Consider the following 56,994-nt stretch of genomic DNA (forward strand, 5'->3'; position numbering starts at 1 on the left):
CGCTGCCTCTACGACGGCACCATCAACCAACAGCAATTCCAACAATTGGTCTCCGCCACCGATCTTGTCGACGGTTGGCCCAGCGCCCCGCACGTCGACAAACAGATCGCGCAAGAGCTCTGCGACAACGGCGCCGGCTCCACCCGCCGTCTGCGCGACCTCGCGAACCGGGCGATCTTCGCCCATGACCCCGACGCGATGCGCCGCCGCGCCGAACAGGCCTTGGTCCGGCGCACCGCCACACTCCGCCCCCGGCCCGATGGGATGGCGCATTTTGGGATCACCGCCGCCGCGGAAGATGGGCAGTTGGCGATGGCCGCGGTCGAAGCACTGATTGCCGCTGCGATCTGCCCCCACGATCCGCGCAAGAAGAACGCCCGCCGCTCCGACGCCGCGATGCAGACGCTCCAAGGCCTCGCGGTCATGTGTCAGTGCGAGCGCGAGGATTGCGCCGCCACCCCATCGGAAGGCGGTATGAGTGATCGGCATGCCCGGATTGTTGTGCACGTGATCTGCCAGGACGAGACCCTCAACGAGGACAGTTCCGGATCGGACGGCGACGGCGATCCGGACGAAGACAATCCAGACGAGGGGCCTGGTGATGACGGTTCGGGCGATGGCGGCCCCAGTCCCGACAGTGACAGTGACAGTGACAGCCCAGTTGATGACCGGCCGGGCGATTCCGGGCCTCGTGAGTCGGAGCGTTCGGGGTTCCTCGACGGCTATGGCGTGATCACGGCCGACCACGTCCGTGCCATCGCGGCACGGCCTGATGCGATTGTCAGGCCGTTGAACCCAAAGCCCGGGCAAACACTGCCCACCCATCAGCCGGGGGATCCGTACCGGTTCTCCGCCGCACTCGACACCTTCATCCGCGCGAGGGACGGCTACTGCGTGTTCCCGGGGTGCAATAAACCAGCGTGGGCGTCGGATCTCGATCATGTTGACGAGTTCAACCACCGCCATCCCGCGGCGGGCGGGCAAACCTGCGCGCGCGATGCCAACACCAAATGCCGCTACCACCATCTGATCAAAACATTCGGGGAGTGGCTCGACGATCAGTTTGTCGATGCCGAGGGCTTTACCCGGGTCACGGTGACCAGCCCGGATGGCATCACGGTCCTTGGCCGCGGCCACAACAACGAGGCCCTGTTCCCAGCGTTGCGGACGGTGCGGTTCCAGAAACCGCCACCACGCGGACCCACCACCACACCGGATGATCTCGACTCTGGCGGTCCTGGTCCGCAGCGTTCCCGCACGAGGACGGCGGACAAGCATGCGCGGCGACGTCGTGCACGCGAGCTCAACCGCCGCCTACGCGAACTTCACGACCTCGGCCCACCAGCCGATGACCGCCGCTGAGCCGGCCGCGGTACGGAGGTTCTAGCTCATCTCGACAACTAGGCCGTGCGCCGAAGCGTAGGAGATGGCCTGCTCCATCTCGATCTTCACGCCGCGCAGCGAGGCGCTGGTCCACAGGCCCGCATCCACGCGCGCGCCACGTAGGTCCGCCTCGTCGAGCTTGAGCCCGCCGGTGCGCGCGCCGGTTAGGTCCGCATTGCGAAGGATCGCCTTGCGCAGGTCGGCGCGCACCAGGTTCGCCTCGCGCAAGCGGCAGCCGGACAGGTCCACGCCGCGCAGGTCGATCTCGCCGAGGGCGGTCAGCGTGAAGTCCACCTCCACCAGCTTGAGCGGGCGCACCCGGGTGTCGCTGAAGACGCTGCCCATGAAGCTCGAATGGGCGAAGACGCTCTGCCACATGCTGGTGTACTCGAAGTGGCAGTTGCGGAATGCGCTGCCGGAGTGCTCGGAGTCGATGAGGGTGGCGCCGGTGAAATCGCAGCCGTTGAATGTGACGTTCTCGGTGCGCAGGCCGGTCAGCTCGGCATCGCGGAAGCTGCAGTCCGTATAGGTGCGGCCGCGCCAGGACTCCTGGGTGAAATCCGCGTCAGAGTAGTTCTCGCCGTCGAAGTGCTGGTCGTCAAGATCGGTGCCGGTCATGACGACCAGTGTGCCTTGGACCCGGACCCCGGCTTGGCGCCCAGTGGGTGTGGGCCGCGAATCGGTGTCTGATCTTTTCCGGATCGGCAATCCATGGCAGCGGGAGTGCTGGTGTGAAACTCTGGACGGCATGGCGAAACACCGAGCAGACGAGCGCGCGCCGGACCACGGACATGACCACGCGCCGCCGCCCGAGGAGACAGGGCCGGAGTATTGGGACGAGCGCTACCGCGAGCACCACGCGATGTGGAGCGGAAACCCGAACGCCCAGCTCGAGATCGAGGCCTCGAAGCTGGCTCCGGGCCGGGCCCTCGAGGTCGGCGCGGGGGAGGGGGCCGACGCGATTTGGCTGGCCGACCACGGTTGGACGGTGACGGCCGTCGACATCTCGCAGGTGGCCCTCGACCGCGCGCGGGGGCATGCCGGGGATCGGGCCATCACGTGGTTGCAGGCGGATCTGCTTGAGTGGACGCCGCCGGTGGAGGGCTTCGACCTGGTCAGCGCCCAATACTTCCACCTGGAGGAGCCGGACTTCACGCGCGCGATGATGACGCTGGCGTCTGCGGTGGCGCGGGGCGGCACGCTACTCGTTGCGGGACACGCGCCCGTGCACCTGGACTTCGGCGACCATCGGCACGGCATGCTGCTGACACCGGCGGAGATCCGGGCGGTGCTCGCCGAGGCGCCGGGCGAGTGGGAGACCATCACAGCGGAGACGCGCACCCGGCCAGCAGTCGAGCACCCGTCGGGCCAGACGGAACTGACGGACGCCGTGGTGGTGATCAAGCGACACTAGAACTCCGACGACCCTAGAACTCCGACGACCCTAGAGCTCCGACGACGCTGGGGCTCAGGCGCGGCGGATCAGGTAGGTGTCCATGACCCAGCCGCGGGCGCTGGCGGCGCGCTCGCGGGCCGCGTGGATATCCTCGAGCACCTTCGACAGTCGTCCGGCGACGAGCTCCTCGTCCGGCGTCCCGAGGTTCGCGCCCCAATAGATATCCCAGTCGCCGGGCAGGGCTGCGGCGGCAAGGTCCTTGTCCAGCATGACAACGATGTTGTCCGCCCCGGCCGCGACATCACGGGCCAGCCCTCGCCCGGTGGTGATCGTGATCGGACCGCCAATGCGATTGAGCACCAGTCGATGTCGAGCTGCGAGGAGTTGCACGCTGCTCACGCCCGGCAGCACCTCATACTCTAGTTCCAGGTTGCCGCGCGTGCGGATGCGCTCGACGACTCGGATGGTGGAGTCGTACAGGCTCGGATCGCCCCAGACGAGGAATGCGCATGTGCCGCCCTCGGGGACCTCCGCGGCGATCACGGACTCGTAGGCGGCGGCGCGGGCCTCGTGCCAATCCCGCACAGCCGCACCGTAATCCGTCGGGTCGCGGTCCCGCTCGGGATCAGGCACCTTGATCACGCGGTAGTCGGTGGCGGCTCGATGGCGTCGCAGGATGGCCTTGCGCAGGGTCTCCAGGTCGTCGACGCCTCTATTCTTCGCGGCCACCAGGAACACGTCGGCGTCATTGATCGCGGCGACGGCCTCGACCGTGAGCTGGTCCAGCCCGCCGGCCCCAATGCCGATCAGCAACGCGCGTCGCATCAGCCGCGGTCCTCCAGATCGCCCTCGACGTCGAGGTACGCCTGGCGCATGTCGGCCAAGGTGTTCGGGTCGGGCTCGGCCCAGAGCCCGCGGTCGGCGGCCTCGGTGAGCCGCTCGATGATCCCTCGGAGGGCCCAGGGGTTGGCGTCGCGCAGGAAATCCTGGTTGACCTGGTCTAGGGCGTAGGTCTGGGCGAGGGACTCGTACATCCAGTCGTGTACCACGCCTGTGGTGGCGTCGTAGCCGAAGAGGTAGTCGACGGTCGCGGACATCTCGAACGCGCCCTTATATCCGTGCCGGCGCATCGCCTCGAGCCAGCGCGGGTTGACCACGCGGGAGCGGAAGACCCGGGCGGTCTCCTCGGCGAGCGAGCGGGTGCGGATCGCGTCGGGCACGGTGGAGTCGCCGATATAGGAGCGCGGGGCGCGGCCGGTGAGCGCGCGGACGGTGGCGATCATGCCGCCGTGGTACTGGAAGTAGTCGTCGGAGTCGGCGATGTCGTGCTCGCGGGTGTCGGTGTTCTTCGCGGCCACGGCGATGCGCTTGTAGTTCGAGGCCATGTCCTCGGCGGCCGGCTCTCCGTGCAGGTCGCGGCCGTAGGCGAAGCCGCCCCAGGAGGTGTAGACCTCGGCGAGGTCGCCGTCGTCGCGCCAGTTGCCGGACTCGATCAGCGGCAGGATGCCCGCGCCGTACGCGCCCGGCTTGGAGCCGAAGATCCTTGTGCGGGCGCGTCTTTCATCGCCGTGCTCGGCGATATCGCGCTCGGCGTGGGCCTTGATGAAGTTCATCTCGCCGGGCTCGTCGAGCGTCGCGACCATCTCGAAGGCGTCGTCGAGCATGCCGATCACGTGCGGGAACGCGTCGCGGAAGAACCCCGAGATGCGGACGGTGACGTCGATGCGCGGTCGGCCGAGCTCCTTGAGGTCGATGACCGCCAGATCCGTGATCCGGCGGGACTCGGCGTCCCAGCGGGGCCGAACGCCGATGAGGGCTAGGACCTCTGCGATATCGTCGCCCGCGGTGCGCATGGCGGAGGTGCCCCACACCGAGAGCCCGACGGACGGCGGGTACTCCCCGGTCTCGGACTTATAGCGCTCGAGGAGGGAGTCGGCCATTGCCGCGCCGGTCTCGTAGGCGAGCTGGCTGGGGACGGCCTTCGGGTCGACGGTGTAGAAGTTACGGCCGGTGGGCAGCACGTTGACCAGGCCGCGCAGCGGGGAGCCGGACGGGCCGGCGGGGATGTAGCCGCCGTCGAGCGCGTGCAGGATGGCGGTCATCTCGTTGGTGGTCGCCGCCAGGCGCGGCACGATCTGCTCGGCCGCGAACTCGAGGATCTCGGTGACCGGAGCATCCTCGCGCCCAAGGGTTTCCAGCACGACGACGGGCGCCTCCGCGGCGGCCCAACCGGCGTCCTCCATCGCGATGACCAGCGTGCGGGCGGTCTTCTCGGCGGCGTCGGTGGCCTTGGAATCAGCCCCCTCCGCCAGACCGAGGGCGGTCCGCAGGCCCGGCAGCGCGTGGGACTTGCCGCCCCAGATCTGCGCGGCGCGGAGCATGGAGACGACCAGGTTGATGCGGCCCTCGCGGTCGGGGGCCTCGCCGAGGATATGCAGGCCGTCGCGGATCTGCGCATCCTTGATCTCGCACAGCCAGCCGTCGACGTCCAGGAGGAATTCGTCGAAGACCTCCTCGTCGGGCCGGTTCTCGAGGCCCAAGTCGCGGTCGAGCTTCGCGGCCTCCATGAGCGTCCAGATCTGCGCGCGGATGGCCGGTAGTTTCGACGGGTCCATCGCGGAGATGTTCGCGTGCTCGTCGAGCAGTTGCTCCAGGCGCGCGATGTCGCCGTAGGACTCGGCGCGGGCCATGGGCGGGATGAGGTGATCGATGATGATCGCGTGCGCGCGCCGCTTGGCCTGCGCGCCCTCGCCGGGGTCGTTGACCAGGAACGGATAGATCAGCGGCAGGTTGCCGATCGCGGCGTCGGTGCCGCACGACGCCGACAGCCCCGCGTTCTTGCCGGGCAACCACTCAAGCGAGCCGTGCTTGCCCAGGTGCACGACGGCGTGCGCGCCGAACTCGTTCTCCACCCAGCGGTAGGCGGCCAGATAGTGGTGCGAGGGCGGCATATCGGGGCTGTGGTAGATCGCCACCGGGTTCTCGCCGAACCCGCGCGGCGGTTGGATCATGATGACGACGTTGCCAGCCTGCAGGGTCGCGAGGACGATCGCTCCGTCGGCATCCACAAACAGCTCGCCGACGCCGTCGCCCCACGTCTCGCGCATCGCGTCGGTTAGCTCGGTGGGCAGGTGCTTGGTCCACTCCCGATACTGCTCGGGGCTCACCCGCACGGGATTGCCAGCGAGGTCCTCGGCGGTAAGCCACTCCTCGTCCTGGCCGCCCGCGGCGATCAGCGAGTGGATCAGGAGGTTCCCTTCCTCGGCATCGTCGCCGCTGGGATCCATTGAGAGCCAGGGCCGCTCGTCGGGTGAGCCCAGGTTGTATCCCGCGTCGTGCATGGCGCGCAGCAGGCGCACCGCGGAGACGGGGGTGTCCAGGCCGACGGCGTTGCCTACGCGGGAGTGTTTCGTCGGGTACGCGGAGAGCACTATCGCGACCTTGCGCTCCGCCGGCGGGACGTGCCGCAGGACCGCGTGGCCGACGGCGATGCCCGCGACGCGGCGGCAACGCTCCGGGTCGGTGACGTAGTGGGGCAGGCCGTCGCGGTCGAACTCCTTGAACGAGAAGGCGGTGGTGATGATGCGGCCGTCGAACTCGGGGACCGCGATCTGGCTGGCGGAGTCCATGGGCGAGACGCCCTCGTCGGAGCCGGCCCAAGTGTCTCGGTCCCAGGTCAGGCACAGCGCCTGCAGGATGGGGATGTCCAGCTCGGCGAGCGCCGCCACATCCCAGGACTCGTCGTCGCCGCCGGCGCTGGCCTGCGCGGGCTTGGTGCCGCCGGCCGCGAGCACGGTGACCACGAGGGCGTCCAGGGTGGACAGTTCGGCCAGCAGATCGGCTGGCGCGCCGCGCAGCGAGGAGCAGAAAATCGGGATGCCGACGGCTTTGCCGGTCTCATCGACGGCGTCGGCCAGGTCCTGGGCGAAGCCGCTGTTGCCGCTGGCGTGGTGGGCGCGGTAGTAGAGGATCCCGACCTTGGGGAGTGTGCTGTCCGCGCGGGAGATCCCCCAGGTGGGCAGCTCGGCAGGCGGCTCGAACACGTCGCCCGTCATCAGCAGCGTGTCGGACAGGAAGCCGTGCAGTTGCGCCAGGTTCTCGGGGCCGCCGAACGCCAGGTAGTGGTGCGTCTGCGCGGCGGTGCCGACGGGGACTGTGGAGTGGCCCATCAGCTCGGCGTCGGGGGTCTGCTCGCCGCCGAGCACCACCACGGGGGCGGTCCCGGCGAGGACCTGGTCGAGGCCGTCCTGCCAGGAGCGGGCGGAGCCGAGGATCCGGACGATCACCACGTCCGCGCCGTCGAGCAGCCTGGTCAGCCCTGTGGCGTCGAGGCGGGTGGGGTTGCCGAGCGCGAAGTCGGCCCCAGACGCCCGGGCAGACAGCAAATCCGTGTCGGACGTCGACAAAAGCACAATTCGAGTCATGTCTCTCCCAAAACCCTCGTGGATATGACAGTCGCGGTCGGTCTCCTGGCTTACGGATCAACGCTGGTCAGACGGCCTTCCCGGGCTTGCGCCCAGTGGCCCCCTCGGCAAGATCTGCCTCGGGAAAGTCTGCTCAACTACTCGTTTACAGTGGCGAGGGCCGCGCCGGTTTCACACCGGCTTCCCGTTAACCACGACTGGCTAGAGGGTAGCTGACGCCCATTTCCGGCTGTGCCAGTATGTGCCGGTGCCATCCTCGATCCTCGATCTTCCATCCCCCGACCGCTGCCCCGGCGCGCTGCGGCCGCACGCCGCGGCCGACGGCGCGCTGGTCCGCCTGAGGCTGCCCGGCGGGCAGATTTCGGCGACGGCGCTGACGGCGCTGGGGACGCTGTCCGGCGAGTTCGGCGACGGCGACGTGCACCTCACTTCCCGAGGTAACCTGCAGATCAGAGGGCTTTCAGACCCGCTGCCCGAGGCCTTCATCGCGGGGCTCGTCGAGACTGGGTTGCTGCCGTCCCCAACGCACGAGCGGGCACGCAACATCGTGGCCTCACCGCTGAGTGGTATCGCGGGCGGGCGCGCGGACATTCGGTCGCTGGTCCCAGAGCTAGACCGGCTGCTGTGCGCGGATCCAGGCCTCGAGGGGCTCTCGGGCCGGTTCCTGTTCGGCGTGGACGACGGCCGCGGAGACCTCTCCGGTCTGCGTCCCGACGTGTGGGCCCGCTTCGAGGATGGCGGCTCGGCGCGGCTCGGCGTCGGCGCGTTCGCGGGCCCCCTCGTGGCGGCGGGCGATGTCCCCGTCGGGATGCTGGATCTCGCCCGCGCATTCCTCGCCACCGCGGGGGGCGTGTGGAACACGCGGAAGCTGCCCGACGGCGGCCGCGGGTTGCTCTCGTCGCCTGAGCCGGACGCGCCGCCGCAGTCGGAGCCGATGCGCTACGGGCTCCTCGATGGGGCGGCCTCCGTATTGGCTCCGTTGGGTGTGCTTGGGCCGCAACAGATCTCCGCGCTCGGAGGCGGCAGTGACGTAGTGGTGACACCCTGGCGCGGGCTGGTCCTGGCCGGCGTCACCGACCTGGCCCCGTTGGCGGCCGTCGGGCTTGCGGTGACCGCCGACTCGGCGTGGGCCAGGGTCACGGCCTGCGTCGGCGCACCGGGCTGCGCGAAATCTGCCGGGGACACCCGGGTCGTAGCTCGAAAGCTCGCGGCTGCCGGAGCGCCGCATCCAGTCCATGTCATCGGGTGCGAGCGATCTTGCGGCGCACCGACTTTCGACCACGATCGTGTTCTTGTCAGGAGTATGCAGTGAACCACATCATCAGCGCGCCGCCGCGCCGCTACGAGTACGAGACGGACGGGGCGGCCATCTACGTCGCGTCCTTCGCGACGATCCGCGCGGAGGCCGACCTATCCGTGATCCCCGCGGAGGCGGAGAAGGTGGCGGTGCGGATGGTGCACGCCTGCGGGCAGGTCGACCTCACACGGGACCTCGTCATCCATCCCCAGCTCGTCTCCTCCGCGCGGGCCGCGCTGCAGGCCGGCGCGCCGATCTTCACCGACGCGAACATGGTGGCCTCCGGCGTCACTCGGAAGCGTCTGCCCGCGGACAACGACGTGATCTGCATGCTCCGCGATGAGCGGGTGCTCGGGCTCGCGGAGCGTTGGGGCACAACGCGTTCCGCCGCCGCCGTCTCCCTGTGGGGTGATCGACTCGAGGGCGCCATCGTCTCGATCGGCAACGCGCCCACGGCCCTGTTCCACCTGCTCGAGCTCATCGACGCGGGCGGCCCCCGCCCCGCCGCGATCATCGGCGTGCCCGTCGGGTTCATCGGGGCGGCGGAGTCCAAAGACGCCCTGGCCGCCCACGGGCTCGGCATCCCATTTCTAACCGTGCGTGGCCGCCGCGGCGGCTCCGCAATGGCGTCCTCGGCCATCAACTCGATTGCGCAGGAGCAGGAATGACTCTTTACGGTGTGGGCCTGGGCCCCGGAGACCCAGAGCTGGTCACCCGCAAGGCGGCCCGGCTGGTCGCCGAGGCGGACGTCATCGCCTACTACTCCGGCACCCACGGCCGCTCGATCGCGCGCGGGATCGCCGCCGACCTGATTCCGGAGGGCGTGATCGAGGTCCCGATGGTCTACCCCGTGACAACGGGGACCACGGATCATCCTGGCGGCTACGACGGCGCCATCGCGGAGTTCTACGACGAGATGGCCGAGATCCTCGCCGGACACCTGGCCGCCGACCGCACCGTGGTGGTGCTCGCCGAGGGCGACCCGATGTTCTACGGCTCCTATATGTATCTTCACGACCGGCTCGCCTCGCGCTTCCCCGCCGAGGTGGTGCCGGGCGTGACCTCCGTGTCTGCCGCGTCGGCCGCCGCCGCGCTGCCGCTGGTGCGCCGCACCGATGTCATGACGATCCTGCCCGGCACGCTGCCCGAGGCCGAGCTCGCGCGCAGGCTCGCGGACTCCGACGGCGTCGCGATCATGAAGCTTGGCCGCACGTTCCCGGCCGTGCGCTCGGCGCTGGCGCAGGCCGGACGGCTCGACGACGCGGTCTACGTCGAGCGCGCGTCGATGGCCGAGCAGACGATGTGCCCGGTGCGCGAGGTCGACCCGGCCACCGTCCCGTACTTCTCCGTGATCCTCGCGCCGGGGGACAGCGCCCCGCGCAACCGCGGCGTCGAGGACCGTTCCCGCGCGGTCGTCTCAGAAACTGCCGTGGTGCCGGCGCCGTCGGGTGCGGAGGTCCTCGTCGTCGGCGTCGGACCGGCTGGCCCCGAGTGGGTCACCCCCGAGGTGAGCGACGCGTTGGCGCAGGTAGAGCACCTGATCGGCTACGGCCCCTACGTGGATCGCGTCCCCGTGCGGGCGGGGCAGCTGCGGCACTCCACCGGCAATACCGTCGAGGTCGACCGCGCCCGGCACGCCCTCGACTTGGCGCTGGGCGGGGAGTCCGTGGCCGTGATCTCCGGCGGCGACGCGGGCGTGTTCGGCATGGCCGCCGCCGTGTTCGAGGCCGCACAGGACCCCAAGTACGCGCAGGTGGGAATCAGGGTGCTGCCCGGTGTGAGCGCGGTGCAGGCCGTCGCGGCCCGCGCCGGCGCGCCCATCGGCGGCGATTTCGCGGTGCTGAGCCTGTCCGACCGGCTCAAGCCGTGGCCGGTGATCGAGCGCCGCCTCGCCGCGGTCGCTGGCGCCGACCTCGTGCTCGCGGTCTACAACCCGGCCTCGCGCTCGCGCACCACGCAGGTCTCGGACGCGCGCAAGGTGCTCATGCGGCACCGGCCCGCGGAGACCGTCGTGGTGATCGGCCGCGACATCGGCCGGCCGGGCGAGACCCTCGAGGTCACCACCCTCGGCGAGCTCGACTGCGAGAGCGTCGACATGAAGTGCCTGCTCATCGTCGGCTCATCGAACACCGTCGTCACCGAGTCCGGACGGGTGTGGACGGCGCGGTCGGTCAGAGGTCCGCGATCTTGAGCACCAGCTTTCCGGTGTTCCGGCCGTCGAAGAGCATGTTCAGCGTCCGGCCGAAATCGGCGACACCGCCGGCCTCCACCTGCTCGCGGGCGACGAGGCTGCCGTCGCGGACAGCGCCGCTCAGCGCCGCCATGGCCTCCGGGTACCGGTCGGCGTAGTCGAAGATGATGAAACCGGCCATGGTGGCCCGGTTGATCAGCAGCGACAGATAGCGGGACGGGCCGGGCGGTGGCTCGGTGGCGTTGTAGCCGGAGATCGCCCCACAGATCACGACGCGGGCGTTCCTGCGCAGCACGGCGAGGGCCGAGTTGAGGATGTCGCCGCCCACGTTGTCGAAGTACACATCGATGCCCTTGGGCGCCGCCTCGTGCAGGGCGCGGCCGAAGGACCCCGCCCGGTAGTCGATAGCGGCGTCGAAGCCCAACTCCTCTGTGAGCCAGGCGCATTTCTCGGGGCCGCCGGCGATGCCGATCACCCGGCACCCCCTGCTCTTCGCGATCTGCCCGGCGACGCTGCCCACGGCCCCCGCCGCGCCGGAGATCAAGACGGTGTCGCCCGCGACGATCTTGCCGACATCGATCAGGCCGAAGTACGCCGTCATGCCCGGGAATCCGAGCGCGCCCAGCCAGGCGGCGGGCGGCGCCACCGACTCGTCGACCGCCATCGCGCCGGTCCCATCCGACACCGCATACTCGCAGGCACCGAACATTCCGGACACCAACTGGCCCACCGCGAACCCCTCATGGCGCGACTCGACCACCCGGCCCACGGCATGGGCCCGCATCACCTCGCCGATCTGGACCGGCGGCACGTAGGAGCGGACGTCATCTAGCCAGCCGCGCATCGCCGGATCGAGGGAGAGGTAGCCGACCTGGACGGTGAACTCACCCGGGCCGGGCTCGGGTGCGGGCTCCGTGGTGATCTCCCACGTGGAGTCGTCGGGGAGGCCGACGGGGCGCTGGGCCAGTCGGACCTGGGTATTGCTGGGGGCCATGGTGGTTCCTTCCAGGGTGTGGAGCGGTTGGGGCGGGTAGCCGCCCTCGCACCCAGTCTCGCACCGCGATCGACGCGGTGGCGTCTTGTCCCGTTCGTAAAATCATAGTAATGTCCAGACATGTGTCTAGTATTAGTTTTGAGTCCACCCGGCGTCGGCTCACACCCAAGCAGGCTGACACCGTCAGCAAGTTGTGCGATGCGGCCGTCGCGGTGCTCCGCGAAGAGGATTTCGCCGGACTGACCGTGCGCATGGTCGCGGCGCATGCGGGAGTCGGCCCGGCCACCGCGTACACCTATTTCTCGTCGAAGGAGCATCTGGTCGCCGAGGTCTTCTGGCGTCGGCTCTCGCAGTCGCCGCGGCACGATCTGAACGGTCTGGACCAGAAGGCGCGGGTGGTCGCGGTACTCCGCGATATCGCTCTGCTGCTCGCCGATGAGCCAGGGCTCTCCTCCGCGGTCACCAATGCCCTGCTCGGCAGCGACCCCGACGTCGAGCATCTGCGCATGCGGATCGGGGTGGAGATCCACGGGCGCCTGGAAGCGGCTCTGGGGGAGGGTTTCGACCCGGACGTCCTCGAGACGTTGGAACTGCTTTACGCGGGGGCGCTGCTTCGGGCGGGCATGGGCTACGGCACCTATGAGCGGCTCGCGGACCGGCTAGAACTGGCCGCGACGATGATTTTGGGCGGCGCCTGACCGGAGCAGCCCACAGCACAGTGGTTGATCGACCGAATCAAGGGAGAACGCATGGCCAACACGTTCGCGGACCTATTCGAGCATGCGGTGGATGCGATGGGGGATCGGATAGCCCTGATCGCGGAGGGCCGGCAGCTGACCTACCGGGAGCTTGATGAGCGTGCGAACCGGCTCGCGCACCACCTGGCGTCGGCCGGTTTCGGGGCCGGCTCGCACATCGGCATCCAGATGCACAATTCGATCGAGACCATGGAGGCGGTGCTGGCCGCCTTCAAGATCCGCGCGGTCCCCCTGACCGTCAACTACCGCTATACCGCAGACGAGCTGACGTACCTCTATGACGACGCCGACCTGGACGCGCTGGTCTTCCACCGGGGGTTCGGTGACCTCGTCGCGGAGGTCGCGGCCGCCAGCCCGCGGATGCGGCATCTGATCGAGGTGCCGGATGTGCTGGCGCCCGCAGACCCCGACGCGCCAGTGACCGTCCCCGGCGCAGTGCGCTACGAGCAGGAGCTCGCGGCCGCGTCGTCGGATCGCGGCTTCGACGAACGCAGCGGCGACGACGTGTACATCCTCTACACCGGCGGCACCACCGGGCGGCCCAAGGGCGTGGTGTGGCGTCAGGAGGACATGTGGCGGGTGCTCGGGGGCGGCCAAGACTTCTTCACCGGTGAGCCGATGGCCGATGAGTACCAGCAGTCCCGCCTCGGGCTGGCCAGCGAGCAGATGCGCCTGCTAGTGCTGCCGCCGCTCATCCACACCTCCGCGCTGATGCCCACCTTCACCGCGCTGTTCGCGGGCAACATCGTGATCTACGACGCGAAATTCGACGCCGCCCGGACGTGGGAGCTGATCGGCCGACACGGCGCGACGGTGATGGTGATTACCGGGGACGCGATGGGACGGCCGCTGGTCGACGCGCTTGCGGGCGCCACGGCGGACGTGTCGAGCCTGGGCGTGGTCGCCTCCGACGCGGCACTGTTCTCCGGGGCGGTCAAGGACGACTTCTTCGCGGCGCTGCCCAACCTGCTGATCTCCGATTCGGTGGGCTCCTCCGAGACGGGCTTCGGCGGCATCGGGTTCGCCACCAAGGGATTCGAACAGCGTGGTGGGCCGAAGGTGGGGGCCAACAAGTATTCGGTCGTCGTCGACGACGAGAACCGGGTGCTGGCGCCGGGCTCCGGGTCGGAGGGCTGGCTGGCGAAGATCGGCAATGTCCCGCTGGGCTACTACAAGGACCCGGTGAAGTCGGCGGAGATCTTCCGCGAGATCGACGGCGGGCGGGCCGTGGTGACCGGGGATCGGGCCCGGATCGAGGACGACGGCTCGATCACGCTGCTCGGTCGCGGCAACATGGTGATCAACGCCGGCGGCGAGAAGGTGTTCACCGAGGAGGTCGAGGCGACAGTCAAGGCCCACCCAGAGATTTACGACGCCATCGTGATCGGGGTGCCAGACGAGCGCTGGGGCCACCGCGTCGCGGCCGTGGTGCAGGCGCGCGACGGGCGGGTGCCGGACTTTGCCAGCGTGGAGCAGCACAGCCGCAGCCACCTGGCCGGCTATAAGATCCCCCGGGCGTTCTGGATCGTCGCCGAGGTGGTGCGCAGCCCCAGCGGCAAGCCGGACTACCGCTGGGCGAAGGAGCTCGCGGCGAGTCGCGGGCCCGACCACTGCGTCGACTAAACCCGCCACCCGCCGTGCCGGGCGGACTACTTCCTGCCAGCCGCCCAGCGCAGGCCCCACCCATAGGCGCGGTCGAGGGCGCTCTGGTCGCCATCGATGTACTGGACCTCACGGGTCACGCTCATCCCCGCGCCATCGTTCTGCAGCAACGCGATCGCACAGATCCGCGCATTGCCGCCAGCCGCGTCCAACTTGACCTCAACCTCGGGCCCCGAGGCGGGAAACAGGGTCACGACGCCATCGACGGCGGCCCAGTTCGGTGCGCCGTCGTAGATCATCGCGAAGATGAGAATCCGCTTGAAAACGTCCGGCTTCGACAAGTCGATGTGCATGTTCTCGCCGCCGACGACGGTGCCGGTGCGGTCGTCGCCATCGAGCTGGATGTGCGGTGCGCCGTGCATGGAGCCGAACGCGTGGCCGAGGGCCTGGATGACACCCTTCTCACCGTTGGCGAGTTCGTAGAGGCAGCCGAGGTCGAGGTCCACGCCGCCGGTGCCGACGCCGGCGAGTTTGGCGAAGAACCCCGCCTTCTTCGGCTGTCCCTGCGACCAGTTCAGGTTCACCCGCAGCGGGCCCTGATTCGCACCTGACTTAGTCAGGCTGACTGTCGGCGCGGACTTCGTGAGGCTGACCTTGCTCAGGCTCACTCCGCCCTGCGCCGCAGCTGGGGGTCGGGGACGCCGGGTGTAGTCAATTGCCATGAGAGCTCCTTCTTCGAACCGGCTGGTTAGAGGTTGACGCCGTAGTCGCGGGCGATGCCCGCGAGGCCGGCGTCGTAGCCCTGGCCGATGGCGCGGAACTTCCACTCGGCGCCGTTGCGGTAGAGCTCGCCGAATACCATCGCGGTCTCGGTGGAGGCATCCTCCGACAGGTCGTAGCGGGCCAGCTCGCTGCCGTTGGCGCGGTCGACGATGCGGATGTAGGCGTTGCGGACCTGCCCGAACGACTGCGCGCGGGTCTCTGCGTCGTAGATCGAGACGGGGAACAACACGGTGTGGATGTCGGTGGGCACAGCCGCCAGGTCGACGTTGATCACCTCGTCGTCGCCCTCGCCGGCGCCGGTGGTGTTGTCGCCGAGGTGCTCGATGGAGCCGTCGGGGGACTTGAGGTTGTTGAAGAAGATGAAGTGCTGGTCGGAGATGACCTTCTTGTCGGTGCCCGTGGCGATCGCGCTGGCATCGAGGTCGAACTCTGCGCCGGTGGTGGTGCGCGCGTCCCAGCCGAGGCCGACTGCGACCGCCTTCAGGTTCGGCGCGGCCTTCGTGAGGGAGACGTTTCCGCCCTTGGTCAAGCTGACGCTCATGATGTCCCTTTCAAGTGCCGATGCGGCCACAGCGGATTGCTGAGGTTCGGAGTACAGGTTCACCCTAACTGCACAATTTTCGGGAGGTCGAGACAGCGAAGGAGCGGGGCCCAGACACAGGTTCCTCCACCGCGCCGTCCTGCCGCGTCCGCGCGGGGTCGTACAGGTGGGAGTCGATGCCGCACGGGCTCGCCTGCCCCATCGCCGAGCCCACGAAGATCAGGGCGGCCTGACGGAGGCCGGACGCCTCGACCTGCGTGGAGATGTCGCTGAGCGTCCCCCGCAGCACCAGTTGGTTGGGCCGCGAGGCGTGCGCGACCACCACGACGGGGCAGTCCGCGCCGTACTCGGGCAGCAGGTCCGCCACGAGCGCCGGCACGCGCCGGATCGCAAGGTGTAGAACCATGCTCGCCTTGATCCCGGCAACACGTGCCAGGGACTCCGACGCGGGCATCGCGGTGGACTGCGCCTGGGTGCGGGTGAGCACCACGGTCTGGACCTCGCCCGGCACGGTGAGCTCCTTGCCGAGGATCGCGGCCGCGGCGGCGTAGGCGGGGACCCCGGGCGTCACGTCCCAGGGCACGCCGGCTGCGTCGAGGCGGCGGGTCTGCTCGGTCAGCGCGGAGTAGATGGACGGGTCGCCCGAGCACAGGCGGACGGCATCGAGGCCGCGCCGGTGGGCCTCGACGAGGTGCCCGATGATCTGGTCGAGGTCCAGGTTCTGCGTGTCGACCAGCTCGGTGCCGGAGGCGCAGTGCCCCAACACCTCCGCGTCGAGATAGGTGCCCGCGTAGAGGCAGACGGGGGTCTCGGCGAGCAGGCGGGCGGCGCGCAGCGTCAGCAGGTCCGCCGCGCCGGGGCCGGCGCCGATGAAGTGCACGGTCACAGGAATACCCCATCGTTAGTGAGTTCAGTGTCGGTGAAGGGGATCGTCACGGCCCACTGCGTGACGGGGCGGCGCGGGGTCCAGCCGCTGAGCGAGCCCAAGGGGGCGGCCTGCTCCAGGCTGATACGGCTGAGCTCGCCGCCGCGGCGTTGCCACTGGGAGATGAGCGCCATCTCGCCCTCGAGGGTGACCGCGTGCGCGACGAGCCGCCCGCCGGGCAGCATCGCGTTCCAGCAGGCCGCGAGGTTGCCCTCCTGCGCGACGCCGCCACCGAGGAAGACCGCGTCGGGCAGCGCCAGCTCGTCGAGGGCCGCCGGCGCGGAGCCGGTCACCACCTGCAGGCCGGGGACACCGAGGCGTCGGGCGTTGGCGGTGATGCGCGCGGCGCGGGCGGGGTCGCGCTCGACGGCGATGGCCTGGCAGCGCGGGTCGGTGCGCATCCACTCGATGCCGATGGAGCCGGCCCCGCCGCCGACGTCCCACAGCAGCTGGCCGGGCATCGGCGCGAGGGCGGCGAGCGCGGCGGCGCGGATCAGGTGCTTGGTGAGCTGGCCGTCGTTGGCGTAGGCGTCGTCGGGCAGGCCCGGCGAGGTGGAGTAGCCGGGCCGGGTGGGGGTGTCCGCGCGACAGTCCACGCAGACGATGTTGAGGTTGGGAACGGGGGTGTCGTCCCAGGCCAGCGCGGTGCCCTCGATGCGGGACTCGTCGCCCACGCCTAGGTTCGACAGGACGGTGAGTCGGCTCGCGCCGAAGCCGTCGACGGCCAGCAGCCGGGCCAATTCCGCCGGCGTGGTGCGGTCCGAGGACAGGACGATGAGCCGTCGGCCTGCACCGAAATAGCGGCGCGCGGCGTCGACGTCGCGTCCGACGACGGTGACCACGTCCGTGGACTCGGCGCTCCAGCGCATCCGGGCTCGGGCCAGCGCCACGGAGCTGACGGCGGGCAGCACCTCCACCGCGTCCGGCCCCAACAGCTCGATCAGGGTGGTGCCGATCCCGGAGACCAGCGGGTCCCCGGACGCGAGCACGACCACGCGGCGGTCGAGATGCCGGCCCAGCAACGCGTCGAGGTTTGGCCTGAGGGGGGAGGGCCAGGGTTCGACTACCGCCGCGACCGAGGGCAGCATCGCGAGATGGCGCGCGCCGCCGAGTAGGACCTCGGCGGCCAACACCACGTCGCGGGAGCGCGGCGCGAGCCCCTCCCAGCCGTCGGCGCCGATGCCGACGACGGTGATCACAGGGTTCATGACGCCAAAGACTAGCGGACGTCCCTGCGGGCTACAGTGGGGCGGAAAGCAACAGTCCGAGGTGCCCCTCACAGGGATAATCGGGAAGTCGGTGCGAATCCGACACAGGCCCGCTGCGGTGACCTGGGAGCTTGCCGAACATGCGCGACGCGCAGCCACTGGACTCGATGTCTGGGAAGGCGTTCGGCAGGTGTTGATCAGGAAGTCCGAAGACCGGCCCCGGACTGATGGAAGACAACGATCCCAGCGGGAGCCTGCGGAGAACCTATGCACCTGTACCCATTTAGCGCTGTCGTCGGATCCGACGATATGGCGCTCGCCCTCACCCTGACCACGATCTCGCCCGCCGTCGGCGGCGTGCTGATCCGCGGCGAGAAGGGCACCGCGAAGTCCACAATGGTCCGCGCGCAGGCAGCCCTGCTGCCGCCGGTCACTGTGGTTGACGGCTGCCGCTTCTCCTGCGACCCCGCCGCGCCCGACGCCACCTGCCCCGACGGGCCCCACCAGCCTGATGCGGCCGCACGCGAGCGGCCATCGCGGCTGGTCGAGCTGCCGGTGGGCGCGGGCGACGACCGCGTGACCGGATCGCTGCACCTGGAGAAGGCGCTCACGACGGGCCAGACGCACTTCGAGCCCGGCCTGCTTGCGGAGGCGCATCGCGGCGTCCTCTACGTCGACGAGGTCAACCTGCTGCATGACCACCTGGTGGACCTGCTGCTCGACGCCGCCGCGATGGGCCGTTCGAGCGTGGAGCGCGACGGCGTCTCCGCCGCGCACGCCGCCAAATTCACGCTGGTGGGCACCATGAACCCGGAGGAAGGGGAGCTGCGCCCGCAGTTGCTCGACCGCTTCGGACTCACCGTCGAGGTCGCCGCGCCGCGGGATCCATTGGAGCGGGTGGAGATCATCCGTCGCCGCCTGGACTTCGAGAACGACCCGGCGGCCTTCGCCGCACGCTTCGCCGCGGACGAGCGCGACCTCGCGGCCCGCATCGCGGACGCCCGCGCCCGCCTGCCGTTCGTGGTGCTGGGCGACTACGCGCTGATGAAGATCGCCGAGATCTGCGCGGCCTTCGAAGTCGACGGTATGCGCGCGGACATCGTCACGGCCCGCGCCGCCCTGGCCCACGCCGCCTGGCACGGCCGCGAGCACGTCGCCAAGGCCGATATCCGGGCTGCCGCTCGACTGTCGATCCCGCATCGTCGCCGCCGCAACCCATTCGACGCGCCCGGCATCGACGAGGACCTGCTAGATCAGATTCTCGGCGACGACGAGCCGCCGGAGGGCCCCGAGTCCACTGATCCGGAGCCCACTGATCCGGGGCCGGGAGACGGCGCCGACAGCGCTGAGGAGGCGGAAGCCCCAGGCGCGGCCGACGCCTCAGACTCGCCTGAGCCCTCCAGACCTGAGCACTCCAGGCCTGAGCCCTCCACACCTGAGCCCTCCAGCGACCGGGGCGGACCCGCCCCCACTGGGCAGGTTGCCGCGCCCGACAACCCCTACCGCCCAAGACTGTTCACGGTCTCCGGCACCGGCGTGGGCTCAGCGGGAAAACGCTCGCGGGCGATCACGTCGAGCGGCCGGACCGTCGGAGTGCAGCCGGTGAGCGCCGCCGAGGGCCCGATCCACCTGGTCGCGACGATCCGCGCCGCCGCGCGTGCGGGCCGCCGCTCGGTGGGTCCAGAAGACCTGCGCCGCGCACGCCGCGAGGGCCGCGAGGCGAACCTGATCCTGCTGTGCGTCGACGCGTCGGGCTCGATGGCCGCGCGCAAGCGGATGACCCAGGTCAAGACGGCCGTGATGTCCCTGCTCCTGGACGCGTACCAGCGCCGGGACAAGGTGGGGCTGGTGCTCTTCCGCGGCTCGGAGGCCAACCTGGCGCTGCCACCGACCGGCTCCATCGACATCGCCGCGGCGCGGCTGCGGGAGCTGCCGGCGGGCGGCCGCACCCCCCTCGCCGAGGGGCTGCTCACCGCCGTCGAGACGCTGCGGGTGGAGCGCCTGCGGGACCCCCGCGTCCGGCCGCTGCTCGTCGTCGTCACGGATGGGCGGGCTACGTCGGGGCCCGATGCGATGGCCCGCGCCATGCAGGTCGCCGACCACATTGCTGCCCAAGACATCTCGGCACTGGTCATCGACTCGGAGACCGGCCGGTTCCGTCTAGGTCTGGCCGGGGAGCTCGCCCGCCGGATGCGCGCGAGCCACGTGCCGATCGGCGAGGTCAGCGCGGAGGCCATCACCACGGTGGTCCGCGGCGCAACGACCACCACAAGCAGAGGGAGCGCAGCCTAATGGCGCAGGGAGTACCGGAGAATATCCCCGAGGACGGCCTGACCACTCGGCAGCGCCGCAACCGGCCGCTGACGATGGTCCACACCGGCGATGGCAAGGGGAAGTCCACCGCCGCCTTCGGTTTGACGCTGCGCGGCTGGAACCAGGGCTGGAACATCGGCGTCTTCCAGTTCGTGAAGTCCGCCAAGTGGCGTCTGGGTGAGCAATCGGCCTTCGAGGCTCTCGACGAGCTCGGCGCGCAGAGCCCCAAGGGCGGCCGCGTCGAGTGGCACAAGATGGGTTCGGGCTGGTCCTGGTCCCGCAAGGCCGGCACCGAGGAGGATCACGCCGCCGCCGCGGTCGAGGGCTGGGCGGAGATCAAGCGCCGCATCGCCGCCGAGGAGCATGACCTCTACGTGCTCGACGAGTTCACCTACCCCATCAACTGGGGCTGGATCGACGTCGACGATGTGGTGGCGACGCTGGCCAACCGCCCGGGCCGCCAGCATGTGGTGATGACCGGCCGTCGCGCGGATCCGAAGCTGATCGAGCTCGCTGACCTGGTCACCGAGATGACGAAGGTCAAGCACCCGATGGACGCGGGACAGAAGGGGCAGCGGGGGATCGAGTGGTGAACCGCTCAGCCCTGCCTCGGATTGTGATCGCCGCGCCCGCCTCGGGGCACGGGAAGACCACCATCGCCACGGGTTTGATGGCGGCGCTGCGCTCGGCGGGCCATCGCGTCTCCGGGCACAAGGTGGGGCCGGACTTCATCGACCCCGGCTACCACAGCCTCGCGACCGGGCTGCCCGGCCGCAACCTCGACGCGCACCTCGTCGGCGTCGATAAGCTCGCTCCGCTGCTGCTGCACGGGGCGGCAGACGCCGAGATCGCCGTCATCGAGGGCGTGATGGGGCTGTACGACGGAATGATCGGCGGCAGTGGATTCGCGTCCACCGCGCACGTGGCGAAGGTTCTAGACGCGCCCGTGGTGCTCGTGGTCGACATCTCGCACGCCTCCCGGTCGATCGCCGCCGTGGTCCAGGGCCTGGCCGGCTTCGACACCGCGGTTCGCATCGCGGGCGTGATCTTGAACAAGGCGGGCTCGGAACGGCATGCGGGCGAAGTTATCTCGGCACTTGAGGAGACCGGCATCGAGGTGCTCGGAGTCCTCGGGCGCGATGACGGCATTGTGGCGCCGTCACGGCATCTCGGCCTGGTGCCGGCGGCGGAGCGGCCCGAGGCGCAGGCGGCGCTCGCCACGCTCGCCGACAAAATCGCCGAGCGCATCGACCTGGACAAAATCTTGGAGATCGCCAGGAGCGCACCGGGATTGGCCGCTGAATCCTGGGATCCAGCCGTCGCGATGGCGGCGGACGCCCGGCCGCTGGGTGAGGACAGCCCCGTCGTGGCGATCGCCGGCGGGCGCTCGTTCACGTTCCGCTACGCCGAGACCGAGGAGCTGTTGCGCGCCGCCGGCTGCCGCACGGTGATCTTCGATCCCATGCGGGATGACGCGCTCCCGAAGGGCACCGCCGGGATCTACCTGGGTGGGGGATTCCCTGAGGTGCACGCATCGGCGCTGTCCGGGAATGAGCTGCTGCGCAGGCAGATTCGGGACGCCATCGCGTCGGGTGTCCCCACCGTCGCGGAATGCGCGGGGCTGTTGTACCTGTGCCAGGACGTAGACGGCGCACCCATGGTGGGCGCGCTCGACGCGTCCGGGGCAATGTCCCCGCGGCTGACGCTGTCGTATCGCACCGCCATCGCGGCGGCGGATTCCCTGCTCGCAGTCGCCGGCACCCGCGTGACTGGGCATGAGTTCCACCGCACGGTAGTCTCCACCACCGGAACAGCCCCGGCCTGGCTGCTCGACGGGCGGCCCGACGGTTTCAGCGCTGACCCCGCGGGGCTCGGCAGACCGACTCTGCATGCGTCCTACCTGCACACGCACTGGGCCGGCTGGCCAGAGCTCGCGGCGCGGTTTGTGGCCGCTGTGCGAGAGGCGACGCCCATCGCACCGGCCGCCGCGCGCCCCGCCGTCAACGCCCCCGTTTCCCGTGAAACTACCGTTGCCCCCATCGATTTGGGTCACCACGGCGATCGAGAGGTGGGCAACGGGCTGGTGGACTTCGCCGTTAATGTCCGCCGCGGCGGGCGGCCCGAGTGGCTAGAACGGGCACTTGCCGAGTCGATGGCCGGGCTGGCCGCCTATCCGAACGACGCTGCCGCGCGCGAGGCCATCGCCGCCCGGCATGTGCGCAGGCCGGCCGAGGTGCTGCCGACCTCCGGCGGGGCCGAGGCTTTCACGCTGATCGCCCGGGCGCGGGCCTGGCGGCGACCGGTGGTGGTGCATCCACAGTTCACGGAGCCCGAGGCTGCCCTGCTGGCAGCCGGCCATCGCGTGGAGCGGGTGCTGCTGCGGCCGGAGGATCGCTTCGGGCTGGCGGGCGTGGAGATTCCGGCGGATGCCGACCTGCTGATGCTGGGCAATCCGACGAACCCCACCGGGGTGCTGCACGCTGCGGCGGATCTCCTGGGACTGCTGCGGCCGGGGCGGGTTGTGGTGGTCGACGAGGCGTTCATGGACGTGGTGCCAGGCGAGACGCAGTCCCTCATCAGCCGCCGTTTGCCCGGGCTGATCGTCGTGCGCAGCCTGACGAAAACCTGGTCCCTCGCGGGACTGCGGGCCGGGTACGTCGTGGCGGAGCCCGAGCTGATCAGCGAGCTGGCAGCGCAGCAGCCGCCGTGGTCGGTGTCCGGTCCGGCCGCCGCAGCGATGATCGCGTGCATGTCGCCGGACGCATCCGCAGAGGCGGCCCGGATCGCGAGGTCGATCATCGCCGAACGCGCGGTGCTGGCGGACGGGCTCGCCGAGTTGGGGCTGCCGGTCGCGGGCGGACTCGCAGCACCGTTCGTCTTGGTCCAGGTCCCGACCGGACTGCGGGAGGCCCTGCGCGAAATCGGTTTCGCGGTGCGTCGCGGGGATACCTTTCCCGGGTTGGGGCCCGAATGGATCCGTATTGCGGTGCGGGACGCCGCGAGTAGCCGGGGATTGTGTGCCGCGATAAGTTCAGTGCTCGGGTCTCGCTGAATCACGACTGCGAATTGTTGTCGGCGCCATTGGCTATGCTTTTGCGAATTAGCCAGACGGGATACCTGGCATAAGCATTCTTACTGAGGACGGGCCCTATGAGCACACCGCAGCCGCCAGAGCAGGGGGGACAGGCCTGGTCTGAGAGCTCGCCGCCTGAACACCGGCCCATCGGGTATCCGCCGACCCAGCAATTCGTTCCCAATGAGCAATATGGGAACCCCCAGTTTCCGGGCCAGCCCTATTCCGACCCGGGCTACTCGAATCAGCAATACCCTGGACAGGCCTATCCGCCGAGCGCAGAAAGCGCGCAGTATTACGCGCCGCCGCCGCCCCCGCCGAGCAAGACCCCGGCCTGGGCGTGGGTGCTGTTGGTGGTGGTCGTCGTCGCACTGCTTGGTGGTGGTGGCTATCTGGGCGTCTCGCAGTTGGTCGGCTCGAACAACTCGCCCGTCGCCACGCGGGCCGATGGCGCGAACTCGACCGTGCCACGGGCAGTGACGCCCTCCGCTCGGCCGTCGACGTCGGCTCCCACGACCTCCCGCACCCCACAGGTGAGCCTGCCGGCGAACGCGACCCCGTGCAGCACAACCCAGAGGACCGCGGAGTTCAGCTCCTCAGCGGTTGCGGGCAACACGTCCTGCCCGTTCGCGGAGGAGGTGCGGATGGCATATCTGCAGCAGCAGCAACGGGGCGTGCCGGTGGTGGTGGAGGCGTGGAGCCCCACTACCAAGGAGATGTACACGATGGCGTGCTCGGGCGTCGACATCGTGCGGTGCGCCGGCGGCAATGGCGCGGTCGTCTATGTCTACTGAGGTGCGGCCCGCGGGGCGATGGCCAGGGGGCCGGTTCAGGCGAGTGCTGCTCACTGGCGTCGCGGTCACGGCGGTGACGCTGCTATCCGGGTGCACCATCCCGACGGCGGAGACGGACGCGGTGCAGGCGACCCTCGAGGTCGGCGTGCCGCCCGTGGTCGAGACCACCACGGCCCCGGAGCCGCCGACCCACGAGCGGTTCGCCGCGGCCTTTGACGAACTCAGCGCGACGCTGGCCGGCACGGTGGGCATCGCGATCGGCCCGGTCGGCGCCGACGGCTCCGTGGAAGTGGCCGGGGAGTGGGCCAGCGGCCCCGCGTGGTCCACTATCAAAGTGCCGCTGGCGATCGCGGCTTTGAATTCTTCGGGCGGCGCGGAACAAGCGGACGCGGTGCAGAGCGCGATCACGATCTCCGACAACGCCGCCGCGGAGCAACTGTGGTCCGCGCTGGGCTCGCCCGAGGACGCGGCGCTCGCGGTCGAGGGCGTGTTGCAAGAGTTTGGCGACCGCACCACCACCGTGCCGTCCACGCGGGCCCGTCCGGAGTACTCGATCTTCGGGCAGACAGACTGGTCGCTCTCGGAGCAGGCCCGCTTCGGCTCCGCACTGGCGTGCAAGCCGGAGGCCGAGCCCGTCTATTCGCTGATGGGGCAGATCTCCGGGGACCAGAGCTGGGGCCTGGGGGCACTTGCGGACGCCCACTTCAAAGGCGGTTGGGGGCCAGGCCCGACCGGCGGCTATCTCGTGCGCCAACTTGGCGTGATCGACACGCCCACAGGACAATTGACGGTGGCAATCGCCGCCGAGACCGCCGGGTCCTTCACCGACGGGACGGCGCTGTTGAGCCAGGTGGCCGGCTGGATCTCCGCCAACCCGGCGCTGCTGCCGATCGGCGGCAGCTGCTGAGCGGCTAGCGCGCAGCCCACGCGATGGCGTGCGCCAGCGTGTCCACCGTCGTGGTGGTCGGGCCTGCGGGCTCGGGCCTGCGCACGATGACCACGCGCACCCCGAGCTCGGCGGCGGCGTCGAGCTTGGCGCGGGTGTAGTCGCCGCCGGAGTCCTTCGTCACCAAGGTGGTGACGCGGAAGCTGCGGAGCAGCTCCCGCTCGTCTGCCAGCAGATATGGACCCCGCCGCTCGAGCACCTGCCAGCCCCGCGGGAGGGGCTCCGCAATCGGGTCGACCACCCGCACCAGCACGGCATTCGTCGCCAGTGGCCCGGTGAAATGGGCCAGGGTCTGGCGGCCGGTGCTGAGGAACACCCGCTCGCCGGGCGCGGCGGCGGCGCGGGCGGCCTCGTGATGGTCGTCCACCCACGTCCACTTCTCAGACCCGGGCAGGCCGGACCAGCCAGGCCGGGCGAAGCGCAGCAGCGGCACCCCGGCATGCGCGCAGGCCGCGACGGCATTGGCGCTGATGGTCGCCGCGAACGGATGGGTGGCGTCCACGACGGCATCGACGCCGTGCTCCGCGAGGTAGGTGGCGAGCCCGGCGATGCCGCCGAAGCCACCCTGGCGTACCTCGCCGACGGGCATCCGCGGCCGGCTGACCCGGCCAGCTAGCGAGGACGTCGCGGTGATCCGGCGCGTGTGCAACTCGGTGGCCAGAGCCCGGGCCTCGCCGGTCCCGCCCAGGATCAGGATGCTCATGCCAGGCCGCCCGTCACGGTGCGCATTCCGGAAGGTGCTCCACCGGAGGCAATCTCGAGGATGTGGTCGATGTCCAGGTGCTCCTCAGCGAGGTCGGCGAGGGTCTCCAGGCGGGCCTCGCGGGCGGCGGGGAAGCTCACCGTGGAGGACGCGTCCGGGAGCCCCAGCAGCGCCGACGCCTCGCGAAGCCAGCCGGATCGGGTGTCGTCGTTCTCCAGGCTGCCATGCCACATAGTGCCGAAGACCGCGCCGGAGCGGGCACCGCCAAGGAACTCGTCGCCCCCGTGCCGCTCGATGGCGCCGTGGTGGATCTCGTAGCCGCTCGCGTGGGCCCCGTACGCGCGGCCCGCCGCGAGGCGCAGCGTCTTGTCGGCGCCGAAGGTGGTGCGGATGTCCAGGAGGCCCAAGCCCTCGGCTGTCGCGGGCTCGCCCTCAATGCCGTGCGGGTCCTCGATCATGGCGCCGAGCATCTGGAAGCCGCCGCAGATGCCGAGCACGACGCCGCCGCGCCGGGCATGTCCGGCGATGGCCTCGGCCAGCCCGCGCTCGCGGAGCCACGCCAGATCGCCGAGCGTGGCACGGGTGCCGGGCAGCACGACGATGTCGGCCTGCGCGAGCTGGCGCGGGTGGTCCACGAACGAGACCTGCAGCCCGGGCTCCAGGCACAGCGCGTCGATGTCGGTGAAGTTGCTGATCCGCGGGAACCGGACGACGGCCACCGACAGCGGGGTCGCGTCGACTGGCAGGGTGTGGGTTCCCCTGTCCGACAAGGCAAGCGAGTCCTCGGAGTCGAGCCACAGTCCGGGCTGCCACGGCAGCACGCCGAGCATCGGGCGGTCGGTGAGCTCGCGCAGAGTGTCGAGGCCCGGCGCCAGGAGGCTGACGTCGCCGCGGAACTTGTTGATGATGAAGCCGCTGACGAGGGCCTGGTCCGCGGCGTCGAGCAGGGCGAGGCTGCCGAACATCGCCGCGAACACGCCGCCGCGGTCGATGTCGCCGACGATCAGGGTGGGGATCTGCCCGTGCTGAGCCAGGCCCATGTTGACGTAGTCGTTGGCGCGGAGGTTGATCTCCGCGGGGCTGCCGGCGCCCTCGCACACCACCACGTCGTACCGGGAGGATAGGTCATCGAAGGCTTCAAAAGCCGCCCGCGCGAGGGCTTTACGACCGCTCGCGAACTCGCCCGCGTCCAGGGTCCCGGCGGGCTGGCCCATGACGATCACGTGGCTGCGGCGGTCGCTGCCCGGCTTGAGCAGCACCGGGTTCATCGCCGTCTCGGGCTCGGCCTGCGCGGCCACCGATTGGATCCACTGGGCGCGGCCGATCTCAGTTCCGGCGGTCGTGACCATCGAGTTGTTCGACATGTTCTGGGCCTTGAACGGGGCCACCGAGACGCCCCGCCGCGCGAGTGCCCGGCACAGCGCGGTGGTGACGACGCTCTTGCCCGCGTCGGAGGTGGTTCCGGCGATGAGCAGGCTGCGACGCATGACTGGTGATGTTACCGCGCGCGGCGCGGGTGGTTTTCAGAGCCGTAGCGAGAGGAGCGCGGGTTCGAGCAGGCTGCCGAGGTAGAGGCGGCCATCGTGCTCGGCCACCCCGGTGACGTCGTGGTAGCCGGCGCTCTTCGACTGCAGGTCCCGCAGCACGTTCCCGGACTCGTCGACGCACATCGCCCAGGTGGTTCGCTCGCGGAGGAGGTCGATGAGCTGCTCCGGCACCCGCCACAGCACCTGGCGGATCCATCCCGGGAGTGCGCCGAGCCGGTCGACGAGGGCATTGCGGGGGTAGATGAACGCGATCCACAGCCGGCCGTCCGCGGCGCGCGAGATGTTGTCCGGCATCCCCGGCAGGTTTGCCATCACGGTCTCGGGTTCGCCGCCATCGACGGCCAGCCGCTTGAGGGTGTACCCGTCGGTCTCGACCCACAGCACCGACTTGCCATCGGTGCTCATGGTGACGCCGTTCGCGAAGTGCAGGCCGTCGAGCACGACGGTGACCGTGCCGTCCGGATCGCGGCGAAGCAGCCGGCCGGAGCCGCGATGCTCGAAGATGGCGCCGATATGGTGCTCGAGCCCAAACCTGGTGCTGGACTGGGTGAACCACAGCGTGCCGTCCGAAGCTGCGGTGACATTCGAGCAAAACCTCAGCGGGCTGCCCGCAACCTCGCCGACCAGTGTCTCCAGCGTGCCGGTGTCGGGGTCCAGGCGCAGCAGTCCATGCTCGGAATCGCACACCAGCACGGAGCCGTCGGGCATGGCCTCCAAGCCCAGGGGCCGGCCCGCGACGCGACCGATCAGCTCGACACCGCCGGTAGCGGGATCGACCCGCAGGATCCGGCCGTCCACGACACCGCAGACGACGAGGCCTTGGGCGTCGATCACGACGTCCTCGGGGGCCTCGCCAGGCAGCGGGATCAGCGTCGCGGACGGGAACTGGTCGGGACCGTGGGGCTCCCTCGACCGGGCGGGCGCTGGCGGCAGCTTGCGGATCACCGGGGCGATGGGGGGCTTGCGGAGGGCCATTCCCTCATCATGGCCGCTGCGGACGGCGCGGGTGGCCGGTTTGGCCGCATGACCGCAATCCAGCGACGATTCACCGTACGATCACGGCATGAGTATTGATCCGCGTGCCGACAGTGTTGATGGGGTTGTGCGCAGGTCAGCAGCCAGAAGTCCCGATCGGGTGGCGCTGCGCTTCGAGGACCGGATCTGGACCTACCGGGAGTTTGACGATGCGGTCAGCCGTGGTGCCCGCTGGCTTCAGGCCAAGGGCCTGCGGACGGGGGACCGCGTCGCGGCCTTCGGCGTGAACTCCGACGCGTATGTGCTGGCCTTCCTCGCCTGCTCGCGCGCTGGTCTGGTCCACGTGCCGATCAACTACGCGCTCAAGGGCGATGAGCTTGCCTACCTTGTCGGCAACGCACAGGCACGGGCGGTGCTGGTGGATCCGGCGCTCGCGGGCGTCCTGGACGGGGCCGACACCCCGGCGCTGGAACAGACCCTCCCGCTACGAGACGGGGCCGGCTCCTTTTTGGAGGCCTGCCGGGCCGACAACGACGCGCAGTCAGGCGACCAAGTCGAATACGCCGAGCTCGCGCAGCTGCTTTACACCTCGGGCACCACCTCTAAGCCCAAGGGCGCGATGATGTCCCACTCCGGCCTTGTGGCCGAGTACGTCTCGAGCCTGCTGGCCCTGGATCTCACGCCGCAGGACAACCCGCTGATCTGCATGCCGCTTTACCACTCGGCGGGCATGCACGTGTTCATGCTGCCGTACCTGTCCATCGGCGCGACTATCCACCTGATGGCCGCGCCGGACATCCCGGAGATCCTGCGGCGGGTCGAGGAGGACCGCATCGGCTCGCTGTTCCTCGCGCCGACGGTGTGGGTGCCGCTGGCCAACCACCCCGACCTCGAGACGCGGGACCTGTCCTCGCTGACGAAGGCGCAGTACGGCGCGTCGATTATGCCGGTGACCGTGCTCAACCGCCTGCGGGCGAAGTACCCGGAACTGGCGTTCTACAACTGCTTCGGCCAGTCGGAGATCGGGCCGCTGGCGACCGTGCTGCGGCCGGAGGACCACGAGGCGCGCCCGTCGTCGTGTGGCAAGGCCGTGTTCTTCGTCGAGACCCGGGTGGTGGACGCCGCAGGCAACGACGTGCCCGACGGCACCGCCGGCGAGGTGCTCTACCGCTCGCCGCAACTGTGCCGGGGCTACTGGGAGGACGAGGAGGCGTCGGCCGAGGCGTTCCGGGATGGCTGGTTCCACTCGGGGGACCTCGTCACCCGGGACGCGCAGGGCTACATCACCGTGGTCGACCGCATCAAGGATGTCATCAACACGGGCGGCGTGCTGGTGGCCTCCCGAGAGGTGGAGGACGTGATCTACCTGCACCCGGCCGTCGCGGAGGTCGCCGTGATCGGCACGCCCGACGACCGCTGGATCGAGGCGGTGACGGCGGTGGTGGTGCTCAAGGCGAACGCGGCCGGACCCACCGAGCAGGAGTTGATCGCCTTCGTCAAAGAGAAGATCGCCCCGTTCAAGGTGCCGAAATCCGTGGTGTTCGTTGACGAGCTGCCGCGCAACCAGAGTGGAAAGCTGCTCAAGCGGGAGCTGCGCGCGCGGGCCTAGGTATAGCTCCTACGGCCGGCAGATGCGGGAGACTGCCTCGCGCACGAGCTCTCGCCGACGCGCCAGCGTATCGTCGTCGATCCCCACGTGGCCGTCGCTGCCCGGCGAGACAGACCAGCCGAAGATGAGCCCGAAGATCATCGCGAACAGCTCGCGGGGCTCCCAGTGCGCATTGAGGACGCCGTCGGCCTGGGCCTGGCGGATCGACGCGAGCCGCGGCTCCCAGACCGGGTGCCCCTCGGCCATCGCGAGCATGCGGTCGGACTCGCCCTGCAGCTGGCCCCAGATCATCATCCGCTGGATGTCCGGCTTGTCGTGCATCTCGTCGAAGAGTGCGACGGCGTGGCCGGGCAGGTCCGCGCCGTTGAGGGGCACGCTGACCATCGCCTCCTGGAAGTTCGCGTCGAGCACGGCGTGGAACAGCGCGACCTTGTCGCCGAAGTAGGCGTACAGCCGCTCTTTGCTGGCCCGACCGTTCGTGGCGATGCGGTCGATGCGGGCGCCGGCCAGCCCGTGGGCGCCGAACTCGGCCCGAGCCGAGTCGAGGATCCGCTGCTTGGTCGCGCTGATATCCGGGGAGGCCACAGTGGCGATCATAACAAAACGAACTAGTTCGTTTGACTCTGTGTGGTCGGCTGCGTAGTTTTTTCCCTCATGACCACCGCACCCGCAGTCGCCGGCAAGGCTTCGCCGCCCGACATATCCGAGAACCCGAACCACCAACGCCGCTGGCTGGTGCTGTGCATTGTCGCGTTCGCGCAGCTGATGGTCGTGCTCGATGGCACCATCGTCTCGATCGCGCTGCCTGCTGCCCAGGCGGAGCTGGGCATCAGCGACCTCGATCGGGCCTGGGTGGTCACCTCCTACGCGCTCGCGTTCGGCGCGCTGCTGCTCCTGGGCGGCCGCATCGCCGACTACTGGGGACGCAAGCGCTCCTTCATCGTCGGCATGGCGGGCTTCGCCGTCGCCTCGGCGATCGGCGGGTTCGCGCAGACCGGTATCGAGCTGTTTATCGCCCGCGCCGGCCAGGGCGTGTTCGCCGCCCTGCTCGCGCCCGCCGCGCTGTCGATCCTGACCACCACGTTCGTCGGGGAGAAGGAGCGGGCCAAGGCCTTCGCCGTCTACGGCGCGATCTCCGGCGGCGGCGCCGCCATCGGCCTGCTGCTCGGCGGCGTGCTCACCCAGTACGTCGACTGGCGCTGGTGCCTGCTGGTGAACATCCCGATCGCGCTGTTCGCGATCGCCGTCACGCTCCCCATCGTCAAGGAGACCAAGGCGTCCGGCGACACTAGCTACGACCTGCCCGGGGCACTTCTCATCGCCCTCGGCCTGGGCTCGCTGGTCTACGGCTTTACCCGCGCAGAGCACGGCTGGGGCGAGGCCGACACGATCGGGTTCATCGCCGCGGGTATCGCGCTGCTGGTGATCTTCGTCCTGTTCGAGCGTCGCACGGCGAATCCCCTGCTGCCGCTCTCGATCCCGTGGCACCGCGACCGGGGCGCGGCGCTGATCGGCTCGGTGTTCGTCGGCGCGGCCCTGCTCGGCGGCACGCTCTACCTCACCTTCTACCTGCAGATCGTGCTCGGCTTCAGCCCCGTGATGGCGGGCGTCGGCTCGCTGCCGATGGCCTTCTTCATCGTCATCGCGTCGACCGTCGCGGCGAAGCTGTCCACCACCATCGGGCCGAAGCCGCTGATGGTCGTCGGCCCCCTGTTGGCGGCCGGCGGGCTGCTGCTCCTCACCCAGATCGGGGTCGACACCTCGTACTGGAGCCACGTCCTCCCAGGGCTGGCGATCTTCGGCCTGGGTCTGGGCCTGCTGATGGTGCCCATGCAGAACCTCGCCCTGATCGGCGTGCCCAACCACGACGCGGGCGCGGCGAGCGCACTTGTCAACGCGACGCTGCAGGTCGGCGGCGCTCTCGGCACGGCGCTGTTCACCACGATCTATGCCTCGGCCCGCTCGGCCTTCGCCGTGGACAACCCGATGCCGACCCCGCCCGCAGGGTTGCCTGCGGAGCTCATCCCCGCAGACCTGTCCACGGTGACCGCCGAGCAGTTGGCGCAGGCGCCTCAACCGGTGCAGGACTTCGCGGCCTCGCTCACCGAGTTCTTCTTCGGTGCGGAGGTGGCCGGCTACGCCGCGGCGTTCGGCTGGGCGGCGATCCTCCTCGCGGTGATCTCGCCGGTGGTCTTCGTGCTGGTGCGGGCCAAGAAGGGTGATCTGTCGGCCGAGAACGCGGTGCACATCGGCTAGGGGTCTGGGGTTGGCGGGCTAGTGTGGGCTGACCAAGGAGTGCGAAATGGGCAGGCGGCGCGAGACGAGGACGTCGACTCCGGCGACCCCGAAAACCGGGGGACCGGTCGAGGGTGTCTTCGAGATCGACACGGGCACTTGTGAATTGCTGAAGGACCGGTGGCAGCCCGGTGCGTGGATCCTGAAGATCAACGGCGCCGAGAGCTCGCACATCGACGTTGACGACGCGAGCAGCCTCGACTTCGAGTACATGCGCTGGTTCGCCGCGCTGATCGGCCCGCACTGGGCGCCGGACGTCCGGCTGCGGGCGCTGCACCTGGGCGGCGGAGCGTGCACGATGGCCCGCTACCTCGCCGACGACTACCCGGACGCGCGCCAAGTGGTCGTCGAGATCGACGGGAAGCTGACCGAGCTGGTCCGCGAGTGGTTCGACCTGCCCCGCGCGCCGCTGCTGCGCATCCGGGTCGGCGAGGCCCGCGCGGTGCTCGAGACGCTGACCGCGGACAGCCGGGACTTGATCATCCGCGACGTGTTCGCCGGCATCCTCACCCCGACCCCGCTCACGACGCTCGAGTTCACGCAGCAGGCCCGCCGGGTGCTCTCGCCCGGCGGGATCTACGTGGTGAACTGCGGGGACACCCGAGATTTGGCCGTCGCCAAACGCGAGTGCGCCACCATCGCGAAGGTCTTCGAGCACGTCGTCGTGATCTCCGACCACGCGATGCTCAAGGGCCGGCGCACCGGCAACATCGTCATCGCGGGCAGCGATGTGCCGATCGGCGACTCCGCCGCGTCCACCCGGGACCTGCTCATGGGCGCCGTGCCCGCGGCGCTGTGGCAGACCGAGCAGGTGGCGCGGTTCGCGTCGGGCGCGGCAGTGCTGACAGACCCGCCGCCTCCCGTGACTCCGTAGTCGCAGGCCTTCCGGTGAAACACAGCCCCTGCGGCGCCTGTGTTTCACGACAAGGCCTGCGAGTTCGACGGCGGGCGGGGGTTAGCGGCGGGTGGCCTCCTACTTCGCCCGTCCGGCGGCCTCGCGCCCGGCGACGCGGCCGAACGCCAACGCGTCGGCAATGTGGAAGCCGCCATCCTTGCGCCAGCTGTACGTGGAGCTGACCTCGCCCGCGGCGTACAGCCCACCGATCACGGCGCCGTCCGTGTTGACCACCTGGGACTTGCCGTCGCGGCGAGGTCCGCCGGAGCTCCAGCCGAGCAGGGGCGTGATCGCGAGCGCGTAGAACGGTGCCTCGGACACGTCGGACAGAGTCTCGGCCGGGCGCGCGAAGTGATCGTCCCGGCCGGACTCGCAGGCCTCGTTGTACTGGACCACGGTGCAGCCGAGTGTTTTGGCGTCGACGCCGATGAGCTCGGCGAGCCCCTCGATCGTGTCGGCGCGGCGGATCAGCCCGCTCTCGATCTCCGCGCTGTTGTCCGCGCTCCACAGGTGCTCGTCCATCAGCACCTTCCAGCCGACCGGCAGAGTCTCACGGCTCGGGCTGAGCGGTCCTGAGAGGCGCATGCGCTCGTCGAACACCAGGTGGAAGGGCTGCAGGGGGAAGTGCTCGTCGCGCCCGTTGCGGCGGATATGCCCGTGCCGCGGCGAGGCGGTCTCATCGACGAAGCGCCTGCCCTCGGGCGAGACGAACAGGTAGTTCTGCCCGGCCCACAGCGCGAGGTAGAGGCCGGGGGCCTCGCCGATGTCGATGCCGGTGATCGTCATCATGTTGTCCATGTGCCATAGGTCCGCGCCCACCTTCTGGGCCATCTTCAGGCCGTCGCCCGTGGAGTGGGGCGAGCCCCACAGGACGGACTCCGGCAAGCGGAGGTAATCGCGGACCATCTGGGGATTCGCCGCGAAACCGCCGGTCGCGAGGACCACGCCGCCGCGGCCGCCGATGCGGGTGGGGGTGCCGGCCGACTCGGCCGCGACGCCGATGACCGCCCCGTCGGCATCGGTGATCAGCTCGGTGGCGGGAGTGGAGAAGCGGATCTCGATCCCGCGCTCCGACAGGGCGGCGACGAGGAAGTCGTACAGCAGGAAGTCGCCCATCTGACCGCCGACGGTGTCCATGCCCGCGTAGCAGTCTGTGCCGTCGATGCCCATGCCCAGATACTCGGGCTCCGTGTGGTGCTGGGCGTTCTGCGAGACGTCCGCGCCGAAGCCGCGCAGCCACTCCGAGTTCTTGGCGGTCTCCGTCGCCCAGGTCTGCACGACATCGTCGGCGATGGGGTAGCCGCCGGCGAGGGAGTTCAGGAACACTGCGGCGAGTTCGGGGTCGCTGTTGATGAACCAGCCGCTGCCGGAGACGCGGGTGTTGCCGCCGGCGGTGGCCTCGTCGCACTTGTCGATCACGAGGACTCTGGCCCCGGACTCGTGCGCGCTCAGCGCCGCGGCGGCCCCGGCCGCCCCGATGCCGACGACGACCACGTCGAATTCCTCGTCAAACGCACTGCTCATTGTGATTCACCTTGTCTCTATTGGTATTTGGGGATTGTGGCCACGGCGTGGAGTTACGAGCCGAGATACACCTTGTCGACGACGAACGGGCCGGCCCCGATCGGGGTGAAGGCCTCGCCCTGCTCGGAGGACGGGGCCACCACGAGCCCCACTCCCGTGGCCAACAGCGACCAGAAGTCGGACCACGGCTCGGTGAGCTCGATGACGACGGTCGACGGGTCCGGCGACGTCATCGACGCCACGCTCGCGGCGAACAGCTGGCTGTTGTAGCCGCCCTTGGCGACGTAGCGGTCGATGCTCACATGACCGCGCTCGCGTCGACGGGGCTGCCATCGCTGAATTTCGCGCCCTCACGCAGCGTGAGAGTCCAGGTCTTCTGGTTGTCGCTGACGTGGACGTCCTGTGCGAGCTGGGGCTCGTAGCTGTCGTTCGCGGCGTCATAGCGCACGAGCGGTCTGGTTGCCGACTATGCCGGTCGTGGCGGCAGCCCTGGCCCCGGTCTTCGCCCCCGCCTCCGCTCGTTCCGCAGGCTGTCAGCACCATGAGCGCCGCAGCGAGAGAACCGCCGATTCGAACCAGACCTGGTCTGGCCATTCGCGCCACCTCCGTATGCACTGCTTGGACAGCAGCTTTGGGCTGAAGCTAGCCCTGTGACGGGGGTTACAAATCGGGCGATCTCAATGAGCGGAAGGGTAATCCTCCCCGGCTGGCCTGGGTGCTAGCTCGGCAGGAAGAACTGCACCCGGCTGGCCCGGCGGGCGCCGCGCTCGAAGTCCACCAGCGCCACGCCGCGCTTGCCGTCGAGCTCGATAGTCGCCGTGACCGTGTGGCCGGCGGAGAGCAGCTTGCGCCAGGTCAGGCTCGAGAGGTCCGCGATCGGCTCGGTGCCCGGGAACTCGACCGGCGCAGACATGGGGCGACCGGCCTTGAGTCCGGCGAAGAGTTGCTCGGTGGTGCGCTTGCCCGCGGCCCCCGCGCGGCGGAAGCCCTTCATGAACCCGATGGTGCCCGAGATACCTTGATTGCCAAGCAGTTTCGGCATCAGCTTGGTGGACTCGACGAGGCCGGGGAGTCCAGCGGCAAGGAGCTGGGTGATCTGCGTCGGCAGCTCCCAGTGCGCGTGCAGCTTCTCGATCTTGAGCGCGCCGTCCTCGGCGACTGTCATGTCATAGCGCAGGTGCATCGGCACCTGCAGTGGGATGGTGCCGCTCATCTTGGTGGTCAGCGTGAGGTCGCGGAACACGGTCATGCCGGCGACCACGTCGTGGTCCACAGCGAAGGAGATGTCGTTGGGCGCGATGAAGGTCGCGTAGAAGTTGGCGAGCGTCTCGCGGCCGCGGGCGGGTTGGGAGCCGTAGGGGTCGCACACCTCGGCGGAACGCGAGAACAACGCGAGCCAGGCGTCGCGGTCATGCACGGCGACAGCGGCGGGCGAGCGCTCAACCAGCGCGATGAGCTCTGCGGGAGTCGGGGAGGGGGTCATCGAGAGTTCCGTTCGATCTTGGGGGCTGCGGCGCCGATGTGGCGCATGATCCCGAGGAAGCCGAACACCTCGGGGTAGTAGACGGGCTTGCCACTGGTGATCAGGCCGACGGACAGCGCGCGATCCGGGTCCGCCCAGCCAAGGATATTGGAGAAGCCGAGGTGGCCGAAGACGTTCTCGGTGTCGGGGCCGAAGAGGCTGAACTGCTTCTCGCCCAGCATGAACCCCTTGCCGTAGCGCAGGGGGACGCCGAGGCTGTAGTCCACCTCGAGCGGAGACTCGGAGCGCACCGCGTTGGCCACGGTCTCGGGCCGCAGCACCCGCACGCCGCCAAGCTCGCCACCGCGGCGGAGCATCTCGAACAGCAGGGAGAACTCGTCGGCGTTGGTGACCACGTTGCCGGAGGGGACGACCCCGGTGAGGAAGCGAGGGTCGTTGATTTTGCGGACGGTCTCCTCGAGGGAGGTGCCGAGGATTCGATTGAGCACGGTCGACAGTGGCGGCGGGGTGGGCGGGCCGGTGCGGTAGCTGCGGCCGACCGTGGGCACATCGAGAGGGTCGACCCCGTAGTTGGTCCACCGAAAGCCCAGCGGGTCAAGAACTTCGGCGGACAACACATCGCGGATACTCCGGCCGGCGACGCGGTGCACGATCTCGCCGAGGATCGCCCCGCCCATTACGGCGTGGTAGGCCAGCCGCGTGCCGGGCGCGCTGTCGGGCTTGGCCTCGCTGAACGCGTGGACCAGGGCGTCGCGATCATCGAGGCGATCCAGGTCCATCGTTGCCGCCGGGTGCCGGGGGATGCCCGCCCGATGGGAGAGGAGATGGCCGATGGTGATGCCGGCCTTGCCGTTTCGGCCGAACTCGGGGATATGGTCGGCGACCTTGTCATCGAGGGATAGCTGTCCGCGTTCGGCGAGCAGGTGCACCACGATCGCTGTGACCGCCTTGGACGCCGAGCACAGGCAGAACGGGGTGTCGATGGTGGCAAGGGTCTTCGGGGCGTCGGCCTTGTCGTCGGGGCCGTTGCCCGCCGCGTGGCCAATCGAGCGCTGCAGCACCACCTGGCCCTCGCGCCGGATGCAGAGCTGGATCGCGGGGTGCGCCCCGCCGCGGTAGACGTCGACGACGGCGTCCCAGACTCTTTCGACCGCGTCGGCCGTCATGCCAACGTGGGTGGGGTCGGCCTCCGCGCCGCGGGTGGTCACGGATTCTAGGTCTGCGGGAATGCGCGCCCGGCGCATGATGTCGGGGACCAGGGGCAGGCGAGGCACGCTGAGCTTGGGGATGGACGACATCAGGTGCATCAGGCTCGAGCGCCCCCTCGTGATCGTGGTCACCCCGGCTGGGTGTGCCTGCACTTTAACCGCAGTCCGATCTTTCGGTGGCCGGCGTCTGGCCGATGACTGTATGCTTGCCGATAGGCAATTAGATGGCGTGGGCGATTTAGCACGGGCAGGAGTCCCAAGATGACGGCTTTCTCCGATGAGGACGTGCACCGAATCCGCGTCGCGCTGGGGCGGATCTCGCGCCGGGTGGACCGCAGCTCCGCGGAGGACGGCCTCACCCGGAGCCAATTCCTGCTGCTCTCCACGGTGGCGCGGCGGGGCCCCATCGGGGTGCGCGAGCTGGCCGAGATCGAGGGCTTGAACCCGACGATGCTCTCGCGGATCGTCGGCAAGATGGCCGAGTCCGGGCTGCTCGTCCGCGAGGGCGGGGCGGCGGACCGACGGGTGGTGGCGGTGCGGGTGACCGACGCCGGCCGGGAACTCTACGAGCGGCTGCGTGCCCGGCGGACCGAGGTCTTCGCGGAGCATCTGGCCGGGATCAGCCACGAGCATGCCGCCGACCTGCTGCGCGCGCTGCCGGCCCTCGAGGCGCTCGCGGAGCACCTGCCCGCGGTGGGCACATGACTCGCGCGGCAGCCATCCGGAGCCAGACCTTCGCCTCGCTGGTCAACCCCAATTTTCGGCGCTACATCTCCGGGCAAGGCGTCTCGGTGGTCGGCACCTGGATGCAGATCATCGCCCAGGGCTGGCTGGTCCTGCAGCTGACCGGCTCCGGCACCGCGATCGGCATCGTCGTCGCGCTGCAAACCCTGCCGATGCTGCTGCTAGGCCCGTATGGCGGCGTCATCGCGGACCGGGTGGACAAGCGGCGCCTGATGATTGCCCTGCAATCGGTGATGGGCGTGCAGGCGCTGGCGCTGGGCGTGCTGACGCTCACCGGGTCCGTCCAGCTGTGGCACGTTTATGTCCTCGCGGTGCTGCTGGGTCTCAACCAGTGCTTCGAGAACCCGGCACGGCAGGCCTTCCTGATGGAGGTCGTCGGACCAGGGCATGTGCGCAATGCCGTTAGCCTGCAGTCGGTGCTCAACAGCATGGCCAGGGCGGTCGGGCCGGCGGTCGCGGGCATCATCATCAGCTACGGCGGACTGGGCCTGTGCTTCCTGCTCAACGCCGCCAGCTTTGTGGCCGTCGTGCTCTCACTGGTCACGCTCAACCTCGCCGCGCTGATGCCGACGGAGCCGGCCGTCCGGGCGCGGGGGCAGCTGCGGGCGGGCCTGGCCTACGTGCGGCGCACACCTGAGCTGGCGATCCCGCTCGCGATGATGGCGCTGATGGGCTGCTTCACCTACGAGTTCCAGGTGGTGCTGCCGGTGGTGGCGGACAAGGTGTTCGGGGCGGGCGCGTCGGGCTACGGCTTCATGACGGCGGCGATGGGCGTGGGCGCCGTCGTCGGCGGGCTGTGGATCGCGACGTGGGGTCGCACGGGCGCGCGCTCGCTGGTGGTGATCGCGCTGGCCTTCGGCGCCGCGATCGCACTGACCGCACTGGCGCAGTCGCTGTGGGTCGCGGTCGCGGCGCTCGTCGTCGTGGGGATGCTCAGCGTCGGATTCACCGCCACGGCCAACAGCACGCTGCAGCTGGCCGCGGCCCCGGACATGCGCGGGCGCGTCATGGCCCTGTGGGCGGTCGCCTTCCTCGGCTCGACGGCAATCGGCGGGCCCGTCGCGGGCTGGGTTAGCGAGGAGTTCGGCGGCCGCGCGGGGCTGGCCCTCGCCGCGGTGACCTGCATTGTCGCGGCCGGGCTGGGCGTAGCGGGCATGATGCGGGGGCGGACGGCCGTGCTGGCGGTCTCGTAGCTGATACAGCAATCCGATGTTCGTGCTGTTCATCGTGTGGCTGACCAGCCGTCGCCGCTATAGCCCGCTGGTGATCGCGCTGTGTATGAGACCTGGCGTGGCGTAGTCCGCGAGGCCGTGGACGCGGCCGCCGCAGAGGGGGCTCTCAACGAGGGCTCCGACGCCCAGCCTGAAATCCTTACGCCCGCTCTTTGGTCTTACGCATGCGGCGGCGTGCGTAAAGGCAAAAAGCGGGCGTAAGGATCAGGGGGCGAGGGTCAGGCTAGGGCTGCGCCACCCAGGCCTTGTCGAACAGCATGATGCCGTCCAGGCTCGGGGTGATGCCGTGGGCGTTGGCACCCCACGGGATGAAGTACTTGCCGGCGTTGATGGACACGAACGGGGCCGTCTGGTTCGCCAGGGTCTGCATCTTGTCGGCCGCGGCGCGCTTGTCGTCAGCGGTCTTGGCGGTCTGCAGGCCAAGGAGCAGCTCGTCCATCTCCGGGTTCTGGAAGCCGAGGGCGTTGCCCGGCGACTGGCTGTAGAGGTTGCCGTAGAGGCGGATGAACGGCGCCGCGTCGAAGACATTGAAGCCCGAGTACGCGATGTCGTAGTCGTGGTCGGCGTACATCGCCTTGGTCAGGTCGGTGATGTTGTTGGTGTAGGTGATATCAACCGTGAATCCGACGGCCTGCAGCATCGACTGGAAGGCCAGCGCGCCCTGCTGGGTGGCGGCGTCGTTCATCGAGACCAGTTTCAGTTTGCCGTCGTAACCGCCGGCCTTGGCGTCGGCGAGGGTCTTCTTGGCGGTCTCAGGGGCGAAGCCGCTGCCGGCGACGTCGCCGTGCCACTCGGAGAAGTCCGGGAACATGTCGCTGGTCGGCAGGCCGGCGCCGGCCTCGGCGCGCTCGTTGTAGGTCTGGGGGTCGATGCCGGCGACGATGGCGCGGCGGACATTCTCGTCCGCGCCCGCGCGGCCCTCCCGGCTGTTGATCATGAGCACGCCGCCCAGGCTGGCCTGGAAGACGTAGCCGGGGTTCCCGGCGTCGAGGGCCTTCGTGACGACCTCGGCGTTGCGCAGGTAGATCGCCTGGACGCCACCGGAGTTCAGGGCGTCGATCTTGCCCTGCTCGCTGACGATCGCGGGGAAGCGCAGCTTGTCGATGTGCGGCTTGCCGCCGTGGTAGTCGGCGCGGGCGGCGAGGACGAGCTCGTCGTTGGGGGCGTGCTTCTCGACGGTGAACGGGCCGGCGCCGATGGGCGCGAACTCGCCGCTGGCCATCGAGGACGGGGCGACGATCATGCCGGGGCCGGTGTTGAACAGCGCGACGAAACCGTCCCACGGCCGCTGCAGGGTGAACTCGACGGTGGCGGCATCGGTCGCCTTCATGTCCTGGACCGAGGCCATCCACACCTGGGTGTGCGTGCCCTTCTTCGTCAGGTAGTTGTTGATGCTCCACACGACGGCGTCGGCGTCGACCGGGGTGCCGTCGCTGAAGGTGACGCCATCGCGCAGCGTGAGCGTCCACACCGTGTTGTCGCTGTTGGCGGTCATGGACTTGGCCAGCTGCGGGACGAACTCCGTGGTGGCGGGGTCGTAGCGCATGAGGACGTCGTAGATGGCGGCCATCTCGGAGCCTCCGGTCGCGCCGCCGTCCTGGCGGAACGTCGGGTCGAGCTTGGCCACGGAACTGTAGGTCGCGAATGAGAGCGTGCCGCCGTCCTGCGGGGAGCCGCCGTCGGCCTGGTTTCCGACGATGCCCGTGGTCACGGCCGACAGATCACCGGCCTCCCCGGCGTCGCCGCTGCTACCGCAGCCGGCGAGTAGGACGCCGCCGGCCACGGCGACCGCGACCAACGGGGTGAGTCGACGCCTGAGCTGAGCTCTCATCTGAGTCTTCCTTACGACGATCGGGGAGTGCAGGGCGGCACTTCAGTGGTCAGACTAGTCACTCACAGGACGATGCGTCAGCGGAATCGAGTTTCTCCCAGCGGGCCGGTCAGGCGGAGTACACCTCGACGTCGCCGACGACGGTGGAGAGCACGGTGATGTCCTTGATGGCCGCCGGCTCGCAGGCCAGCGGGTCGGCGTCGAGCAGCACGAAGTCGGCCAGCTTGCCCGCCTCGATGGAGCCCTTCAGCGCCTGCTCGCCCGTGATCGTCGCGGCCGAGGAGGTATAGCCGGCCACCGCGAGCTCCGGAGAGATCCGCTGCTCCGGTCCGAGGACGTGGCCGTCCCGGGTCACGCGGTTCACGGCGGTGTCGATGGTGAATAGCGGGTTCACGGGGGTCACGGGGCAGTCGCAGTGCAGCGCGAACGGCAGTCCGGCGGCGGCGATCGATGCGAGCGGGCTGATACGGCTGCCGCGCTCCGGCCCCAGGAAGCGGTCGCGGTGGCGGTCGCCCCAGTAGTAGACGTGGTTGACGAACACCGATGCGGCGACGCCCAGCTCAAGCATCCGGTGGATCTGATCCTCACGGAGCGTCTGCACGTGCTCGAGCCGGTGCGGGATGACCGTGCCTGCTGCCGTCGCCGCCGCCTCGATCGCGTCCAGGGCCAGATCGATGGCGCGGTCGCCGTTGGTGTGGATGGCGACCTGCCGCCCGGCGTCGTGGCAGGCAGCGACCATCGTCGCCAAATCGCCTGCGGGGATGGCCATCTCTCCGCAGTGGCAACCGCCCAGGTCGTGGTACGGCTCGGTGAGCGCGCCGGTGTGCAGCTGCAGGGAGCCGTCGGAGATGAGCTTGACGCCACCGATCGCAAGCTTGGTGGTGTCCGCGGCCGGCCCCTCCTCGGCCAGCCCCTCTGCCACAGCCAGCCCCAGGTAGGTGCGGGCGCGCAACGTCAGCTCGCCCGTGGCGAGCACGCGTTGGTAGGACGCGAGCATGTCGGCGGAGACGAACATGTCGTGGAAGCTGGTCACGCCCACGGACGCCATGCGCTCCAAGGCGATTCGCAATGCGTCGTCCAGCCCGCCGGGCGGGAAGCCCGCGCTGACCCCGCCCACGAGGCGCATGGCCGGGATCTCGCGGAACTCTCCTGTAGGCGCGCCGTCGGGGCCGCGCACGATCACGCCGCCTACGGGGTCGGGGGTCTGGGCGTCGACGCCGGCCGTGCGCAAGACGAAGCTGTTGACGTACACGCCGTGCGCGGACAGGTGCCGCACGATCACCGGCTGGGTGGTCGAGACCTGGTCGAGGTCCGCTGCGGTCAGCCCGCGGTCGTCCGCGACCAGGCTGTCGTCGAACCCGGTCCCGAGCACGACGGCGCCTGGCTCGCTCAGCGCGGCCCGCGCGCCGAGCGCCTCGAGCAACGCGGCGATGGTGGGACACGCGTCGGATCCCGCGTCGACATGTGCGGAGTCCATCCCCAGCAGGAACGGGTGCAGGTGGGTCTCGATGAAGCCGGGCAGGACGGTGGCGCCTGCGAGGTCGGCGATCCGGGTATCCGGGCCGGCGAGCGCGCGGATCTCCTGATCCCCGCCCACCGCGGTGAAGAGTCCGTCCCGGCAGGCGAACGCCGTGGCCACCGCGCCGGTCATCGTCCGTACGGTGCCACCTAGGTACACGCTGTCCGGGTGGCTGACCTGGCTCGGGTCGATCATGTCTGGCTCCAATGGGTCAGGACAAATCTCAGGATGTTGGTCGTGGCAACGGACACGATGGGTAGCCGTCGCCACTGGATCTTCTCTCAGCGGCACACCGGCTGAGTCGGGATTAGGGGATTTCTCCTGGGCGTTGGAGACGGCGTTGCGCGTTTTGGCAGCTTCATCTCGGTGCGCAGTCTCGGACAGTGAGACGCTACCGCTTGAATCTGTGGCAACAGTCACAAGATGGTCATTCGGGGTGCCTCAGCGCGGGCCATGCCCATGTCTTTATGGCCGCACACTTCGGCCAGATCAGTAATCACATTGAAGTGAGGATCAACGGATGAATTCTGAAAGGAGGCGACGACAGCGATGACGAAGACTGTGTTCAAGAAAATCGGCGAGCTGATCGTTGTGCTGTTCGTCGTCAGCCTCGGCACGTTCGGGCTTGTGTCGCTTATCCCGGGAGACCCGTCGGTGGCGGCCCTCGGTGAGGGTCGCACTCCGGAGGAATACGCGCAGGCGCGGCTCGAGATGGGCCTAGACGATCCGTTCTTCTCCCGATACTGGGACTGGCTCTCCGGTGCGTTGCGCGGCGATCTGGGCCGGTCGCTGGTGCCGCCGCAGTCCGACGTGATGGAGCGCATCAGCTCCGCGTTGCCGGTGAGCGTGCAGCTGGCGATCATGGGATTGATCATCGCGCTCGTGGTGTCGGTCCCGTTGGCCATGTGGTCCGCCCGGCATAGCGGCGGCCTGGTCGACCGGGTGATCAGCGCCTGCACGTTCGGTGTGCTGTCGATCCCGTCGTTCCTGTCGGGCCTGCTGCTGATCATGTTGTTCGTCAACTACCTGGGCTGGTTCCCGCGCTCGCAGTGGGTGCGGGTCTCGGAGGGCCTGGGCGAGAACATCTACCACGCGATCCTGCCGGCAGTGACGATCTCGCTGCTGGAGATGGCGATGTTCCTGCGGATCTTGCGCTCGGACCTGATCACGACACTGCAGGAGAATTTCATCCTGGTGTCGAAGGCGAAGGGCACCTCGAACCTGCGCCTGCTCCTCTCCGATGCGCTGCGTCCGTCCTCGTTCTCCCTGATCACGATGCTCGGCCTGGTGCTGGGCTCAATGATCGGCTCCACTGTCATCGTCGAGACGCTGTTCTCGCTGCCGGGGATGGGCTCGCTGATCGTGCGCGCCGCCCAGCAGGGCGATATGCCGATGGTGCAGGGTGCCGTGCTGGTGATCGCCGTCATCTATGTGGTGGCCAACGGCATCATCGATATCGCCTATGGATACCTCGACCCGAGGAGCCGACGAGCCCATGTCTGATCTCACTCATCCCAACCTCAACAACCCGGACGAGGCCATGCCCGCCGCGGCGCAGGGCGCGGCCGTGCTCGTCGACGACGGCGCGGTCGGCAACGACCCCGCGGTGATGGCCGCCGCGGGCGGCAAGAGCAGCCGGCGCGATCTGTATCTGCGCGGTGGCATCCTCCTGGCGATCGGCGTGATCGCCCTCGGTTTCGCGCTCGGCGCGGGCCCCGTCGTGATGGTGCTGCGCCTCGTCGTGGGCCTGATCGGCCTCATGGGCATCTACATGGGCGCCCGGCGGATCGGGCTGGCGAAGTTCGGCCCGGACTTCGACCTGACATTCGTGATCTCCTGCGTGTGGCTGGCGCTAATCATCGGGGTCGCGATCATCGCGCCGCTGCTGCCGCTGCCCGAGCATGTGGACACCACCAAGACACTCGCGGACAAGGGCTATGCCTCGCCGAGCCTGTTCTCGGCGCATCCGCTGGGGACGAACAACTTCGGCCTGGACCTGTTCTCCCGGTCTATCTACGGCGCCCGCTCCTCCCTGGTGGTGGCGGTCGGCGCGGTGTTGATCGGCATTATCGTGGGCGGGGCGATCGGCATCCTGGCCGGTTACTACGGCGGCAAGGTCGACTCGATCATCGGGATCTTGACGAACTCGCTACTCGCGGTGCCGTCGCTGATCCTTCTGATCGCGCTCGCGTCGGTGCTCAAGCCGAACCTGCGCAACATCTCGTTCGCCCTGGCCGCGCTGGCAATACCGTCGATGATCCGAATAGCGCGGGCGAACACCTTGACGTTCTCGCAACGCGAGTTCGTGTTGGCCGCCCGCGCCATGGGCGCGACCCGCTGGCGCGTGATGGTGCGCGAGCTCGCGCCGAACGTCGCGTTGCCGCTGGCCTCGCTGGGCATGGTGATGATCTCCGTGCTGATCGTGGCGGAGGCATCCCTGAGCTTCCTGGGCCTGGGCATCCAGCCGCCCATCCCGACGTGGGGCAACATGATCGCCGAGGGCCAGGGCGGGGTGTTTGAGAAGCATGCGTTCATCGTGCTGGTGCCGGGCATGTTCTTGTTCCTGACGGTGTTCTCGTTCAACATCATCGGCGAGAAGGCGCAGAAGGCAACCGGCGGCTCACGAGAGGCGAAGCTATGAGTGCGGAGATGAAGAAATCACAGCCCGCGGGCGCCCCGTTGCTCACGGTGGAGAACGTGTCCACGCACTTCCGCACCAAGCGGGGCCAGCTGCGCGCCGTCGACGGTGTCAGCCTGACCCTGGACGCCGGCGAGATGCTGGGCTTGGTCGGCGAGTCCGGCTCCGGGAAATCGGTGCTCGGGCAGACCATCATGGGCCTGGTCTCCGACGGCGGCGCGACCACGGTGACCGGTGAGATCCGGTTCCAGGGCCGCGACATGCAGGCCCTCACCCGCAAGGAGCAGCAGGCCCTGTGGGGCAAGGACATCGCGATGGTGTTCCAGGACCCGATGACGGCACTTAACCCGTTCAAGCACATCGGCACCCATCTGACGGAGTCGATCCGGGCGCACCTGGGCCTGGACAAGAAGGCCGCGCGCGAGCGGGCGATCGAGCTACTGCGCAAGGTCCGCATCCCCGAGCCCACGCGCCGGGTGGACCAGTACCCGCACGAGCTCTCCGGCGGCATGCGGCAGCGCGTGGTTATCGCGATGGCGTTGGCGTGCGATCCGATCCTGACGATCGCCGACGAGCCGACCACCGCACTCGATGTCACGGTGCAAAAGCAGATCCTGGAGCTGCTCGACTCGCTCCGCAAGGAGATGGGCATGGCCGGCATCCTGGTCAGCCATGACCTGGGTGTGGTCGCCGGGCAGACAGACCGCGTCGCGGTGATGTACGCGGGCAAGATCGTGGAGACCGCGCCGACCCGGCAGCTCTTCGATGATCCGCGGCATCCGTATACGCAGGCGCTGCTCGCGGCGATCCCGCGCATCGAGTCGTCCCCGCACACGGTGCTCGAGGCGATCGAGGGCGGCCTGCCGGATATGACGAAGCCGGCGGTGGGCTGCTCGTTCGCGACGCGCTGCCGGTATGCGCAGGATAAGTGCCTGACGACGGAACCGGCGCTGGTGGCGACCGCGGAGACCGCGTCGGCGGCGCATCCGCATCAGGCGGCCTGCCATTTCCCCGTCGGCACGCCGGAGGGTATCGCGGCGCTTAAGGCGAATGAGAAGGCCGGGCGCACCGCGACCGGACGCAAGCTGGACTTGGAGACTGTGTAATGGCTGGCAGCGGCACCGCGCATTTGCGTGTGGAGGACAAGCGGGTCCTCACGGTGGAGAACCTCGTGGTGGAGTTCCCCGCGGGCAAGCAGACGGTGCACGCCGTCTCCGGCATCAGCTTCGACCTGATCCCCGGCGAGACCCTCGGAATCGTGGGCGAGTCCGGCTGTGGCAAGTCCACGGCCGGTAGGGCGATCATGCAGCTGCCGCGCCCGACCTCGGGTGAGGTGGTCCTTGACGGGATCGATCTGGGTGGGCTCTCGGCGGGCAATCTGCGGCAGATCCGCGCGCAGATGCAGATGATCATGCAGGACCCGATCTCGTCGCTGAACCCGCGCCGCAAGGTCAAGCACCTGATCACCGAGGGTTTGCGGATCTGGGGCGTCAAGGACAGGACGAAGCTGGAGGAGATGGGCCGCGACATGCTCAACTCCGTGGGCCTGGACCCGGACATGGTGTGGGAGAAGACGCCCGGCGAGTTGTCGGGTGGGCAGTGCCAGCGGGTGTGTATCGCGCGGGCATTGATGCTCAAGCCGAAGCTACTGATCTGCGATGAGCCGGTCTCGAGCCTGGATGTGTCGGTTCAGGCACAGATCCTCAACCTGCTCGAGGAGACGAAGCGGGAATTCGAGTTCACGATGATCTTCATCGCCCACAACATGGCGGTGGTCAAGAACATCAGCGACCGGATGATGGTGATGTACCTGGGGAAGGTGTGCGAGGTCGCGCCGACGCCGGATGTGCAGCACACGGCGTTGCATCCGTACACGCGGCTGTTGTTGGCGTCGATCCCGGACCCGAACCGAGATCGGAACGCGGAGGACGAGGTTGAGGCCATCGAGGGTGATCTGCCCTCGCCGCTGAATCCGCCGTCGGGATGCCGGTTCCGCACCCGTTGCCCCTTGGCGACGGAACGCTGCGCGGTGGAGGAGCCGTTGTTGCGGGAGGTCGGCACGGACCACTTCGTGGCCTGCCACAACGTGTAGCCAGAGCTGACTCCCGATTCGCGGGCCTGTTGTCACTGTGAGTGTGCGATCGCATTCGCCAGTGGCAAGGGGCCCGCGAATCCCGTTTCCGGAGCCTCCGCGGGGGACTCGCCAACTGTTCATCTGACATTCAGCCGATCGCCCTCTCGAAGGGGGTGGCCGGTCAACTAGCTCCGAGACACTGCCATTGGCCAACAGATTGGCCGACAACACTATTGGCGGATTCACGTCTCAGGAGCAATCAATGCGCAAGCACAGTCCTGTCCGGCTCATCGGCGCGGCGATCGCGGCCTCCGCGGTACTGGCCACCGCGGCGTGCAGCTCGGGTTCGGATCAAGGCGCGAACGGCAGCGTCGAACTCGCGAATGAGTCCCGGCAGGCAGCGGGCGACATCACCGCCAACGGCGGCGCCCGCCGGATCAGCGGCGACCAGACCGACGCCGTCCGCGACGCGATCACCAACAGCAAGGCGAAGAACGTCATCCTGCTGATCGGCGACGGCATGGGCGACTCGGAGATCACCGCGGCACGCAACGTGGCGGAGGGGGCTGGGGGCTCCTTCAAGGGCATTGACGCGCTGCCGCTGACCGGCCAGTACACGACCTACGCGCTCGACAAGAAGACTGGCAAGCCCGACTATGTGCCGGACTCCGCCGCGACCGGCACCGCGTGGGCCACCGGCACCAAGAGCTACAACGGCGCCGTCGGGGTGGACGTGCAGGGCAACGCGCAGGCAAACCTGCTCGAGATCGCCAAGGCGAACGGGCTGGCCACCGGCAACGTGACCACCTCCGAGATCCAGGACGCGACACCGGCCGTGCTGGCTGCGCACGTCTCGCAGCGCAAGTGCTACGGCCCCGAGGTCACCACGGAGAAGTGCCCGGAGAACGCCCTGGAGCTGGGCGGTGCAGGCTCTATCACCGAGCAGCTGATCGAGACCCGCGCAGACGTGGTCCTCGGCGGCGGCGCCAAGACATTCGACGAGCGCGCCAAGGCCGGCGAGCACGAGGGCAAGACGCTGTTCGAGCAGGCCGACGCCCGGGGCTACAGCACCGTTCGCACCTTGGATGAGCTCAAGGCCGTGACCGCGGCGAACCAGGACGCACCGCTCCTGGGACTGTTCGCCCCCGGCAACATGGAGGTCCGCTGGCAGGGCGAAGTCGCCTCGCAGGGTGGCATCGAGGGCCCGGCGCAGACCTGCACCGACAACACCAAGCGCGACCCGGCGACGTCGCCGACGCTGGCGGACATGACAGACAAGGCCATCGAGCTGCTCAAGAGCAACGACAAGGGCACCGAGAACGGCTTCTTCCTGCAGGTCGAGGGCGCGTCCATCGACAAGCAGAACCACGGCGCGAACCCGTGCGGGCAGATCGGTGAGACCATCGACCTAGACGAGGCCGTGCAGAAGGCCATGGCGTTCGCCGAGCAGGACGGCGACACCCTCGTCATCGTCACGGCAGACCACGCGCACACCAGCCAGATCGTCGCGCTCGACACGAAGTCGCCGGCCCTGACCTCGCGGCTGACCACAGCGGACGGCGGCGAGATGGGCATCCTCTACGGCACCGGCGAGACGCCCGGCGAGCAGGGCCACACCGGCGCGCAGCTGCGCGTCGCGGCCTACGGACCCTGGGCCGCGAACGTCGTGGGTCTGACTGACCAGACGGACCTGTTCTTCACCATGTCCGACGCGCTCGGGCTGGATCCCTCCAAGAAGTAGCCCCCACTGGCTGACGGCCTGCCCCCCACCTCGCATATGCGGTGGGGGCAGGTCTTTGCCAATGTGGTCTCAGCCCCCGAACTCGGTACGCGCCCACTCTGCGACCCGCGCCGCGCTCTCCTCGTCGCTGAGGTCGTCCACCCGGGTCAGCACCGACCAGCGGACGCCGAACGGGTCGAGCAGCGAGCAGTACCGGTCGCCGGAGACGAAGGTGGTGGCCGGCTCGCGGACCATCGCGCCGGCGGCGACGGCGCGGGCCAGGACGGCGTCTACATCGGGGCAGTACAGGCCCATCGAATAGCAGGTTTGGTCGTTCCCGCCGGGTTGGGCGATCAGCCCGTACGCGGGGTTGGGGTCGCCCAACTGCAGGCGGCCGGTAGCGAACTCGAGCTCCGCGTGCGCGACGATCATCCCGCCGTCGGGGCCGGGCGCGTCGGTGCGGGCGAGGAGCCTCGCCCCGAAGACGCGGGTGTAGAACTCGATCGCCGCCGCCGCGTCGGGGATGGCGAGGAAGGGCGTCAAGGTGGCGTAGCCGTGGGGGACGCCGTGGGTGGTGTGTGTCCCGTGTGCTGCTGTCATTGTCGTGTCCATGGCCTCCACGGTAGGAGGGCCGGCACCCGGGGTCTTGTAAGAATCCGACACCACCGGCAGGGCCTCGGTAGCGTGGACGGGTGGCCGTCGAGAGCAGGGGAGAGTTGCGCCCGGACCCCCGGGTGACGATGTCCCGGCTGCCGCTGGGCGAACAGTTCCACGACCTGGCCCGCCACATCTGGATCCCGCGCTGGGATCTGCCAGACGGCGAGGCGATCGGGCAGCCCGTCCTCGAGTATCCGGCCGTCAACGTGGCCGTAGAGCCCGAGCTGGCCGGTGTGTACGGGCCACACCGCGGACTGTCCAGCCGCGTGCTGCGGGGACGGTCCTGGGCGGTGGGGATCCTGATGCGGCCGGCCGCCGGCACCCTCTTGACCGAGAGCCCGATGGTCGAGGTGGTCGGACGACGGCTGCCCCTGCCCCGTGGTGCGGGCCTGGTCGGGCCGCTGCGGGAGGCGATGCGAGCGGACGGGCAGACGGCCGATCCCCGAGTCCAGGCCCTGGTGGAGGGCTGGCTCGGACAATTTGTCGTCGACGAGGAGGGCGTGCTGGTCAACGCGGTCGCCGAGGCGGTCGAGTCCGACCCCGCATTGCTGCGGGTAGCTGATATCGCCGAGCGGTTCGGCCTCACCGAGCGGAGCCTGCAGCGCCTGGTCCAGCGCCGGATCGGGTTCTCGCCCAAGTGGCTGATCGCCCGCCGCCGCCTCCAGGACGCGGCGCAGGCCCTGCGCGCGGGCGAGCACGTGGCCCTGGCCGACCTCGCCGCCGACCTCGGCTACACCGACCAGGCGCACTTCAGCCGCGACTTCGCCGCGGTCGTCGGGCTCGCGCCGGGGGCCTACCGCGCGGCGTCTCAGGCGTCGCGGGATCAGGCCCGAAGGTCCGACCCAGATTGAGTTCGGGATACTGTTGATCTAAAGTTCGGTTAACCGAACTTTAGCGCCGTGCCGGCGCCCGAATGGAAGGACCGCCGGTGGATTTCCTGGCTGCGCTGCTCGAGTACCGCTATCTGCAGCGGGCGTTGGTCACCGCGGTGGTGGTGGGCGTGCTGTGCGGGGTGGTCGGCAGCTTCACCCTGCTGCGGGGGCTGGCGCTGATGGGCGACGCGATCTCCCACGCCGTGCTGCCCGGCATCGCCGCCTCGTTCATGCTCGGCGTCAGCGTCTTCCCCGGCGCGCTCGTCGCGGGCCTGCTCGCCGCGTTCGGCATCGGCTTCGTCAGCCAGAACAGCAGGATCAAGAGCGACGCCGCCATCGGGATCGTCTTCAGCGCGATGTTCGCGCTGGGCGTCGTGATGGTCTCGCTCTCGCCGAGCAGCACCGACCTGACGAAGATCCTGTTCGGCAACGTCCTGGCGGTGCGGCCCGCGGACATGTGGCTCACGATCGGGGTGGCCGCGGCGGTGCTGGCGATCATTGTGCTGTTGTTCAAGGAACTGCAGGTCAGCACGTTCGACCCCACGATGGCCGCCGCATACGGCCTGCCCGTCAAGCGCCTGCACTACCTGTTGATGGCGATGCTCACGGTGGCGACGGTGACCGCGTTGCAGACCGTCGGCGTGGTGCTGGTGGTCGCGATGCTCGTGATCCCCGCGGCCACGGCCTATCTGCTCACGGAGCGGCTCGGCCGGATGGTCGTGATCTCCGGCCTTCTTGGCGGCGTCGCGTCGGTGGCGGGGCTGTACTTCAGCTTCGAGCACAACCTGCCGTCGGGCGCGGTCATCGTCCTGTGTAGCGCGGTGCTGTTCGCCATCGTCTTCCTGGCCGCGCCGCGGCACGGGTTCGTGGCCAAGTGGACGGCCGGCCGCCGGGCACGGGCCGCCGGCCCCAGTTCCCTCGAACTTCCCCTCCCGCAGTGAAGGGCTCACCGATGTCGAGTTGGAAAACCAAGCGCCGCAAGGCGATCGCCGTGGCCATCGCGGCGGCCGCGATGCTCGCGTCGGCGGGCTGCGGGGCGAACGGGGCCGGCGGCGGCGGTGGCGGCAGGGTCCAGGTGGTCGCGACCTTCTCGATCGTCGCGGACATCGCGGCGGCGGTCGGTGGGGACGCGGTCGACGTGCACAGCATCGTGCCCCTCGGCACCGACCCTCACGAGTACACGCCGCTGCCGCTGGACATCGCGAAGGCCACCGACGCGGACCTGGTGATCTGGAATGGGCTCAACATGGAGATGGGCGACGGCTGGTTCGCCGCGCTCGTGGACATCGCGGGCAAGAAGGTGGGCTCGGAGCGGGTGGTGGAGGCCAGTGCCGGCGTCGGCCCGATGTACCTGACCTCGGCGGACGGAGCCGGGACGGAATCGGACGTCAACCCGCACGCCTTCCTCGACCCGACGGTGGGGATGGTCTACACCGAGAACATCAGGGACGGGCTGATCGCCGCGGATCCCGGGCGGCGGGCCATCTACACGGCGAATGCCGACGCGTACCTGGCGCAGCTGGCCGAGCTGGATCGCCGCTACACCGAGGAGCTCGCGCAGATCCCGCAAGCGCGGCGGCTGCTGGTCACCAGCGAGAACGCCTACCAGTACATGGCGGCGCGATACGGGCTGGACACCGGCTATATCTGGGCGATCGACACCGATGAGCAGGGCAGCCCCGCGCAGATCAACGCGCTGATCGCGCTGGTCCAGGACCGGCAGCCGCCGGCGCTGTTCGTCGAGTCCAACGTGGACCGCAGACCGATGCAGACGATCTCCGGGGAGACCGGGACGCCGATCTTCGGCACCCTGTACTCGGACGAACTGGGCAAGTCCGGCGACGGGGCGGGCCACTACCTCGGCATGCTGGCGCACAACATCACCACCATCCACGCGGGGCTGGCCGGTGTCTAGCGGGACCCGGGCGCCCGGCGTCGAGGTGGCCGGACTACAGGTCTCCTACTCCGGCGCCGTCGCGGTGCGCGATGCCAGCTTCGAGATCAGCGCCGGCACGGCGACAGCCGTGATCGGACCGAACGGCGCGGGCAAGTCGACGCTGCTCAAGGCGATGCTGGGGCTGGTCCCGTGGGACAGCGGCCTGGTGCGGATGCTGGGCCTGCCGGTGGAGCGGGCGCGGACCCGCGTGGCTTACGTCCCGCAGCGCGGCGAGGTGGACTGGTCCTTCCCGATCACCGTCGCGGACACAGTGCTGCTGGGCACCTACCCGCGGCTGGGCCTGTTCCGCAGGCCCGGGCGCGCGGAGCGGGCGCTGGCGGCGGACGCGCTGGATCAGGTCGGCCTGACCGGCGTGGCGGATCGGCAGATCGGCCAGCTCTCGGGCGGGCAGCAGCAGCGGGTGTTCATCGCGCGGGCACTCGCCCAACAGCCCGAGGTGGTGCTGCTGGACGAGCCGTTCGTCGGCGTCGACAGCGTCAGCGAGCAGGTGATCGTCGAGATCCTCGAGGACCTGCGGCAGACTGGCGCGACCATCGTCGCGGTGCACCACAACCTGAGCACCGCCGCCGACTACTTCGGCCACGCGCTGCTGCTCAACCGCGCGCCGGTGGCGCACGGGCCCGCTGCGGAGGTGCTGACCGACGAGCTGCTCAACCGCACCTACCGCCCCGGCCCCGAGCTGGCGGCGACGGGCTGAGCCCAGCTCAGGTGTGCTGAGCTTAGGCGTATAGCGCCTTGAGCCGGTGCTTGACCAGCTTGCCGGTGGGCGTGCGCGGCAGCTCGTCCGTGAAGTCCAGCGAGCGCGGCGCCTTGTAGTGGGCCACCTGGGCGCGCACGTACTCCAACAGTTCTGCCGCCACCTCGTCGGAGGGCTCGACGCCCGGGGCCAGCTGCACGACGGCCTTGACGGACTCGCCCATCTCCTCGTCGGGAACGCCGATCACCGCGACGTCGAAGACCTTGGGATGCAGCGTCAAAGCGTTCTCGGCCTCCTGCGGGTAGATGTTCACGCCGCCGGAGATGATCATGAACGCCGCCCGGTCCGTGAGATACAGGAAGCCGTCCTCGTCGACGTAGCCGATGTCGCCGCTGGTGGACCAGTTGGGATGGTCGGGATGCTGCGCGCCGGCGGTCTTCTCGGGGTCGTTGTGGTACTCGAATGACATCTGCTCGCGCTCGAAGAAGATGGTGCCGATCTCGTGGGCCGGCAGCTCCGCGAAATTCTCATCGCAAATGTGCACGGAGCCAAGGGCGCTGAGCCCGACGGAGCCGGGATGGGCCAGGGCCTGCGCGGAGTTGATGAAGGTGGCGCCCGCGCCCTCGGTGGAGGCGTAATACTCGTTGATGACCGGGCCCCACCACTCGATCATCTGCCGCTTGACCTCGGCGGGGCACGGCGCGGCGGCGTGGATGGCGCAGCGCATAGAGGACACGTCGTAGCGCTCGCGCGCTTCCTGGGGCAGCTTGAGCATCCGCACGAACATCGTCGGTACCCACTGGCTGTGGGTGACCTTGTACTCGTCGATCAGCCGCAGAGACTCTTCCGCGTCGAAGTGGTCCATCAACACGATCGTGCCACCCACCGAGTTCACCATGCCGCAAAAGCGCAGTGGCGCAGCGTGATAAAGCGGCGCCGGACAGATGTACACGGTGTCGGCGTCGAATCCGTAGAGCGGCGCGAACACCGCGGTGTAGGGATCGGGGATCTCGCCCACCTGCCCGTCGGGCAGCGCGGGCTTGATGCCCTTGGGGCGGCCCGTGGTGCCGGAGGAGTACAGCATGTCCTGGCCCCGCGGCTGATCGGTGAGCGGCTCGTCCGCCTGGCCGGTGATGATCGCCTCGTAGTCGGTGAAGCCCTCAACCGCGCCACCGAACGCCACCTTGTGCGCCACACCCGGCAGCGCCACGTTCACGACCTTCGATGCCTTGGCGGAGGCGAACAGCGCGGTCGCCTCGCAATCGGAGATCACGAAGGCGGCCTCCTCCGGCGTGAGCTGCCAATTCACGGCCGTTATGTAGAGGCCCGAGCGCAGCGCCGCCCAATAGATCTCTAGGACCCGAATGTCGTTGTCCGAGACCATCGCCACGTGGTCCCCGGGCCGCAGCCCCGCCGAGTGGAGGTAGTGCGCCAGCTTGCGGGAGCGCTCCTCCAGTTCCCGGTAGGTCAGCTGCTCGCCGGTGGATGGACGGATGATGGCGGGCTTGTCGGGAGTGGACAGGACGAAGTTGCCTGGGTACAAGGAATCCTCCGGATCAGGGTTTGTGTTAGTCGTACCACAGTGCTGAAGTGCTCGGCGGGGGTTTCCGGCAGGCGGCTCATGAGACAGGGCTGGCCTCCGCTCAATCGAGCGGAGGCCAGCCCTGTGGGGTAGCGGTGGGGACTAGACGCTAACGCGCTCCAGCATGTCGCCCAGCCGGCTCTGGATGATGTCCTTGGCTTCGGTGACGATGCGCTCGACGAGGTCCCCGGCGCTGGGGATGTCGTGGATGATGCCCTGCACGGTGCCCACGGACCAGATGCCAGCCTCGGGGTCGCCGTTCTCGTAGACGGTGCGCCCGCGGGCCCCGGAGACGAGCTCCTGCACATCGGGGAACTGGCCGCCATCGTTGAGGATCTGCACGACCTCGCGGCTGACCGCGTTGCTGGCCACCCGCGCGGTGTTGCGCAGCGGGCGGAAGATCAGCTCGGTGTCGGTCTCCTTCGCCGCGACGATCGCCTCCTTGATGTTCTGGTGGATCGGCGACTCCTCGGTGCACATGAAGCGCGTGCCCATGTTGATGCCGTCCGCGCCGAGGGCCAGTGCGGCGACGAGGCCGCGGGCGTCGCCGAAGCCGCCGGAGGCCACCATCGGGATCGTGATCTTCTCGGCGGCCGCGGCGATCAAGACCAGTCCGGGGATGTCGTCTTCACCCGGGTGGCCGGCGCACTCGAAGCCGTCGATGCTGATGCCGTCGACACCCAACTCTTGGGCCTTGACCGCGTGCCGGACGCTGGTGCACTTGTGCAGGACCTTGATGCCGGCCGCGTGGAACTGGGGCAGGTGGGGGCCGGGGTTGGAGCCGGCGGTCTCGACGATCTTGATACCCGCGTCGATGATCACCTGTCGGTACTCGTCATAGGGCGGCGGGGTGATCGACGGCAGGATCGTGAGGTTCACGCCGAAGGGCTGGTCGGTGAGGTCCCGGGTGCGGGCGATCTCCTTGGCCAGGGCCTCGGGGGTCGGCTGCGTCAGGGCGGTGAGCATGCCCAGAGCTCCGGAGTTCGCCACCGCGGCAACGAGTTCGGCGCGGCCCACCCACTGCATGCCGCCTTGCACGATGGGATGGCGGACGCCGAATGTCTCGGTGAATTTGGTGGTCAGCACGGTCGGGCTCCTCACAGGTTGTTGGTCTAGGACAGGCCCACCGCGCGCAGCGCGATGGCGGTGTAGCGGTCGGCGACCTGCTCAGGGGTGAGAGGGCCGTCGAGGTGGAACCAGCGGGGGATGGACTGGAACATGCCGAGCAGCGCGCGGACCGTCTCGTCGATCTCATCGACTTCGAAGACCTCGTGCTCGACGCCGTCGTGCACGAGGTCGGTCATGATCAGCTCGATGTGCTTGCGCGTCGCCGCGTAGTTGCGGCGGTTGTCGGGTGACACGTGCCGCAGCTCCGAGTCCAGCGCGGAGCGCTTGGCCCGGTACGTCATGGTCAGCACGATGGCCTGCACCGCGTTGGTGAAGCGCGCCACTTGCGGGCGGTCGGACCCGGCCGCGTCGACCTCGCTGATCGCGGCGTCGATCCGGGCGATGAGCTCGCGTATGGAGTAGTCGAGCAGTGTGACGAGGACTGCTTCCTTATTCTCGTGGTGGTAGTACAGCGACGGCACCGTCACCCCGACGCGGCGGGCGAGGTCGCGGACCGTGGTGCCGTGGAATCCGTTCTCGCTGAACGCGTCCAACGCATGCAAGAGGATGGGGCCGGGATCGTCCTCCTCGAACTCGCGCCAATTGGCGAACTTGGCGATCTGGCTGTCCGTTATCGTCACGGTGCCGATCCCTCCCCATCCTCTTTGTGCGACTAGATGAATATTTAGCGGGGCGCCATGCGGATTGCGCCGTCGAGGCGGATAACCTCGCCGTTCAGCATGGGGTTGGCAACGATGTGCGCGGCCAGCGCGCCGTACTCGGCCGGATCGCCCAGGCGCGAGGGGTGCGGAACCTGCTTGCCGAGCGACTCCTGCGCAGCCTCGGGCAGGCCGGCCAGCAGCGGGGTCTTGAACAGGCCCGGGGCGATGGTCATCACGCGGATCTGCAGCGAGGCGAGGTCGCGCGCGATCGGCAGGGTCATGCCGACGACGCCGCCCTTGGACGCGGAGTACGCGGCCTGGCCGATCTGGCCGTCGTACGCGGCGACGGAGGCGGTGTTGATGATCACGCCGCGCTCGCCGTCGACGGACTCATTCTTCGAGATGCGCTCCGCGGCAAGGCGAAGCACGTTGAAGGTGCCGACCAGGTTGACGTTCAGCACGCGCTGGAACGCGTCCAGCGGGAACGCGCCGTCGCGGCCGACGGTCTTGACGGCGTTGCCGATGCCGGCGCAGTTGACGTTCACGCGCAGCGGGCCCATCGACTCGGCCAGGTCGAGCGCCGCGCTGACGGCCGCCTCGTCGGTGACGTCGGCGGGGGCGAAGCGGGCGCGCGGGCCGAGGTCCTTGGCGATGGCCTCGCCGTCGGAGGACGGCAGGTCCAGGATGACGACGTTGGCGCCATCGTTGAGCAGCGCCTTGGCGGTGGCCAGGCCCAGGCCGGACGCGCCTCCGGTGATGAGGGCGACGGAGTCCTTGACGATCATGTGAGTCCTTTCGGGACGGTCAATGTGAGGAGATCAGCGGAAAGCCTAGA

51 protein-coding genes and 2 riboswitches (1 of these 53 only partly in view) are annotated in these 56,994 nt (G+C 69.2%); of the genes, 26 read left to right on the forward strand and 25 right to left on the reverse strand.

The window, feature by feature from the left end; translation table 11 throughout:
• Window positions 1-1,362: DUF222 domain-containing protein (locus tag TBIF_RS22105; RefSeq protein WP_024796920.1), on the forward strand; the 1,362-nt coding region annotated here is incomplete at its 5' end.
• Between the two features lie 21 nt (window positions 1,363-1,383).
• Here TBIF_RS22105 and TBIF_RS22110 read toward each other — a convergent pair.
• Entirely contained in the window at window positions 1,384-2,001 is a 618-nt protein-coding gene (locus TBIF_RS22110) for a pentapeptide repeat-containing protein (protein WP_024796921.1), read from the reverse strand.
• 130 nt (window positions 2,002-2,131) lie between these two features.
• On the opposite strand from TBIF_RS22110, the gene TBIF_RS22115 reads away from it, so the two are divergent.
• Entirely contained in the window at window positions 2,132-2,797 is a 666-nt protein-coding gene (locus tag TBIF_RS22115; RefSeq protein WP_024796922.1) for a class I SAM-dependent methyltransferase, read from the forward strand.
• A gap of 54 nt (window positions 2,798-2,851) precedes the next feature.
• Here the strand turns inward: TBIF_RS22115 and cobF are convergent, their stop codons facing one another.
• Together cobF and cobN are read right to left on the reverse strand one after the other, a co-directional pair.
• On the reverse strand, window positions 2,852-3,604 hold the full coding sequence (gene cobF / locus TBIF_RS22120; RefSeq protein ID WP_200182744.1) for a precorrin-6A synthase (deacetylating): 753 nt from the start codon (window positions 3,602-3,604) through the stop codon (window positions 2,852-2,854).
• Window positions 3,604-7,203 (reverse strand): cobaltochelatase subunit CobN, encoded by a 3,600-nt coding sequence (gene cobN / locus TBIF_RS22125; protein WP_024796924.1) that lies wholly within the window; start codon window positions 7,201-7,203, stop codon window positions 3,604-3,606. Before cobN ends, cobF begins: the two co-directional genes overlap by 1 nt.
• Window positions 7,204-7,221: 18 nt before the next feature.
• A riboswitch (cobalamin riboswitch) is annotated at window positions 7,222-7,414 on the reverse strand.
• A gap of 36 nt (window positions 7,415-7,450) precedes the next feature.
• Between cobN and TBIF_RS22130 the strand changes: the two genes are divergently transcribed.
• From TBIF_RS22130 to TBIF_RS22140, 3 genes are read left to right on the forward strand one after another with little or no spacing between them, the layout of a single operon-like run.
• Window positions 7,451-8,515, forward strand: coding sequence for a ferredoxin-like domain-containing protein (locus TBIF_RS22130; protein WP_038172412.1), 1,065 nt, complete (start codon window positions 7,451-7,453; stop codon window positions 8,513-8,515).
• Complete coding sequence (locus TBIF_RS22135) at window positions 8,512-9,168, forward strand: precorrin-8X methylmutase (protein ID WP_235174948.1); 657 nt, start codon at window positions 8,512-8,514, stop codon at window positions 9,166-9,168. The genes TBIF_RS22130 and TBIF_RS22135 overlap by 4 nt, the downstream gene beginning before the upstream one ends.
• The gene (locus tag TBIF_RS22140; RefSeq protein WP_024796927.1) at window positions 9,165-10,691 is read left to right on the forward strand and encodes a precorrin-2 C(20)-methyltransferase; all 1,527 of its coding nucleotides are present in this window, start codon (window positions 9,165-9,167) and stop codon (window positions 10,689-10,691) included. Before TBIF_RS22135 ends, TBIF_RS22140 begins: the two co-directional genes overlap by 4 nt.
• Here the strand turns inward: TBIF_RS22140 and TBIF_RS22145 are convergent.
• Window positions 10,672-11,685, reverse strand: coding sequence for an NADP-dependent oxidoreductase (locus tag TBIF_RS22145; RefSeq protein ID WP_024796928.1), 1,014 nt, complete (start codon window positions 11,683-11,685; stop codon window positions 10,672-10,674). The two genes, TBIF_RS22140 and TBIF_RS22145, sit on opposite strands and share 20 nt — an antisense overlap.
• A gap of 131 nt (window positions 11,686-11,816) precedes the next feature.
• Here TBIF_RS22145 and TBIF_RS22150 point away from each other — a divergent pair, with 131 nt between their 5' ends.
• Together TBIF_RS22150 and TBIF_RS22155 are read left to right on the forward strand one after the other, a co-directional pair.
• Window positions 11,817-12,383 (forward strand): TetR/AcrR family transcriptional regulator, encoded by a 567-nt coding sequence (locus tag TBIF_RS22150; protein ID WP_024796929.1) that lies wholly within the window; start codon window positions 11,817-11,819, stop codon window positions 12,381-12,383.
• A gap of 51 nt (window positions 12,384-12,434) precedes the next feature.
• Window positions 12,435-14,066 (forward strand): acyl-CoA synthetase, encoded by a 1,632-nt coding sequence (locus tag TBIF_RS22155; protein ID WP_024796930.1) that lies wholly within the window; start codon window positions 12,435-12,437, stop codon window positions 14,064-14,066.
• 26 nt (window positions 14,067-14,092) lie between these two features.
• Here the strand turns inward: TBIF_RS22155 and TBIF_RS22160 are convergent, their stop codons facing one another.
• From TBIF_RS22160 to cbiE, 4 genes are all read right to left on the reverse strand, one after another.
• Window positions 14,093-14,767: a TerD family protein gene (locus tag TBIF_RS22160; RefSeq protein WP_024796931.1), complete on the reverse strand. Its 675-nt coding sequence runs from the start codon at window positions 14,765-14,767 to the stop codon at window positions 14,093-14,095.
• 26 nt (window positions 14,768-14,793) lie between these two features.
• Complete coding sequence (locus TBIF_RS22165) at window positions 14,794-15,369, reverse strand: TerD family protein (protein WP_024796932.1); 576 nt, start codon at window positions 15,367-15,369, stop codon at window positions 14,794-14,796.
• Between the two features lie 64 nt (window positions 15,370-15,433).
• Entirely contained in the window at window positions 15,434-16,255 is an 822-nt protein-coding gene (locus TBIF_RS22170) for a cobalt-precorrin-4/precorrin-4 C(11)-methyltransferase (protein ID WP_024796933.1), read from the reverse strand.
• Window positions 16,252-17,502 (reverse strand): precorrin-6y C5,15-methyltransferase (decarboxylating) subunit CbiE, encoded by a 1,251-nt coding sequence (cbiE, locus tag TBIF_RS22175; RefSeq protein WP_024796934.1) that lies wholly within the window; start codon window positions 17,500-17,502, stop codon window positions 16,252-16,254. Before cbiE ends, TBIF_RS22170 begins: the two co-directional genes overlap by 4 nt.
• 42 nt (window positions 17,503-17,544) lie before the next feature.
• Window positions 17,545-17,738: riboswitch (cobalamin riboswitch) on the forward strand.
• 31 nt (window positions 17,739-17,769) lie between these two features.
• On the opposite strand from cbiE, the gene TBIF_RS22180 reads away from it, so the two are divergent.
• The 5 genes from TBIF_RS22180 to TBIF_RS22205 all read left to right on the forward strand — a co-directional run bounded on the left by TBIF_RS22180 (window position 17,770) and on the right by TBIF_RS22205 (window position 24,589).
• Entirely contained in the window at window positions 17,770-19,794 is a 2,025-nt protein-coding gene (locus TBIF_RS22180; protein WP_024796935.1) for a VWA domain-containing protein, read from the forward strand.
• Window positions 19,794-20,408: a cob(I)yrinic acid a,c-diamide adenosyltransferase gene (gene cobO, locus TBIF_RS22185; protein WP_024796936.1), complete on the forward strand. Its 615-nt coding sequence runs from the start codon at window positions 19,794-19,796 to the stop codon at window positions 20,406-20,408. The genes TBIF_RS22180 and cobO overlap by 1 nt, the downstream gene beginning before the upstream one ends.
• Window positions 20,405-22,867, forward strand: coding sequence for a bifunctional hydrogenobyrinic acid a,c-diamide synthase/histidinol phosphate aminotransferase CobBC (gene cobBC / locus TBIF_RS22190; protein ID WP_235174950.1), 2,463 nt, complete (start codon window positions 20,405-20,407; stop codon window positions 22,865-22,867). The genes cobO and cobBC overlap by 4 nt, the downstream gene beginning before the upstream one ends.
• Before the next feature lie 98 nt (window positions 22,868-22,965).
• Entirely contained in the window at window positions 22,966-23,682 is a 717-nt protein-coding gene (locus TBIF_RS25545; protein WP_148302366.1) for a hypothetical protein, read from the forward strand.
• A gap of 43 nt (window positions 23,683-23,725) precedes the next feature.
• Window positions 23,726-24,589: a serine hydrolase gene (locus TBIF_RS22205; protein WP_024796939.1), complete on the forward strand. Its 864-nt coding sequence runs from the start codon at window positions 23,726-23,728 to the stop codon at window positions 24,587-24,589.
• 4 nt (window positions 24,590-24,593) lie between these two features.
• Here TBIF_RS22205 and TBIF_RS24205 read toward each other — a convergent pair whose 3' ends face one another.
• Genes TBIF_RS24205 through TBIF_RS22220 form a run of 3 tightly spaced genes read right to left on the reverse strand, consistent with a single transcriptional unit; the run spans window position 24,594 to window position 27,853 of the window.
• Window positions 24,594-25,331, reverse strand: coding sequence for a cobalt-precorrin-6A reductase (locus TBIF_RS24205; RefSeq protein ID WP_038172403.1), 738 nt, complete (start codon window positions 25,329-25,331; stop codon window positions 24,594-24,596).
• The gene (locus TBIF_RS22215) at window positions 25,328-26,818 is read right to left on the reverse strand and encodes a cobyric acid synthase (RefSeq protein ID WP_024796940.1); all 1,491 of its coding nucleotides are present in this window, start codon (window positions 26,816-26,818) and stop codon (window positions 25,328-25,330) included. Before TBIF_RS22215 ends, TBIF_RS24205 begins: the two co-directional genes overlap by 4 nt.
• A gap of 36 nt (window positions 26,819-26,854) precedes the next feature.
• Entirely contained in the window at window positions 26,855-27,853 is a 999-nt protein-coding gene (locus tag TBIF_RS22220) for an SMP-30/gluconolactonase/LRE family protein (protein WP_024796941.1), read from the reverse strand.
• Window positions 27,854-27,941: 88 nt separating this feature from the next.
• On the opposite strand from TBIF_RS22220, the gene TBIF_RS22225 reads away from it, so the two are divergent.
• On the forward strand, window positions 27,942-29,462 hold the full coding sequence (locus TBIF_RS22225; RefSeq protein ID WP_024796942.1) for a fatty acyl-CoA synthetase: 1,521 nt from the start codon (window positions 27,942-27,944) through the stop codon (window positions 29,460-29,462).
• Window positions 29,463-29,471: 9 nt separating this feature from the next.
• Here the strand turns inward: TBIF_RS22225 and TBIF_RS22230 are convergent, their stop codons facing one another.
• On the reverse strand, window positions 29,472-30,047 hold the full coding sequence (locus TBIF_RS22230; RefSeq protein ID WP_024796943.1) for a TetR family transcriptional regulator: 576 nt from the start codon (window positions 30,045-30,047) through the stop codon (window positions 29,472-29,474).
• Window positions 30,048-30,116: 69 nt separating this feature from the next.
• On the opposite strand from TBIF_RS22230, the gene TBIF_RS22235 reads away from it, so the two are divergent.
• Together TBIF_RS22235 and TBIF_RS22240 are read left to right on the forward strand one after the other, a co-directional pair.
• The gene (locus tag TBIF_RS22235) at window positions 30,117-31,718 is read left to right on the forward strand and encodes an MFS transporter (protein WP_024796944.1); all 1,602 of its coding nucleotides are present in this window, start codon (window positions 30,117-30,119) and stop codon (window positions 31,716-31,718) included.
• A 46-nt stretch (window positions 31,719-31,764) separates the two neighbouring features.
• Window positions 31,765-32,631, forward strand: coding sequence for a spermidine synthase (locus tag TBIF_RS22240; protein WP_024796945.1), 867 nt, complete (start codon window positions 31,765-31,767; stop codon window positions 32,629-32,631).
• Window positions 32,632-32,730: 99 nt separating this feature from the next.
• On the opposite strand, the gene TBIF_RS22245 is transcribed toward TBIF_RS22240, so the two are convergent.
• The 5 genes from TBIF_RS22245 to TBIF_RS22265 all read right to left on the reverse strand — a co-directional run bounded on the left by TBIF_RS22245 (window position 32,731) and on the right by TBIF_RS22265 (window position 36,999).
• The gene (locus tag TBIF_RS22245; RefSeq protein WP_024796946.1) at window positions 32,731-34,176 is read right to left on the reverse strand and encodes an FAD-dependent oxidoreductase; all 1,446 of its coding nucleotides are present in this window, start codon (window positions 34,174-34,176) and stop codon (window positions 32,731-32,733) included.
• A gap of 53 nt (window positions 34,177-34,229) precedes the next feature.
• Window positions 34,230-34,478, reverse strand: coding sequence for a hypothetical protein (locus TBIF_RS22250; RefSeq protein ID WP_024796947.1), 249 nt, complete (start codon window positions 34,476-34,478; stop codon window positions 34,230-34,232).
• Entirely contained in the window at window positions 34,475-34,624 is a 150-nt protein-coding gene (locus tag TBIF_RS25170; RefSeq protein WP_084611859.1) for an ABC transporter substrate-binding protein, read from the reverse strand. Before TBIF_RS25170 ends, TBIF_RS22250 begins: the two co-directional genes overlap by 4 nt.
• A gap of 270 nt (window positions 34,625-34,894) precedes the next feature.
• Window positions 34,895-35,659, reverse strand: coding sequence for a nuclear transport factor 2 family protein (locus TBIF_RS22260; RefSeq protein ID WP_024796948.1), 765 nt, complete (start codon window positions 35,657-35,659; stop codon window positions 34,895-34,897).
• Window positions 35,656-36,999, reverse strand: coding sequence for a serine hydrolase domain-containing protein (locus tag TBIF_RS22265; protein WP_235174953.1), 1,344 nt, complete (start codon window positions 36,997-36,999; stop codon window positions 35,656-35,658). Before TBIF_RS22265 ends, TBIF_RS22260 begins: the two co-directional genes overlap by 4 nt.
• A gap of 129 nt (window positions 37,000-37,128) precedes the next feature.
• Between TBIF_RS22265 and TBIF_RS22270 the strand changes: the two genes are divergently transcribed.
• Window positions 37,129-37,572 (forward strand): MarR family winged helix-turn-helix transcriptional regulator, encoded by a 444-nt coding sequence (locus TBIF_RS22270; protein ID WP_024796950.1) that lies wholly within the window; start codon window positions 37,129-37,131, stop codon window positions 37,570-37,572.
• Entirely contained in the window at window positions 37,569-38,804 is a 1,236-nt protein-coding gene (locus TBIF_RS22275; protein WP_024796951.1) for an MFS transporter, read from the forward strand. The genes TBIF_RS22270 and TBIF_RS22275 overlap by 4 nt, the downstream gene beginning before the upstream one ends.
• Window positions 38,805-39,066: 262 nt before the next feature.
• Here TBIF_RS22275 and TBIF_RS22285 read toward each other — a convergent pair whose 3' ends face one another.
• Window positions 39,067-40,674 (reverse strand): ABC transporter substrate-binding protein, encoded by a 1,608-nt coding sequence (locus TBIF_RS22285; protein ID WP_024796952.1) that lies wholly within the window; start codon window positions 40,672-40,674, stop codon window positions 39,067-39,069.
• Window positions 40,675-40,783: 109 nt separating this feature from the next.
• Window positions 40,784-42,388 carry an amidohydrolase gene (locus TBIF_RS22290; RefSeq protein WP_038172408.1) on the reverse strand — a complete coding sequence of 535 codons (1,605 nt, stop codon included), beginning with the start codon at window positions 42,386-42,388 and terminating at the stop codon, window positions 40,784-40,786.
• 354 nt (window positions 42,389-42,742) lie between these two features.
• On the opposite strand from TBIF_RS22290, the gene TBIF_RS22295 reads away from it, so the two are divergent.
• From TBIF_RS22295 to phoA, 5 genes are all read left to right on the forward strand, one after another.
• Window positions 42,743-43,696 (forward strand): ABC transporter permease, encoded by a 954-nt coding sequence (locus TBIF_RS22295; protein WP_024796954.1) that lies wholly within the window; start codon window positions 42,743-42,745, stop codon window positions 43,694-43,696.
• Window positions 43,689-44,834, forward strand: coding sequence for an ABC transporter permease (locus tag TBIF_RS22300; RefSeq protein WP_024796955.1), 1,146 nt, complete (start codon window positions 43,689-43,691; stop codon window positions 44,832-44,834). The genes TBIF_RS22295 and TBIF_RS22300 overlap by 8 nt, the downstream gene beginning before the upstream one ends.
• Window positions 44,835-44,842: 8 nt before the next feature.
• Window positions 44,843-45,937 (forward strand): ABC transporter ATP-binding protein, encoded by a 1,095-nt coding sequence (locus tag TBIF_RS22305; protein ID WP_024796956.1) that lies wholly within the window; start codon window positions 44,843-44,845, stop codon window positions 45,935-45,937.
• The gene (locus TBIF_RS22310; protein ID WP_024796957.1) at window positions 45,937-46,923 is read left to right on the forward strand and encodes an ABC transporter ATP-binding protein; all 987 of its coding nucleotides are present in this window, start codon (window positions 45,937-45,939) and stop codon (window positions 46,921-46,923) included. Before TBIF_RS22305 ends, TBIF_RS22310 begins: the two co-directional genes overlap by 1 nt.
• A 244-nt stretch (window positions 46,924-47,167) precedes the next feature.
• Window positions 47,168-48,646: an alkaline phosphatase gene (gene phoA, locus TBIF_RS22315; RefSeq protein ID WP_024796958.1), complete on the forward strand. Its 1,479-nt coding sequence runs from the start codon at window positions 47,168-47,170 to the stop codon at window positions 48,644-48,646.
• 69 nt (window positions 48,647-48,715) lie between these two features.
• Here the strand turns inward: phoA and TBIF_RS22320 are convergent, their stop codons facing one another.
• Window positions 48,716-49,237, reverse strand: coding sequence for a VOC family protein (locus TBIF_RS22320; RefSeq protein ID WP_024796959.1), 522 nt, complete (start codon window positions 49,235-49,237; stop codon window positions 48,716-48,718).
• An 80-nt stretch (window positions 49,238-49,317) separates the two neighbouring features.
• Between TBIF_RS22320 and TBIF_RS22325 the strand changes: the two genes are divergently transcribed.
• From TBIF_RS22325 to TBIF_RS22340, 4 genes are all read left to right on the forward strand, one after another.
• Window positions 49,318-50,133: an AraC family transcriptional regulator gene (locus TBIF_RS22325; protein ID WP_024796960.1), complete on the forward strand. Its 816-nt coding sequence runs from the start codon at window positions 49,318-49,320 to the stop codon at window positions 50,131-50,133.
• 77 nt (window positions 50,134-50,210) lie between these two features.
• Window positions 50,211-51,095 carry a metal ABC transporter permease gene (locus TBIF_RS22330; protein WP_024796961.1) on the forward strand — a complete coding sequence of 295 codons (885 nt, stop codon included), beginning with the start codon at window positions 50,211-50,213 and terminating at the stop codon, window positions 51,093-51,095.
• 11 nt (window positions 51,096-51,106) lie between these two features.
• Window positions 51,107-52,069, forward strand: a complete 963-nt coding sequence (locus TBIF_RS22335; protein WP_024796962.1) for a metal ABC transporter solute-binding protein, Zn/Mn family — start codon at window positions 51,107-51,109, stop codon at window positions 52,067-52,069.
• Window positions 52,062-52,808 carry a metal ABC transporter ATP-binding protein gene (locus tag TBIF_RS22340; protein WP_024796963.1) on the forward strand — a complete coding sequence of 249 codons (747 nt, stop codon included), beginning with the start codon at window positions 52,062-52,064 and terminating at the stop codon, window positions 52,806-52,808. The genes TBIF_RS22335 and TBIF_RS22340 overlap by 8 nt, the downstream gene beginning before the upstream one ends.
• Window positions 52,809-52,830: 22 nt before the next feature.
• On the opposite strand, the gene TBIF_RS22345 is transcribed toward TBIF_RS22340, so the two are convergent.
• The 5 genes from TBIF_RS22345 to TBIF_RS22365 all read right to left on the reverse strand — a co-directional run.
• On the reverse strand, window positions 52,831-54,351 hold the full coding sequence (locus TBIF_RS22345) for an AMP-binding protein (RefSeq protein WP_024796964.1): 1,521 nt from the start codon (window positions 54,349-54,351) through the stop codon (window positions 52,831-52,833).
• A gap of 141 nt (window positions 54,352-54,492) precedes the next feature.
• The gene (locus TBIF_RS22350; protein ID WP_024796965.1) at window positions 54,493-55,476 is read right to left on the reverse strand and encodes an NAD(P)H-dependent flavin oxidoreductase; all 984 of its coding nucleotides are present in this window, start codon (window positions 55,474-55,476) and stop codon (window positions 54,493-54,495) included.
• 26 nt (window positions 55,477-55,502) lie between these two features.
• A complete protein-coding gene (locus tag TBIF_RS24210; RefSeq protein ID WP_038172444.1) occupies window positions 55,503-56,132 on the reverse strand; it encodes a TetR/AcrR family transcriptional regulator in 630 nt (209 codons plus the stop codon).
• 50 nt (window positions 56,133-56,182) lie between these two features.
• Window positions 56,183-56,944: a 3-hydroxyacyl-CoA dehydrogenase gene (locus tag TBIF_RS22360; protein WP_024796966.1), complete on the reverse strand. Its 762-nt coding sequence runs from the start codon at window positions 56,942-56,944 to the stop codon at window positions 56,183-56,185.
• A 45-nt stretch (window positions 56,945-56,989) separates the two neighbouring features.
• Window positions 56,990-56,994, reverse strand: partial view of a thiolase family protein gene (locus TBIF_RS22365; RefSeq protein ID WP_024796967.1) — the 3' portion only. Its footprint extends 1,189 nt past the window's final position; the window shows 5 of its 1,194 coding nt (coding positions 1,190-1,194); its start codon lies beyond the right edge, outside the window — the gene reads right to left on this strand; the stop codon is at window positions 56,990-56,992.

It is taken from the genome of Tomitella biformata AHU 1821 (assembly GCF_000524475.1).
GTDB lineage: Bacteria > Actinomycetota > Actinomycetes > Mycobacteriales > Mycobacteriaceae > Tomitella > Tomitella biformata.

Excerpts from the sequence above, each read along its gene's own strand:
- TBIF_RS22110 (WP_024796921.1), bottom strand. The coding sequence starts at position 2,001 with ATGACCGGCACCGATCTTGACGACCAGCACTTCGACGGCGAGAACTAC.
- TBIF_RS22115 (WP_024796922.1), top strand. The coding sequence starts at position 2,132 with ATGGCGAAACACCGAGCAGACGAGCGCGCGCCGGACCACGGACATGAC.
- cobF (WP_200182744.1), bottom strand. The coding sequence starts at position 3,604 with ATGCGACGCGCGTTGCTGATCGGCATTGGGGCCGGCGGGCTGGACCAG.
- cobN (WP_024796924.1), bottom strand. The coding sequence starts at position 7,203 with ATGACTCGAATTGTGCTTTTGTCGACGTCCGACACGGATTTGCTGTCT.
- TBIF_RS22140 (WP_024796927.1), top strand. The coding sequence starts at position 9,165 with ATGACTCTTTACGGTGTGGGCCTGGGCCCCGGAGACCCAGAGCTGGTC.
- TBIF_RS22145 (WP_024796928.1), bottom strand. The coding sequence starts at position 11,685 with ATGGCCCCCAGCAATACCCAGGTCCGACTGGCCCAGCGCCCCGTCGGC.
- TBIF_RS22155 (WP_024796930.1), top strand. The coding sequence starts at position 12,435 with ATGGCCAACACGTTCGCGGACCTATTCGAGCATGCGGTGGATGCGATG.
- TBIF_RS22160 (WP_024796931.1), bottom strand. The coding sequence starts at position 14,767 with ATGGCAATTGACTACACCCGGCGTCCCCGACCCCCAGCTGCGGCGCAG.
- TBIF_RS22165 (WP_024796932.1), bottom strand. The coding sequence starts at position 15,369 with ATGAGCGTCAGCTTGACCAAGGGCGGAAACGTCTCCCTCACGAAGGCC.
- cbiE (WP_024796934.1), bottom strand. The coding sequence starts at position 17,502 with ATGAACCCTGTGATCACCGTCGTCGGCATCGGCGCCGACGGCTGGGAG.
- TBIF_RS22180 (WP_024796935.1), top strand. The coding sequence starts at position 17,770 with ATGCACCTGTACCCATTTAGCGCTGTCGTCGGATCCGACGATATGGCG.
- cobO (WP_024796936.1), top strand. The coding sequence starts at position 19,794 with ATGGCGCAGGGAGTACCGGAGAATATCCCCGAGGACGGCCTGACCACT.
- TBIF_RS25545 (WP_148302366.1), top strand. The coding sequence starts at position 22,966 with ATGAGCACACCGCAGCCGCCAGAGCAGGGGGGACAGGCCTGGTCTGAG.
- TBIF_RS24205 (WP_038172403.1), bottom strand. The coding sequence starts at position 25,331 with ATGAGCATCCTGATCCTGGGCGGGACCGGCGAGGCCCGGGCTCTGGCC.
- TBIF_RS22215 (WP_024796940.1), bottom strand. The coding sequence starts at position 26,818 with ATGCGTCGCAGCCTGCTCATCGCCGGAACCACCTCCGACGCGGGCAAG.
- TBIF_RS22220 (WP_024796941.1), bottom strand. The coding sequence starts at position 27,853 with ATGGCCCTCCGCAAGCCCCCCATCGCCCCGGTGATCCGCAAGCTGCCG.
- TBIF_RS22225 (WP_024796942.1), top strand. The coding sequence starts at position 27,942 with ATGAGTATTGATCCGCGTGCCGACAGTGTTGATGGGGTTGTGCGCAGG.
- TBIF_RS22235 (WP_024796944.1), top strand. The coding sequence starts at position 30,117 with ATGACCACCGCACCCGCAGTCGCCGGCAAGGCTTCGCCGCCCGACATA.
- TBIF_RS22240 (WP_024796945.1), top strand. The coding sequence starts at position 31,765 with ATGGGCAGGCGGCGCGAGACGAGGACGTCGACTCCGGCGACCCCGAAA.
- TBIF_RS22245 (WP_024796946.1), bottom strand. The coding sequence starts at position 34,176 with ATGAGCAGTGCGTTTGACGAGGAATTCGACGTGGTCGTCGTCGGCATC.
- TBIF_RS22260 (WP_024796948.1), bottom strand. The coding sequence starts at position 35,659 with ATGACCCCCTCCCCGACTCCCGCAGAGCTCATCGCGCTGGTTGAGCGC.
- TBIF_RS22270 (WP_024796950.1), top strand. The coding sequence starts at position 37,129 with ATGACGGCTTTCTCCGATGAGGACGTGCACCGAATCCGCGTCGCGCTG.
- TBIF_RS22275 (WP_024796951.1), top strand. The coding sequence starts at position 37,569 with ATGACTCGCGCGGCAGCCATCCGGAGCCAGACCTTCGCCTCGCTGGTC.
- TBIF_RS22285 (WP_024796952.1), bottom strand. The coding sequence starts at position 40,674 with ATGAGAGCTCAGCTCAGGCGTCGACTCACCCCGTTGGTCGCGGTCGCC.
- TBIF_RS22290 (WP_038172408.1), bottom strand. The coding sequence starts at position 42,388 with ATGATCGACCCGAGCCAGGTCAGCCACCCGGACAGCGTGTACCTAGGT.
- TBIF_RS22295 (WP_024796954.1), top strand. The coding sequence starts at position 42,743 with ATGACGAAGACTGTGTTCAAGAAAATCGGCGAGCTGATCGTTGTGCTG.
- TBIF_RS22300 (WP_024796955.1), top strand. The coding sequence starts at position 43,689 with ATGTCTGATCTCACTCATCCCAACCTCAACAACCCGGACGAGGCCATG.
- TBIF_RS22305 (WP_024796956.1), top strand. The coding sequence starts at position 44,843 with ATGAAGAAATCACAGCCCGCGGGCGCCCCGTTGCTCACGGTGGAGAAC.
- TBIF_RS22310 (WP_024796957.1), top strand. The coding sequence starts at position 45,937 with ATGGCTGGCAGCGGCACCGCGCATTTGCGTGTGGAGGACAAGCGGGTC.
- phoA (WP_024796958.1), top strand. The coding sequence starts at position 47,168 with ATGCGCAAGCACAGTCCTGTCCGGCTCATCGGCGCGGCGATCGCGGCC.
- TBIF_RS22320 (WP_024796959.1), bottom strand. The coding sequence starts at position 49,237 with ATGGACACGACAATGACAGCAGCACACGGGACACACACCACCCACGGC.
- TBIF_RS22335 (WP_024796962.1), top strand. The coding sequence starts at position 51,107 with ATGTCGAGTTGGAAAACCAAGCGCCGCAAGGCGATCGCCGTGGCCATC.
- TBIF_RS22360 (WP_024796966.1), bottom strand. The coding sequence starts at position 56,944 with ATGATCGTCAAGGACTCCGTCGCCCTCATCACCGGAGGCGCGTCCGGC.